This is a genomic window from Marinisporobacter balticus, from assembly GCF_004345705.1.
GTDB lineage: Bacteria > Bacillota > Clostridia > Peptostreptococcales > Thermotaleaceae > Marinisporobacter > Marinisporobacter balticus.
The window spans coordinates 1-57,671 of the sequence record NZ_SLWV01000012.1; the positions used below are offsets into that span (position 1 = coordinate 1).

Annotated in this window: 61 protein-coding genes, 2 tRNA genes, 1 pseudogene and 1 other annotated feature (1 of these 65 running past the window's edge); of the genes and pseudogenes, 13 read left to right on the top strand and 51 right to left on the bottom strand. The window is 31.7% G+C overall.

The features are described 5' to 3' along the window. Positions 1-121 precede the first annotated feature (121 nt). From EV214_RS09710 to EV214_RS09755, 10 genes are all read right to left on the bottom strand, one after another. Positions 122-322 (bottom strand): cold-shock protein, encoded by a 201-nt coding sequence (locus EV214_RS09710; protein WP_132245209.1) that lies wholly within the window; start codon positions 320-322, stop codon positions 122-124. 136 nt (positions 323-458) lie between these two features. Continuing rightward, the gene (locus EV214_RS09715) at positions 459-872 is read right to left on the bottom strand and encodes a twitching motility protein PilT (protein ID WP_132245211.1); all 414 of its coding nucleotides are present in this window, start codon (positions 870-872) and stop codon (positions 459-461) included. A gap of 121 nt (positions 873-993) precedes the next feature. After that, on the bottom strand, positions 994-2,055 hold the full coding sequence (gene rlmN / locus EV214_RS09720) for a 23S rRNA (adenine(2503)-C(2))-methyltransferase RlmN (protein WP_132245213.1): 1,062 nt from the start codon (positions 2,053-2,055) through the stop codon (positions 994-996). 64 nt (positions 2,056-2,119) lie between these two features. After that, the gene (locus tag EV214_RS09725; RefSeq protein ID WP_132245215.1) at positions 2,120-2,365 is read right to left on the bottom strand and encodes a DUF1292 domain-containing protein; all 246 of its coding nucleotides are present in this window, start codon (positions 2,363-2,365) and stop codon (positions 2,120-2,122) included. A 181-nt stretch (positions 2,366-2,546) separates the two neighbouring features. Then, positions 2,547-3,038 carry a YajQ family cyclic di-GMP-binding protein gene (locus EV214_RS09730; protein ID WP_132245217.1) on the bottom strand — a complete coding sequence of 164 codons (492 nt, stop codon included), beginning with the start codon at positions 3,036-3,038 and terminating at the stop codon, positions 2,547-2,549. Between the two features lie 54 nt (positions 3,039-3,092). Further along, positions 3,093-3,851: a peptidylprolyl isomerase gene (locus tag EV214_RS09735; RefSeq protein WP_132245219.1), complete on the bottom strand. Its 759-nt coding sequence runs from the start codon at positions 3,849-3,851 to the stop codon at positions 3,093-3,095. A 78-nt stretch (positions 3,852-3,929) separates the two neighbouring features. Next, the gene (locus tag EV214_RS09740) at positions 3,930-4,868 is read right to left on the bottom strand and encodes a DMT family transporter (protein WP_132245221.1); all 939 of its coding nucleotides are present in this window, start codon (positions 4,866-4,868) and stop codon (positions 3,930-3,932) included. Positions 4,869-4,916: 48 nt separating this feature from the next. Continuing rightward, on the bottom strand, positions 4,917-5,594 hold the full coding sequence (locus EV214_RS09745; protein WP_132245223.1) for an MgtC/SapB family protein: 678 nt from the start codon (positions 5,592-5,594) through the stop codon (positions 4,917-4,919). A 127-nt stretch (positions 5,595-5,721) separates the two neighbouring features. After that, positions 5,722-6,099, bottom strand: coding sequence for a CoA-binding protein (locus tag EV214_RS09750; protein WP_132245225.1), 378 nt, complete (start codon positions 6,097-6,099; stop codon positions 5,722-5,724). A 58-nt stretch (positions 6,100-6,157) separates the two neighbouring features. Then, the gene (locus EV214_RS09755; RefSeq protein WP_132245227.1) at positions 6,158-7,324 is read right to left on the bottom strand and encodes a DEAD/DEAH box helicase; all 1,167 of its coding nucleotides are present in this window, start codon (positions 7,322-7,324) and stop codon (positions 6,158-6,160) included. 319 nt (positions 7,325-7,643) lie between these two features. Here EV214_RS09755 and EV214_RS09760 point away from each other — a divergent pair, with 319 nt between their 5' ends. The 3 genes from EV214_RS09760 to EV214_RS09770 all read left to right on the top strand — a co-directional run bounded on the left by EV214_RS09760 (position 7,644) and on the right by EV214_RS09770 (position 9,253). Next, the gene (locus EV214_RS09760; protein WP_132245229.1) at positions 7,644-8,087 is read left to right on the top strand and encodes a cell wall hydrolase; all 444 of its coding nucleotides are present in this window, start codon (positions 7,644-7,646) and stop codon (positions 8,085-8,087) included. Positions 8,088-8,128: 41 nt separating this feature from the next. Then, positions 8,129-8,497 (top strand): hypothetical protein, encoded by a 369-nt coding sequence (locus EV214_RS09765; RefSeq protein ID WP_132245231.1) that lies wholly within the window; start codon positions 8,129-8,131, stop codon positions 8,495-8,497. A gap of 117 nt (positions 8,498-8,614) precedes the next feature. Further along, positions 8,615-9,253, top strand: coding sequence for a DUF4397 domain-containing protein (locus EV214_RS09770; protein WP_132245233.1), 639 nt, complete (start codon positions 8,615-8,617; stop codon positions 9,251-9,253). Between the two features lie 38 nt (positions 9,254-9,291). Here EV214_RS09770 and ileS read toward each other — a convergent pair whose 3' ends face one another. The 3 genes from ileS to EV214_RS09785 form a co-directional block, all read right to left on the bottom strand. Then, complete coding sequence (ileS, locus tag EV214_RS09775) at positions 9,292-12,396, bottom strand: isoleucine--tRNA ligase (RefSeq protein WP_132245235.1); 3,105 nt, start codon at positions 12,394-12,396, stop codon at positions 9,292-9,294. Positions 12,397-12,452: 56 nt separating this feature from the next. Next, positions 12,453-12,671: a binding site (T-box leader), on the bottom strand. Positions 12,672-12,831: 160 nt separating this feature from the next. Further along, on the bottom strand, positions 12,832-13,296 hold the full coding sequence (locus tag EV214_RS09780; RefSeq protein ID WP_132245237.1) for a DUF134 domain-containing protein: 465 nt from the start codon (positions 13,294-13,296) through the stop codon (positions 12,832-12,834). Positions 13,297-13,429: 133 nt separating this feature from the next. Next, positions 13,430-13,678: a DUF5320 domain-containing protein gene (locus tag EV214_RS09785; RefSeq protein WP_132245239.1), complete on the bottom strand. Its 249-nt coding sequence runs from the start codon at positions 13,676-13,678 to the stop codon at positions 13,430-13,432. Between the two features lie 178 nt (positions 13,679-13,856). On the opposite strand from EV214_RS09785, the gene EV214_RS09790 reads away from it, so the two are divergent. Continuing rightward, positions 13,857-14,240 carry a hypothetical protein gene (locus EV214_RS09790; protein ID WP_132245241.1) on the top strand — a complete coding sequence of 128 codons (384 nt, stop codon included), beginning with the start codon at positions 13,857-13,859 and terminating at the stop codon, positions 14,238-14,240. Positions 14,241-14,289: 49 nt separating this feature from the next. Here EV214_RS09790 and EV214_RS09795 read toward each other — a convergent pair whose 3' ends face one another. The 19 genes from EV214_RS09795 to EV214_RS09885 form a co-directional block, all read right to left on the bottom strand. Beyond that, positions 14,290-15,564 (bottom strand): dihydroorotase, encoded by a 1,275-nt coding sequence (locus EV214_RS09795; protein WP_132245243.1) that lies wholly within the window; start codon positions 15,562-15,564, stop codon positions 14,290-14,292. A 351-nt stretch (positions 15,565-15,915) separates the two neighbouring features. After that, on the bottom strand, positions 15,916-17,205 hold the full coding sequence (locus EV214_RS09800) for a TRAP transporter large permease (protein ID WP_132245245.1): 1,290 nt from the start codon (positions 17,203-17,205) through the stop codon (positions 15,916-15,918). 32 nt (positions 17,206-17,237) lie between these two features. Continuing rightward, positions 17,238-17,744 (bottom strand): TRAP transporter small permease, encoded by a 507-nt coding sequence (locus EV214_RS09805; protein ID WP_132245247.1) that lies wholly within the window; start codon positions 17,742-17,744, stop codon positions 17,238-17,240. Between the two features lie 84 nt (positions 17,745-17,828). Further along, on the bottom strand, positions 17,829-18,863 hold the full coding sequence (locus tag EV214_RS09810) for a TRAP transporter substrate-binding protein (protein ID WP_207669667.1): 1,035 nt from the start codon (positions 18,861-18,863) through the stop codon (positions 17,829-17,831). 29 nt (positions 18,864-18,892) lie between these two features. Further along, on the bottom strand, positions 18,893-19,678 hold the full coding sequence (gene kduD / locus EV214_RS09815) for a 2-dehydro-3-deoxy-D-gluconate 5-dehydrogenase KduD (protein ID WP_132245249.1): 786 nt from the start codon (positions 19,676-19,678) through the stop codon (positions 18,893-18,895). Positions 19,679-19,699: 21 nt separating this feature from the next. Next, a complete protein-coding gene (gene kduI / locus EV214_RS09820; protein WP_132245251.1) occupies positions 19,700-20,527 on the bottom strand; it encodes a 5-dehydro-4-deoxy-D-glucuronate isomerase in 828 nt (275 codons plus the stop codon). Between the two features lie 259 nt (positions 20,528-20,786). Then, a complete protein-coding gene (locus EV214_RS09825; RefSeq protein ID WP_132245253.1) occupies positions 20,787-21,773 on the bottom strand; it encodes a LacI family DNA-binding transcriptional regulator in 987 nt (328 codons plus the stop codon). A 431-nt stretch (positions 21,774-22,204) separates the two neighbouring features. After that, the gene (locus EV214_RS09830) at positions 22,205-22,825 is read right to left on the bottom strand and encodes an acetate uptake transporter (RefSeq protein WP_132245255.1); all 621 of its coding nucleotides are present in this window, start codon (positions 22,823-22,825) and stop codon (positions 22,205-22,207) included. A 365-nt stretch (positions 22,826-23,190) separates the two neighbouring features. After that, entirely contained in the window at positions 23,191-24,045 is an 855-nt protein-coding gene (gene speB / locus EV214_RS09835; protein WP_330571290.1) for an agmatinase, read from the bottom strand. After that, complete coding sequence (speE, locus tag EV214_RS09840) at positions 24,026-24,880, bottom strand: polyamine aminopropyltransferase (protein WP_132245257.1); 855 nt, start codon at positions 24,878-24,880, stop codon at positions 24,026-24,028. Before speE ends, speB begins: the two co-directional genes overlap by 20 nt. An 84-nt stretch (positions 24,881-24,964) precedes the next feature. Further along, positions 24,965-25,504, bottom strand: coding sequence for a helix-turn-helix domain-containing protein (locus EV214_RS09845; RefSeq protein ID WP_132245259.1), 540 nt, complete (start codon positions 25,502-25,504; stop codon positions 24,965-24,967). A gap of 224 nt (positions 25,505-25,728) precedes the next feature. After that, positions 25,729-27,189 (bottom strand): aminotransferase class I/II-fold pyridoxal phosphate-dependent enzyme, encoded by a 1,461-nt coding sequence (locus EV214_RS09850; protein WP_132245261.1) that lies wholly within the window; start codon positions 27,187-27,189, stop codon positions 25,729-25,731. Positions 27,190-27,528: 339 nt separating this feature from the next. Next, entirely contained in the window at positions 27,529-28,905 is a 1,377-nt protein-coding gene (locus EV214_RS09855) for a SpoVR family protein (protein ID WP_132245263.1), read from the bottom strand. 11 nt (positions 28,906-28,916) lie between these two features. Further along, on the bottom strand, positions 28,917-30,089 hold the full coding sequence (yhbH, locus tag EV214_RS09860) for a sporulation protein YhbH (protein WP_132245265.1): 1,173 nt from the start codon (positions 30,087-30,089) through the stop codon (positions 28,917-28,919). A gap of 35 nt (positions 30,090-30,124) precedes the next feature. Then, positions 30,125-32,047, bottom strand: coding sequence for a PrkA family serine protein kinase (locus EV214_RS09865; RefSeq protein ID WP_330571291.1), 1,923 nt, complete (start codon positions 32,045-32,047; stop codon positions 30,125-30,127). Positions 32,048-32,318: 271 nt separating this feature from the next. After that, on the bottom strand, positions 32,319-33,152 hold the full coding sequence (locus EV214_RS09870; RefSeq protein WP_132245267.1) for an MBL fold metallo-hydrolase: 834 nt from the start codon (positions 33,150-33,152) through the stop codon (positions 32,319-32,321). A gap of 317 nt (positions 33,153-33,469) precedes the next feature. After that, positions 33,470-33,880 (bottom strand): DUF6762 family protein, encoded by a 411-nt coding sequence (locus EV214_RS09875; protein ID WP_165916323.1) that lies wholly within the window; start codon positions 33,878-33,880, stop codon positions 33,470-33,472. Positions 33,881-33,983: 103 nt separating this feature from the next. Beyond that, positions 33,984-35,492, bottom strand: coding sequence for a DUF1846 domain-containing protein (locus tag EV214_RS09880; protein WP_132245271.1), 1,509 nt, complete (start codon positions 35,490-35,492; stop codon positions 33,984-33,986). Positions 35,493-35,751: 259 nt separating this feature from the next. Further along, positions 35,752-35,955 carry a hypothetical protein gene (locus EV214_RS09885; RefSeq protein ID WP_132245273.1) on the bottom strand — a complete coding sequence of 68 codons (204 nt, stop codon included), beginning with the start codon at positions 35,953-35,955 and terminating at the stop codon, positions 35,752-35,754. 197 nt (positions 35,956-36,152) lie between these two features. On the opposite strand from EV214_RS09885, the gene EV214_RS09890 reads away from it, so the two are divergent. Next, entirely contained in the window at positions 36,153-36,365 is a 213-nt protein-coding gene (locus EV214_RS09890; protein WP_132245275.1) for a KTSC domain-containing protein, read from the top strand. A gap of 144 nt (positions 36,366-36,509) precedes the next feature. Here EV214_RS09890 and EV214_RS09895 read toward each other — a convergent pair. The 3 genes and pseudogenes from EV214_RS09895 to EV214_RS09905 form a co-directional block, all read right to left on the bottom strand. Further along, positions 36,510-36,761 (bottom strand): annotated as a pseudogene (locus EV214_RS09895) (cation:dicarboxylate symporter family transporter); the annotation flags it as partial. Between the two features lie 405 nt (positions 36,762-37,166). Next, positions 37,167-37,243: transfer RNA gene (locus EV214_RS09900), tRNA-Ala, on the bottom strand. Between the two features lie 120 nt (positions 37,244-37,363). Beyond that, positions 37,364-38,284, bottom strand: coding sequence for an RluA family pseudouridine synthase (locus EV214_RS09905; RefSeq protein WP_243116612.1), 921 nt, complete (start codon positions 38,282-38,284; stop codon positions 37,364-37,366). 262 nt (positions 38,285-38,546) lie between these two features. On the opposite strand from EV214_RS09905, the gene EV214_RS09910 reads away from it, so the two are divergent. Continuing rightward, entirely contained in the window at positions 38,547-39,359 is an 813-nt protein-coding gene (locus EV214_RS09910) for an NAD(+)/NADH kinase (protein WP_132245279.1), read from the top strand. Positions 39,360-39,387: 28 nt separating this feature from the next. On the opposite strand, the gene EV214_RS09915 is transcribed toward EV214_RS09910, so the two are convergent. Further along, positions 39,388-39,948 carry a hypothetical protein gene (locus EV214_RS09915; RefSeq protein ID WP_132245281.1) on the bottom strand — a complete coding sequence of 187 codons (561 nt, stop codon included), beginning with the start codon at positions 39,946-39,948 and terminating at the stop codon, positions 39,388-39,390. 148 nt (positions 39,949-40,096) lie between these two features. On the opposite strand from EV214_RS09915, the gene EV214_RS09920 reads away from it, so the two are divergent. Next, entirely contained in the window at positions 40,097-40,387 is a 291-nt protein-coding gene (locus tag EV214_RS09920; protein ID WP_132245283.1) for a hypothetical protein, read from the top strand. A 33-nt stretch (positions 40,388-40,420) separates the two neighbouring features. Here EV214_RS09920 and EV214_RS09925 read toward each other — a convergent pair whose 3' ends face one another. Then, complete coding sequence (locus EV214_RS09925; protein WP_132245285.1) at positions 40,421-41,059, bottom strand: hypothetical protein; 639 nt, start codon at positions 41,057-41,059, stop codon at positions 40,421-40,423. 269 nt (positions 41,060-41,328) lie between these two features. On the opposite strand from EV214_RS09925, the gene EV214_RS09930 reads away from it, so the two are divergent. Next, positions 41,329-42,462 (top strand): MGDG synthase family glycosyltransferase, encoded by a 1,134-nt coding sequence (locus tag EV214_RS09930; RefSeq protein ID WP_132245287.1) that lies wholly within the window; start codon positions 41,329-41,331, stop codon positions 42,460-42,462. A 66-nt stretch (positions 42,463-42,528) separates the two neighbouring features. Here EV214_RS09930 and EV214_RS18730 read toward each other — a convergent pair whose 3' ends face one another. After that, positions 42,529-42,705 (bottom strand): hypothetical protein, encoded by a 177-nt coding sequence (locus tag EV214_RS18730; RefSeq protein ID WP_165916324.1) that lies wholly within the window; start codon positions 42,703-42,705, stop codon positions 42,529-42,531. Between the two features lie 244 nt (positions 42,706-42,949). Between EV214_RS18730 and EV214_RS09935 the strand changes: the two genes are divergently transcribed. Continuing rightward, positions 42,950-43,093 carry a polynucleotide phosphorylase gene (locus EV214_RS09935; protein ID WP_132245289.1) on the top strand — a complete coding sequence of 48 codons (144 nt, stop codon included), beginning with the start codon at positions 42,950-42,952 and terminating at the stop codon, positions 43,091-43,093. A gap of 81 nt (positions 43,094-43,174) precedes the next feature. On the opposite strand, the gene EV214_RS09940 is transcribed toward EV214_RS09935, so the two are convergent. The 3 genes from EV214_RS09940 to EV214_RS09950 all read right to left on the bottom strand — a co-directional run bounded on the left by EV214_RS09940 (position 43,175) and on the right by EV214_RS09950 (position 44,333). Next, on the bottom strand, positions 43,175-43,819 hold the full coding sequence (locus EV214_RS09940) for an MBL fold metallo-hydrolase (RefSeq protein WP_132245291.1): 645 nt from the start codon (positions 43,817-43,819) through the stop codon (positions 43,175-43,177). A gap of 75 nt (positions 43,820-43,894) precedes the next feature. Continuing rightward, a tRNA-Gly gene (locus EV214_RS09945) sits at positions 43,895-43,968 on the bottom strand. Between the two features lie 119 nt (positions 43,969-44,087). Beyond that, entirely contained in the window at positions 44,088-44,333 is a 246-nt protein-coding gene (locus EV214_RS09950; protein ID WP_132245293.1) for a hypothetical protein, read from the bottom strand. Positions 44,334-44,597: 264 nt separating this feature from the next. On the opposite strand from EV214_RS09950, the gene EV214_RS09955 reads away from it, so the two are divergent. Further along, positions 44,598-44,798, top strand: coding sequence for a DUF378 domain-containing protein (locus tag EV214_RS09955; protein WP_132245295.1), 201 nt, complete (start codon positions 44,598-44,600; stop codon positions 44,796-44,798). Between the two features lie 76 nt (positions 44,799-44,874). Here the strand turns inward: EV214_RS09955 and EV214_RS09960 are convergent, their stop codons facing one another. The 10 genes from EV214_RS09960 to EV214_RS10005 form a co-directional block, all read right to left on the bottom strand. Continuing rightward, positions 44,875-45,156: a hypothetical protein gene (locus EV214_RS09960; RefSeq protein WP_132245297.1), complete on the bottom strand. Its 282-nt coding sequence runs from the start codon at positions 45,154-45,156 to the stop codon at positions 44,875-44,877. A gap of 125 nt (positions 45,157-45,281) precedes the next feature. Beyond that, positions 45,282-46,100 carry a methyl-accepting chemotaxis protein gene (locus EV214_RS09965; RefSeq protein ID WP_132245299.1) on the bottom strand — a complete coding sequence of 273 codons (819 nt, stop codon included), beginning with the start codon at positions 46,098-46,100 and terminating at the stop codon, positions 45,282-45,284. Positions 46,101-46,350: 250 nt separating this feature from the next. Next, positions 46,351-47,694 (bottom strand): germination protein YpeB, encoded by a 1,344-nt coding sequence (ypeB, locus tag EV214_RS09970; RefSeq protein ID WP_165916325.1) that lies wholly within the window; start codon positions 47,692-47,694, stop codon positions 46,351-46,353. 17 nt (positions 47,695-47,711) lie between these two features. After that, positions 47,712-48,602: a spore cortex-lytic enzyme gene (gene sleB / locus EV214_RS09975; RefSeq protein WP_132245303.1), complete on the bottom strand. Its 891-nt coding sequence runs from the start codon at positions 48,600-48,602 to the stop codon at positions 47,712-47,714. Positions 48,603-48,754: 152 nt separating this feature from the next. Then, positions 48,755-49,939, bottom strand: a complete 1,185-nt coding sequence (locus EV214_RS09980) for an FprA family A-type flavoprotein (RefSeq protein WP_132245305.1) — start codon at positions 49,937-49,939, stop codon at positions 48,755-48,757. Between the two features lie 493 nt (positions 49,940-50,432). Further along, positions 50,433-51,587: a pyridoxal phosphate-dependent aminotransferase gene (locus EV214_RS09985; protein ID WP_132245307.1), complete on the bottom strand. Its 1,155-nt coding sequence runs from the start codon at positions 51,585-51,587 to the stop codon at positions 50,433-50,435. A 181-nt stretch (positions 51,588-51,768) separates the two neighbouring features. Further along, positions 51,769-52,491 carry an amino acid ABC transporter ATP-binding protein gene (locus tag EV214_RS09990; protein WP_132245309.1) on the bottom strand — a complete coding sequence of 241 codons (723 nt, stop codon included), beginning with the start codon at positions 52,489-52,491 and terminating at the stop codon, positions 51,769-51,771. Further along, the gene (locus EV214_RS09995; RefSeq protein WP_132245311.1) at positions 52,475-53,137 is read right to left on the bottom strand and encodes an amino acid ABC transporter permease; all 663 of its coding nucleotides are present in this window, start codon (positions 53,135-53,137) and stop codon (positions 52,475-52,477) included. Before EV214_RS09995 ends, EV214_RS09990 begins: the two co-directional genes overlap by 17 nt. 177 nt (positions 53,138-53,314) lie before the next feature. Continuing rightward, positions 53,315-54,604, bottom strand: coding sequence for a lactate racemase domain-containing protein (locus EV214_RS10000; protein WP_132245313.1), 1,290 nt, complete (start codon positions 54,602-54,604; stop codon positions 53,315-53,317). 123 nt (positions 54,605-54,727) lie between these two features. Next, entirely contained in the window at positions 54,728-55,549 is an 822-nt protein-coding gene (locus tag EV214_RS10005; protein WP_132245315.1) for a transporter substrate-binding domain-containing protein, read from the bottom strand. A 213-nt stretch (positions 55,550-55,762) separates the two neighbouring features. On the opposite strand from EV214_RS10005, the gene EV214_RS10010 reads away from it, so the two are divergent. The 3 genes in view from EV214_RS10010 to EV214_RS10020 are tightly spaced (at most 13 nt apart) and all read left to right on the top strand, a layout consistent with a single transcriptional unit that may run on beyond the window. Then, entirely contained in the window at positions 55,763-56,734 is a 972-nt protein-coding gene (locus EV214_RS10010) for a hypothetical protein (protein ID WP_132245317.1), read from the top strand. Between the two features lie 13 nt (positions 56,735-56,747). Further along, complete coding sequence (locus EV214_RS10015) at positions 56,748-57,383, top strand: hypothetical protein (protein ID WP_132245319.1); 636 nt, start codon at positions 56,748-56,750, stop codon at positions 57,381-57,383. Beyond that, positions 57,370-57,671, top strand: partial view of a hypothetical protein gene (locus EV214_RS10020; protein ID WP_132245321.1) — the beginning only. The gene runs 712 nt beyond the window's last position; 302 of the gene's 1,014 nt are visible here — the first part of the coding sequence; its start codon is at positions 57,370-57,372; its stop codon lies beyond the right edge, outside the window. Before EV214_RS10015 ends, EV214_RS10020 begins: the two co-directional genes overlap by 14 nt.

Below are 57,671 nucleotides of genomic sequence, written 5' to 3' on the forward strand. Positions count from 1 at the left end.
TTTATCTTCCACCATTCTTGTTTTTTTCTATTATACATAAAAATACCCTACAGGGTAGACTTTTTTTAATGTCTACTCTATAGGGTACATTTTAATTTTTTACGTGTAGAGATTTTTTATTTTATAGTCTAACCAAATTGGCAGCCTGCGGTCCACGCTCACCTTCAACAATTTCAAATTCGACTTTCTGCCCTTCTTCTAAAGATTTAAAGCCTCCGCCAGTAATTGCTGAAAAATGTACAAAGACATCTCCTTCATCAGGTACTTCAATAAATCCAAATCCTTTTTCATTGTTAAACCACTTTACTGTTCCTTGTTTCATTCCTTTAATTCCTCCTAATACGCAAAAATTTTAATGTATAACTTTATACTTCAAGTAGTATAACCGATTTTTATCAAAATAAACGTTTATTTTATAATTTCTTATACATAGTAAAAAACAGGGTTTATCCCTGTTTTTATACCCTATCATATTTTCTTAATGCATCAGGCAATTGGTTTAATTCACAGCTGACGCTCAACACAAATTTAATCTCAAATCTTTCAGAAAGCTTTTCTAATTCTGTTACAAAATCCTGTAGATCTACGCGTTCAACATTTTTCACTTTCAGCAAGCCATCAATAAAAAATGTCTCTATATCATGATCTCTAGAAATAACGCCGCATAAAAATCCTATAAAACCTTTTATATCTTCTATAGGATATTCATCTAAAGAAATAAACCGAACTTCATGTTTTAACGCATACATCGCTTTCTTATCCTTATCTAAAAATACAACATTCCCATGTTCCATATCAACGAGATGATTCGCCATCTCAATCATCTTTGTTGTTTTTCCTGTTCCTTTTCCTCCGGTAATCAATTTAACCATTGCTATTTCCTCCTTTGGAATTTTGAGTTTTATGTTATTAAAATGGATATTGTATTATGAATTCTACACATTATGCTAAATTCCTCCTAAAATATCAGTAACTTCTATTTATTTGAAATTTCTATTCTTCTGTATTGCTCTCATTTCTTTTTTCTTTCATATATCTCCTTCTCAATTGTCCACAAGCCGCCTCAATATCACTTCCCAATTCTCTTCTTATAGTGGCTTCAATACCTTGCAGTTTTAATGTTTTCTGGAAATTTTTCACCCGATCTGTCTTTGTTGTTTTATATGTACTTTCATCTACTTCATTAAGTGGAATTAAGTTGACATGGCACAATATTTTTTTGATTTTTCCTGCTAACTCTTTCGCATGTTCTTGCGTATCATTCACATCTTGAATCAAAGCATATTCAAAAGTAATTCGTTTATTGGTTTTATTTGTATACGCTTTGCAGGCTTCAAACAATTGATCTAATGGATATTTACGATTAATAGGCATCATTTGACTTCTTAATGCATCATTTGGCGCATGTAGGGAAATGGCAAGCGTAACTTGTGGTTTTTTATTTGCAAAGTCTAATATTTGTGGTACAAGTCCACAGGTGGAAATGGTTATATTTCTAAGTCCTACATTCAAACCTTCTGGATGATTGACAATATCAAGGAACTTTAATACCTCCTCATAATTGTCAAAGGGCTCTCCACTTCCCATTAATACAATGTTTGAAATTCTCTCTCTGATATCTTTTTGTATGACTAAAACTTGATCTAATATCTCTCCAGCATGCAAATTCCTTATAACGCCATCAGTCGTTGAAGCACAAAATTTACACCCCATTTTACATCCTACCTGGGAAGATACACAAATCGAATTGCCATGTTTATATTTCATCAATACACTTTCTATAATATTTCCATCCTCTAACACAAATAGATATTTTCTTGTTCCATCCATTTTTGATATCAATACATTTTCTATTTTTAATAATCCTATGTTTGCTTTTTCTTTTAGCTTTTCTCTCAAAAGCTTAGAAAGATTGGTCATTTCATCTATATTTTCAATACCCTTATGAATCCATCCAAAAATCTGTGTTGCTCTAAATTTCTTTTCTCCGATATTTTCCAGAAAAACTTCTAATTCTTCTATAGTACAGCTTTTCAAATCAATTTTATTCTTCATTTAAACGACTCCTTATGTTCTATTTAGATATAGGAAAACCTTAGTGCAAGTTTTCCACTAAGGTCTATTCTTCTCCAAAATAAGATTCATATTCTTCTGATACACGTGCAAATTCATCATCATCTTCTATCGGTATGTATTCTTCTTTTCCATCTACTTCAATAATTTTATAAACATACGCATCATCTTCTTCTCCAACAGGTGCTAGTAGTGCATATTTGTCTTCTTCTATGTTTAGCACATCTACTACTTCAAAATCATTTTTTTTACCTTCTTCATCTGCAAACGTCACAATTTTTTTATCTTCCATGTCTGTCCCCACTCTCCTATTCGTATTATCATTATATACTGAAGTAACTAGATCGTCTATAATAATCTTTATTCTTTATTCTTAACAAACTTTTCATCTTCTAAACGCTTGCATCTTGTATTTAAATAACCCCCTAGAAAAATAACATTCAAAAAAGTCCCTAATATTTAGGAACTTCTTTTTATGAACGATAATTTGTAAATTGTAGTGCTACATCAAAATCTTTTTCCTTAAGCATTTGCATTACTTCTTGCAAACTATCTATTTTTTTACTTGTGATCCTTACTTTATCATCCATAATTTGAGCTTGTATTTTTAATTTAGATTCTTTTATTGCCGATATAATCTCTTTGCTTTTTTCTTTGGATATGCCCATTTGAATTTTTATAACTTGGCGCACCATACCACCAGAAGTATCCATTTTTTCATATTTCAAAGATTTTATGGATACACTTCGTTTTACCATTTTATCTTGAAGCACATCTATAATGCTTTTCACTCTAAAATCATCTTCTGCTAAAATCTTAATATCTTCCTTATCCCATTTGATTTCAGCCTTACTTCCTTTAAAGTCGTATCTTTGGGCTATTTCTTTTTTCGCTTGATTCACCGCATTTTCTACTTCTTGTAAATTCACTTCTGAAACAACATCAAAAGAGCAATTACTAGCCATCATATTCCCTCCTTTTATTGTTTTTTTAAGGGCCAATTATTTTGGCCCTTGTTTTTATTTTAATAATTCTTCATTTGTAGTAATCTCGTATTGGGCTCTAATGCCATCTGTATATCCTTTAAACTTCTCATTTTGTTTATTTTTCAATATGTAATCTTTGATTTGATCTTGTACTTTTTCAAAAGGCATTACACTCGCTTCTTTTCTATCTTCCACTTTAATAATATGATATCCAAATTGTGTTTTAACTAAGTCACTGATTGCACCAATTTCTAATGCAAAAGCAGCTGCCTCAAATTCAGGTACCATATTTCCTTTTTCAAAATATCCCAAATCTCCTCCATTTGTTTTAGATGGACACTCAGAATATTCTTTTGCTGCTTCTTCAAAGTTCTTTCCATCCTTTAACTCTTTTAAAACTTCTTTTGCTTTTTCTTCATCTTTGATCAATATATGTTTAGCTTTAGCAGAATCCCCTGCTACAAATTGCTCATTATTTTTTTCATAATATTCCTTTACTTCATTTTCTTCTACTTTTATATCCTCTAATAATTTTTTAACAGCATATTGCTTTAGTAAATTTTCTTCTACAGATTTTAGTTCTTTCAGATAAGCTTCATCTTGATCTAATCCTTTCTCTTTTGCATCTAAGAAAAGAATTTGTTGTGTAATCATTTCATTTAATAAATATTTTTTACCTGCTAAGGTATTTAATTGCATTTGTTGTTGTTGCGGTGCATGCTTTACAATTAACTCTAACTCTTCTTTTGTGATTTCACTTCCATTTACAGTAGCTAAAATTTGTTTATTCATTGAATTTCTCCTTTTTTTTATTATTTTTTCTCATTTCTTATCATAACACAATATTTTTCCATAGTCTAATCTATATCCCTATTCTATAATAACATCCCTATTACTTGATAATTTTTCCTTCTTTTCTCCATAATAGTTTGTCCCCCAAACGCCTAATAAAATCATGCACGTACCCACAAATTGATAAATTGTAAAAGATTCTTTTCTAATAAAAACCCCTGCGATCACTGAAATTACTGTTGTTAAATTTGCAAAAACAGCAGCCCTTGAAGCTTCTAGCTTTGCTAAATTGTAATTAGTAAGGAAAAATGCGACAACAGAAGATAATACCCCTAAATATAAAATAGCTATAATTACTTTTGTATCCCCAAAGAGCATAAAAACATTTGTAAGATCTCCCTTTATTCCATGATTGATGAAAGAAAACCCATTAAAAAATATGGCGCCTGTACACATCATAAAAAATGTTATTTCAACTGGTTTAAATTCTATAGATAATTTCCTAGAAAGGATATTCAGTGTAGCCGCACAAAGAACAGCGCCTATTAGAAAAAGTATTCCCAATAAACTACCACTTGTGTAAATATCTTTCATCAATATAACAATAAATACGCCTATTAAAGATAGAAAGATAGAAAGAACTTGGGGTTTAGATGGAATCTCTTTTAAAAATACGCTTGCTAAACATGTTACGATGATAGGAATTAAAGACATCATAATACCCGCTTCTGAAGTTGTAGTTCTACTTAACCCCATTATTTCAAATATAAAATATAAAACAGGTTGAAATAAAGCCAATATGAATAATACTTTCAAATTTTTATCTTTATAATTGGTTTTTATGATTCCCATAAATCTTAAAAATATGAGTACCAAAGTGGCCGTCCCAAATCGAAAGCTCAATAAATCAAAAGGCGCGATCGCAACTAATGCTTCTTTAGTAAATAAAAATGAAAATCCAAATACAATAGCAGTAATCATTCCAGCTAAAATCGGTAATATCTTATCATATTTCATAAAATTCCTTCTTCCGCATCTCAAATTTTTAGCATACAGCATGATTAATTATTCCAAATCCCCTTCCCATCCTGCACTTTTTACCCCTTCTATTTTAGCCATACTTCCAAAGAGTCCTTCTGGTGAAAATTTGCTTGGAATTTTTATCGTAATATCTATATGCAAATCTACATCCTCTTCAAAAGGTTCCATTTTTATATCTTTTATCGTAATACTATTTTTGCCAAGTAAAGTGCCTATTTCTCCAATTAACCCTGGTCTTTCAGCGCATATTACATGTAGCGTTTTATACTTATTTTTAAATACACTTTTCTCAAAAAAACCCAAACTAATCAGAGAGAATAATACAATTCCTGCAGTAATCAATCCCCCTAAGTAGTATCCATTTCCTATAGCTAAACCTATACATCCACAAACCCATAAGCTTGCAGCAGTCGTTAATCCATGAATAGAATTTCCCTGCCTTAGAATAGTTCCTGCACCTAAAAAACCAATACCACTCACTACTTGTGCTGCCAATCTTGCTGGCTCTCCACCAGAACCATTCTCCCCTAACCCATCAAATCCATACATGGATATGAGCATAACAAGCGCAGCCCCTATGGTAACTAAAATATGGGTTCTAAGTCCTGCGGGTCGATTATTCGATTCTCTTTCTAATCCAATTAATCCGCCTAAAATACTTGCAAGCACAAGTCTAAAAGTAATTTCAGAATAGCTAATCATTTTCCTTTTCACCTCTTATTTATATCTATTCGATCGTACCATGATGAACGCTTATAATCCTTCACTTTCAATATCGAGCTAATACCACTCATAAACAGAGGAACAATTTTGTTCCTCTGTTTATATTTTACATTCCTTTTTGGGCTAATTCAACTAATACGCAACTTGTAATATACGCTATATCTTTCTCTTTACAAAAGGAAAGAATTTCTTCGCTTTCAGCTCCTGGTTGTATTAAAACTTTATTGATTCCTAATGTATATGCTTCTTTCATAATTTTTATGCCTACATGTGGATTGATACAAAGGTCAATAACATCTACCTTTTCCTTTATTTCTTTAAGATCTGAAAATACTTCTTCACTTTTCCCTCTTGGATTTACTAACAATACCTTATATCCTGCATCTGTTAATCTGTTTTTTATTTTATAAGCATATTTTGAAGGGTTTAGTACATCCCCAGCAACAGCCCAGTTTTTATAAGTTAACATCTCTTGTCCATTCATCTGATCATCCCTTTTTTTATATATGATACACTTTTTTAAATACTTATAAACTTTATCTTTAAGATTTATTCTTTTTTTGTTGAATGAATTGTTTCACTTGAACAATTTTTTCATTCATAATTTCTATAGGATTCACTTCTATATTTAATTGTTTCATCATCTTATATAAAATAAATTTTTCTTTATCTCTTACAATGTTAATGACCACACCACTATTATGTATTCTTCCTGTACGCCCTGCCCGATGTAAATAATCTATTTTATTCAATGGTAAATCCATATTGAATATATGGCTAACTTCCCTAAAATCCATGCCTCTTGTAAATAAATCTGTTGTAACTAATATCTTTAATTTTCCGTTATTGAAAGAGGTTAACAAGTTTTGTCTTTCTTGGTTTTTGCTTCTTGTCTGTATCCCTCCAACAGAAAAGCCTAATTCCTTTAATTCTTTTACAAATCTTTCTACATTTTGATTTTTGTTAATAAACACCAAGCTTTTAGCAGGTTTTATGGTTTTTAAAAACATCGCTAAGGTTTCTGTTTTCTTTGGTGCTTTGCTCACAATATATTCATGTTCTATCTTTGAAGGAATTGGTTTTATATGATCTAAGTTTATGAATACTGGATTTTCCATCATGTCATTCAATACGTTTTTTGCTTGCTCTGAAATGGTTGCAGAAAAACTTAAAATTTGTCTATCTTTCAAAGTGCTTTTCACAATCGCATGAATCTTATCTTGTAAACCTTGTTGTAATATTTGATCGACTTCATCTAATGCAATGGTTTTTACATGATGTATTTTAATCTTTTTTAATCCCATAATATGGACCAATCTTCCAGGTGTGGCAACAATCATATGGGGTTTTTTCTTTAATTTATCTAGTTGCCTCTTTATATCCATTCCTTCTACAACTGTATCTACAAGAATTTCTGTCCCTTCTGTCATCCGCTTCGCCTCACGTTCAATCTGAAGGCTCAATTCTCTACTTGGTGCTAATACAAGCATTTGTAAATCTTTTTTAGAAGGATCAATTTTTTCGATCATAGGCAATAAGTATGCCAATGTTTTTCCTGTTCCTGTTTTTGCTTTTCCAATCACATCTTTTCCTTTTCTCGTTAGTGGAAACGTTTCTGCTTGTATCGATGAAGGATTGATGATATGATTTTTTTCAAGGTTTTTCAAAATAAAATCTTTAAATCCAAAATTGTTAAACACTTTCTCCATAGTCTATTTCTCCTTTTCTTATTCCATAAAAGTCAAACTTCATTCACCTTTTTATCTTCTATTTCAAAAGATTTGTGTATAATCTATCATCTAACAAATATATTATACCCTATAGTCAATTATCGCATAGCATAAATAAAAGTTCTTGAAATAAAAGCTTTCAGAAGCTTGCGTAATAAATCTTATAGGTATATTTAAAAATACACTATTTTTAAAATTTTTTCAATGCTTAAACCAAATTCTTTTAAATATTTAGTAGCATTTTTGAAAGATCTGCATAGATTAATAGTATCAGCAATAAAAATGAGGTGAATAACAAATGGCTTATTCCGACAGAGAATTATTGGCAAGAATTATTAAGTGTGAAGCTGGTGGTGAAGGTGAAAATGGCATGAAAGGCGTTGCCACTGTTATTATGAATAGAGTAAGAGTTCCTTATGGGGAATACCAACGAGTTAATCAAGGAGATATCAGAAAAGTAATCTATCAACAGGGTCAATTTGATTGTGTCCGCTCTGTTCTAGGTGGAAAAAGCAACCCTCAGACCATTTGGGCAAGTCCACCTGAACAAATCCATTATGATATAGCTGATTGGGCCCTCGCAGGTAACAGGCTATTTACAATTGGCTATTCACTATGGTATTTTAATCCTTTTAAACCTTCTTGCCCTTATGCATTTCCCTATAACGGCACAGGAAGTTTTCAAGTAAAAGTCACACAGCATTGTTTCTATAATCCAACAGAACTTTATGCACAAACTTAAATTTTGCTTTAAAATCAGTATTATGAAAGGGGATATGATTTATGTTTAACGATTTTTATCCAAATTATTACTCAATGATGCCTATGTATCCACCTATGCCTAGCATGCCTAGCAAAACACAACCTCCTGAACCTATGCCAGCACCACCTATTAACCAACTGCCACCAAATTTTGAAATCGAACCTCGTCTACCTGTACAAGATGATATCAACTACACACAGGGGTATCTCAGAACACACATTGGCGAATATGTGAAAGTAGAATTCTTAATTGGTACTACTATGCTGGTTGACCGTGAAGGTACACTGGTTGATGTCGGAATCAGTTACATTGTTCTTCAAGAACCTCAAACCGATGATTACTTAATGTGTGATATTTATTCTATTAAATTTGTTCAGATTTTTAAATAGCCATGCATAGGATAGACTACTATACTTTATTCATAGTAAGTAGTCTATTTCATTGTAACAAAACAATCCATTTTTTCATATAATATGGTAGATATGAAAGAAAGGTGTTGATAAAACATGTACTATAGTCCTTACATGCAATATTATTACCCAAATCCAGTTATGCCATCCTATGTAAGGGTATTTCATGCATCTCCGAATGCCCCTGGCGTTGATGTATACGCAAATGGAAAATTAATTGCAAAAGACTTGAAATATAAGGAATTTACAAAATATTTGTCCCTTGTTCCTGGTAAATATACGATTTTAGTATTCCCATCTGGAGCAACCACAAATCCCGTGATCAATACAAGTATAGATGTACTGCCCAATGCAAGTTATACAGTAGCTGCCACAGGAACATTACAGAATATTAAACCGCTTATTATACCCGATACTGCTTCTCCTCTACTACCAGGTAAATCTCAATTAAAATTTGTTCATTTATCTCCAAATGCGCCTATGGTCGACCTTACATTATCTGATGGAACCATTCTTTTTAGAAATATTGAATTTAGAGAGATCAGCCCTAATTTAATGGTATCTCCTGGAAACCTCACGCTACAACTTCGATTAGCAGGTACCAATAAAGTAGTTCTCAATGCTCCAAACCAATTAATCAAACTAAATAGGTACTATACGATATATGCAGTAGGTATTGTGAATAATAAGCCGCCTCTACAAATCATTACAGCTCTTGATAAATCTTCTTATTAAACAGAAAAAATCAGCCAAAAGGCTGATTTTTTTCTTCTTTATATTCGTTTTAATACAATACCTGTTTCATGTCCATTTAAATTTTGTTTTTCATAGCTATCGTTCTCTACGCTTTCAATGCTTTCTCCTAGGGTTTCTTGCATGATATAATCTTTATGCGTACTTACCGCTTTTGTAATTTCTTCATCACCATCAAAGTAGATGCGTATTCTATCCATCATTTCATATCCATTATTTTTACGCATTTGCTGCACTTTAGAAATAAATTCTCTGGCATAACCCTCATTTATTAAGTCTTGTGTTAGGGTTGTATCCAATATTACAAACAGATTATTCATCATTTCAACCGTAAAACCTTCTTTTGCAGCTATATTGATTAATACATGCTCTTTTGAGATTTCAAATGTTTCTTCCTCTAATTTTAAATCTACAGTTTCTCCTAATTCAAGCTTTGGTACAACAACGGATGCATCTATATTAGCTAAAGCTTTTCCAAAAAGTTTTATTTTCGAACCCAATATTGGACCTGCTACTTTGAAATTAGGCTTTAGGCTAAAGTTCATAAAATTATTTAATGATTGTTCAAAAACAACTTCTTTTACATTTAATTCTTCTTTCATAAGTGGTACTAAATCAGCAATTAAAGCTTCGTATTTTCCATCTATAAGTATTTCTCTAACAGGTTGGCGTACTTTAATTTTTGCTTTTTCTCTTGCAGCACGTCCTAATCCTACTAAATCTCTTACCAAATCCATTCGTATTTCGACTTTTTCATCAATTAGAGCTTCCTCTACTTCAGGATAGTATGCTAAATGTACAGAAACTTCTCCTGTTAGATTCTGGTACATCTCTTCTGATAAGAACGGCGCAAATGGTGCTACCATTTTTGAAATCCCTACTAATATTTCATACGTAGTATTGTACACTGCCTTTTTATCAGCTGTAAGCTCTGTAGCCCAGAAACGACGACGTGCACGTCTAATATACCAGTTTGATAAATCTTCATTTACAAAATCTTGGATTTTTCTTACTGCTTTTGTTAGATCAAAAATCTCTAGTTCTGATTTTACTTCTTTGGCCAAATTATTATATTTTGATAAAATCCATCTATCAAGTTCTGGACGCTCATTATAGGGTACAAAGAATTCCTTAGGATTGATTTCATCTGTGTTTGCATAAAGGGTAAAGAAATTATAAACATTCTTAATCGTTCCAAAGAACTTGCTTTGTACTTCTTTGAGTCCATCAATATCAAATCTTGTTGGTGTCCATGCAGGAGATACATAAAGTAGATACCATCTTAGTATATCTGCGCCATATTTATCAAAAAGCTCAAATGGATCAACCGTATTTCCTTTTGATTTTGACATTTTTCTTCCCTCTTTATCAAGGATCAAATCATTTACCAATACATTTTTATAAGGAGACACACCTTTAACAAAAGTTGAAATAGCAAGTAATGAATAGAACCATCCACGGGTTTGGTCAATTCCTTCACAAATATAGTCTGCTGGGAATAATTCATCAAAGTTTTCTTTGTTTTCAAATGGATAATGATGTTGTGCATAAGGCATTGCACCACTATCAAACCAGCAATCAATAACTTCTTTAACCCTTGTCATAACTCCACCACATTTTTCACATTTAAAATGGATGTCATCCACATAAGGTCTATGAAGTTCTATAGATTCATCAATATTCTCTATTGCTTTTTCAATTAATTCTTTTCTTGACCCAACAGAATCAATATGTCCACATTCACATCTCCAAATATTTAGTGGTGTACCCCAATAACGTGTTCTAGATATTGCCCAATCATTTAGATTTTCTAACCAATTTCCAAATCTTTTTTCTCCTACATAATCTGGATACCAATTCACTGTATTATTATTTTCAATAAGCTTATCTTTAAGCTTTGTTATTTCTATATACCAGCTTGGTTTTGCATAGTATATAAGTGGTGTTGAACATCTCCAACAGTGTGGATAATTATGTGCTACTTTTTCTTTTTTGAATAATTTTCCTTCTGCGTGGAGCCACTTAATAATATCAATATCTACCTCAGGGTCCATTACAAATTTTCCTTCCCAAGGGGTAGCAATATATTTTCCTTCTTCATTCACAGGCTGAAGCACAGGAAGATCATATTTTCTACCTACTTGATAGTCATCTTCTCCAAAAGCTGGGGCAATGTGAACAATACCTGTTCCGTCATCCGTTGTTACATAATCTGCAACCGTTACAAAGAATGCTTTCTTATCAGGTTTTACAAAAGGCATAATCTGCTCATACTCTATATTTTCTAAATCTTTTCCTTTTAATGCTTCTAATACTTCATAATCGTCTCCAAGAACTTTGTTTGCTAATTGTTTTACTACATAAAATACATTTCCTTGTGATTTTACTCTTAAGTAAGTCTCTTCAGGATGTACAGCTAAAGCAACGTTTGCTGATAATGTCCATGGTGTAGTGGTCCATACTAGGAAATATTCCTCTATATCTTTCCTTTTAAAAGCAGCGATGACGGTATTTGATTTAATTTCTTTATATCCTTGTGCTACTTCATGAGAAGCTAAGCCCGTTCCACATCTAGGACAATATGGGAGGATCTTATGACCCTCATAAAGATAATCTTCTTTAAAAAATTTATTTAAAATCCACCATACAGATTCAATATAATCATTATCTAGTGTAATATATGGATTATCTAAATCAATCATATAGCCCATTCGTCTGGTCATTTCTCTCCATTGTTTTTCATAGGAAAATACAGACTCACGACATTTTTCATTAAATTTATCAATGCCATAGTTTTCAATCTCTTGTTTACTTGATAATTTTAATTGTTTTTCTACTTCAATCTCAACAGGTAACCCATGGGTATCCCACCCTGCTTTTCTTTTTACTTGGTGCCCTGTCATCGTCTTATATCTACAAACAGAGTCTTTAAGTGTTCTTGCAATTACGTGATGAATGCCTGGTCTTCCATTTGCAGTAGGAGGTCCTTCAAAGAATACAAATGATTTTTCTCCTTTTCTTGTTTCAACACATTTATCAAGGATATTATTGTTATCCCAAAAATCTGAAATTTCATTTTGGCACTTCGCAATTGGTAAATCTGATAATGCCTTAAATTTTTCCATATCTCTCATCCTTTCGTTCATCATTTTTAACATATTAAAAAGTCCCTAAGTAAACACTTAGGGACGAATAAACCGCGGTACCACCCTGATTATAAGATGTAAAACACCTTATCTCTCAACACATCTTAACGCATGTCTGCGTGAAATTTTACTCATGGTTCAAATTTCCAGCTCCAAGGCGATTTTCATAAAAAGGTTCGTCATAATCTCTCACCAAATGATTATTTCTCTGTATACATAATTCTTTTTATTACTATCCTTTTCTTCGCTTTTCAATTTACATTTTTTATGTTTTCACACTCTATTTTAACTGTAATATGACAAAATTGTCAAGGGAATAGATGCAATTAAATAAACTTATTATTTTTTTATAATATCTATTTTTTCATTTTAATAAAATTACATCATTCCTATTTCTCTAAAAATGAATATTTTTTATTTTCCTCTATGTCTATGTCTTTTACAATCTCTGCATATTTCCATAAATTCGTTTTCCATACAATCATGTTTATCTTCATACCCACATTTTGGACACTTATATTGATTATTACCTTCTTCATATCGCTTATTCCATATAAATCCACAATTTTCACATTTTATACAACATTGATTCAAGGCGTAATTACCACCTTCAATTTTTAAAACCTTACCATTTACCACTACATCTGCCATTTTTCTCTTTGCATCTTTGTAAATTCTTTGAAAAGTAGTCCTTGCAACGGCCATTTTTTTTGCACATTCTGATTGATCTAACCCTTTAAGATCCATTAGCCTTATACTTTCAAATTCCTCTACATTCATAATAACAATATCCTTTTGTTCTTTATCATCATCAAAAGGTCCAAAAACTTTTGTCTTTGGGATACTCGCTACTCTTCTCCATTTTTTGGGTCTTGGCATATGCACATCTCCTTGCATAAAAAATTTCCACAACCTTTTAAAATTTTCATTGCTTGAATTTGTTGCAAAGTTGTATTTTTTTAATCATAAAATGATAGGGTGTGAAATTCAATCCCTATCATTTTATCATTCATTATTTACGATTACCAGTATTTTTATTATTGTTTAGTTTATCTTTTACTGCATGGAGTTGATTTTCTAATATTGTCTTTTGTTTTTCTAATAATTCTTCTTCACTTAAAGTACTATTTTCCATCCATCTACAAATCCCTAAACCTCTGCCGTAACCATAGACACTTCCATCTACAACGTTGCAATGCCCTCTTTTTCTTCCAGTACCTGATCCCATACCATTTGGTCCTCTTCCATCTAATCTTGGCATATAAACATCTCCTTTTTATTTTTAGCATATGCTATTTACTTATATTGTAGGCCTATTTAGGGCATATGTCAATAACTTTTACATATTTTTTTATATATTTTAAAAATTACGCACAAATTTAAAAATTGGACATAGTATGTTATTGCAAAGAAACAAATTTAACGGAGGTGAAATGAAAATGAATAGAAATTTAAAAAATAACTTTCCTAGTATGATTAATGGATTTGTATTAAAAGATGAACAAATGGCTCAATTTGATGCATTCATGCAAGAATATGGCAACCAACCAGAAAGAGTTATTTATAGAGAAATAGGCAGAGTAAAAAATGAAGTTTCAGAAGATGTTCTTAATCAGCATATTAATAATCTTGATGCTTTATCTCAAATGCAAGGTTTTGTGACAGATGTAAATAGAAAAAGAATCGCAAATGTAAAAAGTATATTAACTTCCAGTAATGCTTCTTTCTACCGAAGAAATAGCCGTCAATCCTCTCCATCAACTCAATTTGTTAGCGGTACAAGTCTTTTACTATGGTTTCTAATCCTAGTAGCAATATGGTAACTTTTACTATTTTTAAAAAGAGTCCTATGCATCATGCATAGGACTCTTTTTAGCTTTCTATATATTTAACTTCTCCACAAACCATTGTCATAACTGCCTTGCCCTTTAATTTCAATCCATCAAAAGGTGTATTACATCCTTTAGAGTAAAACTGATTTTTATCAACAACCCATTCCTTTTCCAAATCAACCACTGTAATATCCGCATCAGTTCCCGTTTTCAATGTTCCCTTTTGAATATTTAATAATTGTGCAGGCGTTACACTAAGTTTTTTTACTAAATCTTCTAGTGATAGATTCCCTTTATGTACTAATTCTGTTAAAGAAATTCCTAGGGCTGCTTCAAGTCCAACAATCCCATTGGCAGCTTCTACTATATTTTTATCTTTATCTTCTTTTGTATGGGGTGCATGATCTGTTGCAATAACATCAATAGTTCCATCTATTAAACCTTGTATAACAGCCTCTACATCCTCACGGCTTCTTAACGGCGGACTCATCTTTGCATTGCTTCCCTGCCTCAAAATTTCTTCATCTGTTAAAGTAAAATGATGGGGTGTTGCTTCACAAGATACCCTTATCCCTTTTTCTTTTGCTTCTCTTACAAGTTCTACCCCTCTTTTTGTAGAGATATGCTGAATATGAATCTTAGCTCCTGTTTTTTCTGCTAAAAAAATATCCCTAAGTATAATCACTTCTTCTGCTAACGGAGGAATTCCTTCTAAATTTAATTGCTTAGATATTTCCCCTCTATGAATTGAACGATCATACACAAGATTTGCATCTTCACAATGGGTACTTATGAGTAAATCAAGTTCTTTTGCTTTCTCCATTGCTTCATACATAACTTTTGCATTCATTACAGTCTTACCATCGTCTGTAATTCCTAAAATACCCATTTCTAGCATTTTTTCATAAGGACTCATCTCTATGCCATCTAAATTTTTCGTGATACTTCCCATCATATACACATTACAAGCAGCACGATCAGCCTTTTTTCTAATAAAATCTATCGTCTCTATATTGTCAATTACAGGATTGGTATTCGGCATACACACAACACTACTAAATCCTCCAGCTACTGCAGCTAAAGCGCCCGTTTCAATAGTCTCTTTCTTTTCAAACCCTGGCTCACGAAAATGTACATGCATATCTATAAGGCCCGGTAGAATATATTTCCCACGTGCATCCATCACTTTGTGATTTTCATTTGCGATATCCTTTTCTATTTTTTCAATTTTTCCATCCTTAATCAGTATATCTAAAACTTCATTCATATTCTGAGATGGGTCAACCACCCATCCTCCTTTAAGTAAAGTCTTCATAATAACTCCTTTCCGCTACTATTATTTTACCCCTTTTATTTATTATTTCCATAAAATCCCCTATACTATTTTATTGATAGATTAATCTTAGTAACAATAAAAAAACCTTCTGCCAGAGGCCAAAGGTTTATATACATAAAATATCAATGCATACAAATATGAGCATTTTATATGTTCATCAACTATCCTTTTCAGCCTCTCTGGACCGAGTTAAAGGTACCCATATTCTATTTTCTACCATAGATTAACATAGCTCCCACCAACATGTCAATATATAATCAAGAATTTCCACTCATTTGTCAAAAATATAAAATAAAACCAAATAGATATACTACTATCACACCAAAATACTTACATTAATCCTGCCAATCTAGGTAGCCATAATGAAATTTCTGGCACAAAAGTAACTAATAATAATATTACTATATTGCATATCAAAAAAGGAAGGGCATTTTTAAAAATATCTATAATAGAAATATCACATATTTTCGTACATGCATTTAGGCACATCCCTAAAGGTGGTGTTACCAATCCAATTGCCAATCCAACGATCAGTATTGACCCAAATTGCAACGGATTTACCCCTAAAGCTTGCATCACAGGCAACAATATTGGTGTTACTAATAACAAAGCAGGCGTAACATCTACAAACATTCCAATAAACAAGATAAATAGATCCAATAATAATAATATCCAGAAAACGTTTACATCTAGTCCTGTAAAAAATCCTGCCACCATATAAGGAAATTTAATCATTGCTAAAACCCAGCTAAATATCATTGAAAAACCAATAACAATCATAACTGAGCTTGAAGAAAGCGTTGTTTTTCTTAATATTTGAGGTAAATCAGCTAATTTAATTTCTTTATAAACAAAAAATCCAACAATAAATGCATAAAATACCGCAATGCCTGCAGATTCACTTGCAGTTGCAATTCCAAAAGATATGCTTACAACAATTAACACTGGCATAATAAGTGCCAATACGCCCTCTTTAGCCACATGAAATAATTTTTTCCCTTTTACTTCTTCCTCTATATCTAATAAATAGCTTCTTTTTTTTGAAATATACATAGATATAATAATTTGCGATATACCAATTAAAGCACCAGGAATTAATCCAGCTAAAAACAATCCCCCTACAGATGCTCCTGAAATCATTGAATAGGTAAGCATCGGAACACTTGGTGGAATAATCATTCCCATAGTAGAGGATGCTACAGTAACACCTGTTGCAAATCCTTTACTGTATCCTTTTTTTATCATTTGTGGAATTAAAACAGATCCAATCGCAGAAGTATCAGCAACAGATGATCCAGATATTCCTCCAAAAATCATACTTGCAAAAATGTTAACCTCTCCTAAACCACCTTTGATGGGCTTTACTGCATACAGACTAAAATTAATAATTCTTTGTGTTATTCCACCTCTATTCATTAATTCACCTGCTAAAATAAATAAAGGAAGGGCTATCATAACATAGATATTTGTACCTGCCCAAATCCGTTGAGGAAGCATCATCAAAAAACTAGGATTTGTGAAGACCAAATATAATATACTTGAAATTCCTAACGAATAGCAGATCGGAACCCCTACTCCAGTAAAAAGAATAAACAGCATAAACAAATAGATTGCTTCCATATATCAAAACCTCCAACATAATATTTCCTACATTAGTTGCTTCGTCCGATTTCCATGAATATTTTCTGTATTTCTTTACTATTTACAATCAAGTTTTTGATTTTTATGATTTCATAAACAACCACTAAAATACAACTCGTTGGCATCATATAATAAATGTATTTATTGGGTATCCTAAGTCCTGGTGATAAAACATTCCCGACTTGATCAATCCAATGTATAGATTCTTTCACTATAATAATTTGAACAAATATTATAACAATTCCGATTAAAATACCTAATACTGTTTTGCCTTTTCCATTTAATTTTTCTGACAAGAACGCTATACAAATATGTTCATTGTCTCTTACCCCAATAACCAGTCCAAAATAAGTCGTCGCTAAAAATAAAAACGTAATTAATTCTTCTGCCCAAACAAAAGAAATTGAGCATACATATCTTAAAAATACTGATGTAATCACAAATATAGTTAATAGGCCCATCAAAAATATACAACTCCATGAAATAATTTTTGTTAAACAAGCATCAAATTTATCCAAATTGTCACCCTCTTATGTACATAATAAAACACCATTTAACATACATGGAGATATAGTGCATCTCCATGTATTTAATATATTTCTTTATTGAGCCTTAATTTCATCAATTAATTCTTGCGTAAAATAACCTTTTTCATTAACAAAATAATCATATACTGGTTTTGCTAATTCTTTAAACTTTTCTTTTTCTTCATCTGTTAGTACATTTACTTCTAAATTGGCTTTTATTTTTTCAAGTGCTTCTACATTTGCTTTTGTTGTCATTTCATCACTAATACTTGTCATATCCTCAGCAGCTTTTTGTACTAGATCTTGATTTTCTTTACTTAAGCTATTAAACCACTCTAAATTTACATAAAATGGGTCTGGATGAACTTGATATTCAATCACTGACATATATTTTTGAACTTCATCAAATTTCATCGATTCAATATTTACACAAGGGTTTTCTTGACCATCAGCAACACCAGTTTTTAATGACATATATGTTTCCACATAAGGAATGGATACTGGATTTGCTCCAAATGTTTCCATCGTTTTAATTATGCTTTCAACACCAGGTGTTCTGATTTTTAACCCTTTTAAATCTTCAGGGGATTTAATGGGTCTTACATTATTTGTAATATTTCTAAATCCTCCAGCATCTCCTGTTGAAAGGATTATAATGTTATTTTTTTCAGCAGCTTTTGCAATTTTCTTTCCTATTTCTCCACGAGTAACCTTTTGAAAGCTTTCTACATCATCAAATAAAAAAGGCATTGTATATACCAAAAGTTCAGTTGCTACATCATCAAATCTTCCAGCTCTTACCCCTTGAATAGTTCCGAGCTTCGCTTGTTCTATCATTTCTTGTTCATTACCTAACTGTCCTGATGGATAAATTTCGACTTTGATTGCTCCATTTGATCTTTCTTCTACCATTTCTTTAAACTTTTCAAAAGATTGATATCTTGGCGTACCAGCAGAATGAGTATGTCCTACTTTCATTACAATGGGTTGTGCACTTTTCTCAGTAGTTTCATTTGCAGTTTCAGGAATTTCTTCTTTACTAGCACAACCAGCAAATATACCTGAGATTAATAGTACTGCCAATAACAAACTTAATATTTTCTTTGACATTTTGTTCCCCCCATATTCTTTAAAATTTTTTATCTTACTAACCAACCACCATCAACAGCTAAAATATGTCCATTAACATAATCTGATGCTCGGCTAGCTAAGAACACAATTGTTCCCATTAAATCATTTATCTCGCCCCATTTTCCTGCTGGAATTCTAGATAATATTTCTTGATTTCTTTTTTCATCTGCACGAATCGGTGCTGTATTTTCAGTTTTTATATATCCTGGCGCAATTGCATTCGTTTGAATATTTTTATCTGCTAGTTCATTAGCAAAAGCCTTTGTAATACCAGCTACGCCATGCTTACTCGCTGTATAAGGGGGTACAAATTTACCTCCTTGAAAGGATAACATAGACGCGATATTAATAATCTTACCACTTCCTTGTTCTACCATTTTTTTTGCTGCTACTTGACTTAGATAATACACTGCATTCAGATTAATATTTATTACATCTTCCCAATCTTTGTCATCATACTCAAGTAATGGTGCTCTACGAATTGTACCTGCATTATTTACTAAAATGTCGATTTTACCGTATGCTTTAATACATTCTCCTACAGCCTTTTTTGCCTCTTCTTTTTCTGATAGTTCTGCTTTAGTAAATGCTATTTTTCTACCTTCTTTTTCAACTAGTTCTCTGATTTCTTCCCAATTTCTATCACTATGGGTACATACAAAAATATCTGCACCTGCTTTAGCTAATGCGATTGTATACGCTTGCCCAAGTCCTTTATCTCCACCTGTAACCATAGCTACTTTTCCTTTTAATGAAAATAAATCTAATGAAAAATCATCTAATCCTTTAGTCATACAATATCACTCCTAAAATTATTATCTTAATTCAGAATTTTGTATATGATCCATGTCTGTAAATACTTGATTTTCTCCAACCATTCCCCAAATAAATGTATAGTTTTCAGTTCCAACCCCACTATGGATTGACCAGCTCGGAGAAATTACTGCTTGTTCATTTTTCATAATAATATGTCTTGTTTCTTTTGCTTCGCCCATCATATGAAATACGCGAGCATCTTCTTTCATATCAAAATATAGATATACTTCCATTCTTCTATCATGAGTATGGCACGGCATTGTATTCCAAACATTGTTTGGTTCAAGTACAGTCATTCCCATAAGTAACTGACAAGTTTCACATACTGATGGATGAATATATTGATAGATTGTTCTTTTATTTGATTGTTCTAAACTTCCTAATTGATTAGGATTTGCTTTTTTTATATCGATTTTTACCATAGGGTATGCTTTGTGTGCTGGTGCACTATTCAAATAAAGTTTTGCAGGATTTGCAGGATCTTCACTTTCAAACACTACTTCTTTTACGCCTTTTCCTATGTATAAACCATCTCTTGGATTTAATTCCACTTTCTTTCCATCTACTGTAACATATCCCTTTGCGCCAATGTTAATAATCCCAAGTTCTCTTCTTTCAAGAAAATATTCAGCACCAAGTTCTTTTCCACCTTCTAAGCGTAATGCTTCTACAGGCGATGCACTTCCAGCTATAATACGATCAATATGACTATATACCATTTTTAATTTTCCTGGTACAAATAGATCGTCAATCAAAAAATTTTTTCTCAATACTTCTGTATCATAAGCTTTTGCATCACTTGGACTAACTCCATATCTTATTTCCATTTTTTATTCTCCTCCATTTTATTTTTTATTTGAATTTGTTTATCATAGTCTATTCAATATAATGATACTATTATTTCATTTTAATGTCAATGAAATTTCCTTCTTTACTCAAAATCAAATTTTTGAAAACGATTTTTCGAAACATTTCTTCCTCCTTTTTTGCATCGCACTCTTAAATTTGACACTTTAGTATTATTCATGTAGTATTGTAACGTAAAAAAAATAATATAAAAACCACAATAAGTATGTGGTTTTTATATTATTCGATATTTTCTACAGAATCTCTTTCAATCAGTTCATAATCTAACACAATTTTTACATTACTATAATCTTGATTAAAAAGATGAATCATTTGTTCTACAGACACCATTCCCATTTGTTTAAATGGGACCCCTACTGTCGTTACTGTAGGAAATGAATATTTAGATATATCTATGTTATCCATACCTACAACCGATATATTTCTTGGCACTTCATATCCTAGCGAACGGGCAATACTAATAAATTTAACAGAATCCGAATCGCAAAGCCCAAAGTATGCATCTGGTATATCATTAGAGGTTAATACTTTTTTAACGGTATTTTCCCATTCTATTTTACCAGGAACTTTGTAAAAGAATTTTTCATCCAATGGAATACCATTATCACGCAAAGCTTTTTTATATCCACTCAGCTTATTCTCATCTACTAAGAATTCATCAGGATTTCCTATAGCTAAAATTTTTCTATGTCCTTTTCGAATTAAGTAATTAACAATATCGTAAGCACCTTTTTCTAAATCTACACTCACAAAATTAATTTCTTTACCTGTTAGTTCTCTATTAATAAATATGTGAGGAATTCCTTTTTCAGCTAGAATTCTTCCTTCTTTCAACTCATCTTCTTTATTCTTTCCAACAACAATCACGCCTTTTGTCTGATTATAATCCCACTTAGCATAATCTTCATCAATCTGCTTTCCTACTCGTCTGGCTAATTGAACCAACACATCCGATTTTTCAGCACTTTCCATTACGCCTTGGACGACTTGAGAAAACCCTTGAAATTCATCATAATTCTGAGAAATGCTAATTTCTATAATAAAATTTCTATGTTTATTAATTTCATCTACTTTATAATTTAATTCTTCCATTGCCTGAATAATAAGCTTTTTACTACTTTCTCTTACTTTATTTCCGTTTAAAAATCGAAATACAGTACTTCTAGAAATCCCCGACTTTTCTACGACATCTTCTACCGTTGCCATATATTCACTTTCACCTGCCTTTATTTTTCCATAAACAAATTACTTATCTTACTTTTTTGAAACTAACATCTCATTTTATATAATAGCACAATTTTCTTCTGTTTATAAGTATTTTTTAAAAATATAACAATGTCCATTATAGATAAGAAAAAAACATTTTGATAATATGTAAGCAATTAAACAACGCAGAAAATAATCGAGATCACAAGCAATATTTCCAAACTTCTTTTTTGATTATTCTTTAAAGTAAAAACCGTATAAGTTGCAAAACAACTTATACGCCTTAGTATAATTCTTCTTTGATATTTAGATTTTGAACTATATCCATTTCAATTAAAATATTACATTGCTTATTTTCAAGTAAATAGTATTCTTTCACTAAGGTATTCTCTTATCTAACGTAAACGATTTAATGCAATCTATATATACTCTTATTGTTTTTTAAATATACCGAATGGTTTCCCAACTGGTAGCACGACTCTTCCAAAATGAGGATTTAAAACAGCAGCAGCAGAACCATAAAATGCAAATAATGATACAAGTAACTCTGAAACTGCAGCCAATTCATGTGCTACTTCTGGCATAATGCCAAACGTACTAAGAGACAATCCTATAAATAGACCATCAATTAAAACAAAAATAATAAATAATACCTTGTGTGTTTCCATTGCTCCTATGGTCATAAATATACTAAAAATCAAGTATCCTACAAAAGCAAATCCCAATTGTTTTACATCTGTATTTGCTACTAGTTTTTCACCAAACACACCTAATTGGATCAACCATGTCATAGCAACACCCAACCAAAAAAATGCAAATGCGCCAAAAGCTGTAGTCCCAAAAACATTATTGCGTTTTGAATCATTGATACAAGCAAACAGTTGGGCAAAAGCTCCTAAAAATATAGCCCATGGAATGATAAACGCTACCCCTTCTGTAATACCAAATTTTTGTGATGATGCTACAAGTGTGACCATAGCTAGACCGAATAGTCCAAGGGCTGAAGGATCAGCATTTGTAATCTTTACATTTTGCACTTCGTTCTTGTTCATATACACTCTCCTTTTAAAAATTAATCGTTCTCTAAAGCATGTTAATCATTTAGAAATTTGCAATACAATACGTATCAATTTCAGTGTTTTAGGAAATCGTTTTTTCTATCTGCTCATCACACGGAAATCATATCTTGTATATTATATCATAAAGTGTCGGGAACTTAAATATTTTGTCGTAAATATGCTTTATAATTTTGTTCACCTTCTCCTAAGGTATTTCATCGAGTCACCTTTTTAATAGAATCATTCCCAATAATATTACTAAATCATTGAATTTGTGTTCTAGCAAAAACGTATAAGCGATTTTATCACTTATACGTTTTCCTATATGCATTATTATTATACAACTATATTTTCTCATCTTAGATTGCGAGCACTAATTCTCTTAGAATCTTACAAGCAACCGCAGTCGAAACACCACTTGCATCATAATGAGGAGATAATTCTACAACATCAGCGCCTACAATATTCAAATTTTTTATTTCTTTTATCACTTGCATCATCTCATGAAAAGATATGCCTCCTGGTTCAATCGTACCTGTTCCTGAAAAAATAGAAGGATCTAAAATATCTAAATCTATGGTTACATATACAGGTGCATCCCCAATTTCTTTGATGGCTTCTTTAAGTCCTGCACAAGAGAACTTTGTTAACTTTGTATGTTTCTTTGCCCATTCAAATTCTTCCTTTTGTCCAGATCTTATGCCGAACTGATAAACTTTACCATCTCCAAGAAAATCCCATATTCTCTTTACAACCGTTGCATGAGATAATTTTTCTCCCATATAATCTTCTCTAAGGTCTGTATGTGCATCAAAGTGTAAAAGATGTAAATTTTTATGTTTTTTATGTACTGCTTCTACAGCAGGTAATGTAACTAGGTGTTCTCCACCAATCATTACTGGTATTTTGTTATCTTTTACAATATTTTGTGTAAAAGTATTGATCATTTCCAACACTTTTTTCGTGTTTCCAAAAGGAAAATCCAAATCTCCCGCATCAAACACTGCGATATCTTCTAAATCCTTATCTAAATAGGGACTATAGGTTTCTAATCCAAAAGATTCATTTCTCATGATGTTTGGTGCAAATCTGGTCCCTGGTCGAAATGAAGTGGTTCCATCGAAGGGGCTACCAAATACAACAATATTTGCATCTTTATATTCATTATCAAATCCTAAGAAAGTCAAGATATTTTTAGATCGTTCCAGTTTCAATCATCTCCTTAACATAGTTCGGAAGAGCAAAAGACCCTACATGCAGTTGTGTGTTATAGTATTTTGTCTTGAGTCCCAAATCATTCCATTTTTTTTCATCCAAATCTTTTACTGGATGTAACTTTTTAGATGCAAATCCAAATAACCAGTGTCCTGAAGGATAAGTCGGTATATGTGCTTGATAAACCTCTGCGATAGGGAAAATATCTTTTATTTTTCTACTTGCTCGAATCATTTCCTGTGCATCCTCTTCATAGTAAGGACTTTCATTTTGATTTACCAATATGCCTTCTTCTGTTAATGTTTTATAACAATTTTTATAGAATTCTGTTGTAAAAAGCCCTTCTCCAGGTCCTATAGGATCTGTTGAATCTACAATAATCAAATCATATACACTTTCTTTTCCTTCTACAAACTTAATACCATCTTCAAAATATAAGTTTACGCGTGGATCATCTAATCTACATGCCGTAATATCAAAATGCTCTCTTGAAGCCGCAACAACCACTTCATCAATTTCTACCATGTCAATTTTTTCTATCGTTTTATATCTTGTAAGTTCTCTAACCGTTCCACCATCTCCAGCACCAATCACCAAAACTTTCTTGATATTTGGGTTTGTAGCCATAGGCACATGCGTAATCATATCATGATAAATAAATTCATCTTTTTCTGTTACCATCACAAGTCCATCTATTGTAAGCAACTTTCCAAATTCATAAGTATCCAAAACATCTATTTGTTGAAATGGACTTTTTTTAGAATAAAGATGTTTTTTTACTTTCATCGAAAGTCTAACATGCTCTGTTTGCTCTTCTGTATACCATAGTTCCATATTTATTCCTCCTCTTTTCTTAAGTACTCATTATATATTTATTTAAATCTTACCCCTTCATTTTCTGAAGAATGTGCATAAAAATCAAAATGAAGGTGGACTAGATACCCATAATACAAGCGCTTTTCTTTTAAAACTATTCTCTAGATAATGTTCTTGATGCGATTTAAAATAAAAGCTCTCGCCTTTGTTTACTCTATATTTTGTTTCTCCTAAGCATACATATACACTACCAGATAGAACATATCCAAATTCTTCTCCTTCATGAGGGTTTTCAATATTGCTGGTTCCACCAATTTCTAATGTAATGCGTATGGGTTCCATACTATTTTTTTGTGCATTTGAAATTAACCAATCAATTTTATTGCCTAATTTATCATTCTCACTAGAAAAAATTTCATCTTCTCTATATACAACCTTCGTTTCTTCTGATTCACTAAAAAATTTCCTTATATCTGTTCCTAATGCTTCAAGAATATCCATTAAAGTAGCTATAGAAGGAGATGTTAAATTTCTCTCTATTTGAGAAATAAACCCCTTTGTAAGATCTGCTCTTATGGCCAATTCTTCTTGGGTCAAACGATTTAAAAGTCTAAGGCTTTTAATTTTACTCCCAATATCCATCTTTGTGCTCCAATCTAATGCTTCTTCTTTATTTAAACTCCTTATGTTATATATTTACTATTAGTAAACTTTCTGTTTACTTCTATTAAAGTTTATCAATATTAAATATACTATATATTTTGATTATGTCAATAGTTCTGATATGAATTTCTTACAATCTATCGTTTTTATAAAAACTATAAGAGATAGTATCCCCAAAATACTATCTCTTATAAATAATTTCATCAAATTCCTAGAACCTTAATATTTTCTACATAAGGATCTTGTGTATCCGTAAGCATACTATGCTGACTTTTCAAAAACTTTATATAATGAATCATTTCTCTATTTATTCGTTCCCCCGGTGTTACAATAGGGATGCCTGGTGGATACGCCATAATAGATTCTCCACTGATTTCTCCTTCGGACGCTTCTAGTTTTACAAATTTCTTCCTAGCATAAAAAGCATTTCGTGGTGAAACAATGACTTGTGGGTTTTCTAATACAATTTTTGCATATTGTATTTGAACACTTTCATTGCTTCTATATTTTTGACTTAAATCCCTCAAAGCTTCAATTAACGCATTCAATGATTTTTCATCATCCCCTACACTAACAATCGCTAAGATATTTAAAGCATCTCCAAGTTCAACTTGAATATTATATTCATCCCTCAACAGATCATAAGCTTCAAATCCTGTGATACCAATCCCAGTTACATTTATAGACAATTTTGTTTCATCAAAATTAAAAACACCAGGTTGACCTACTAACTCTTTTCCAAAAGCATAGAGCCCTTCAATACGATTGATTTCATCTCTAGCTTCCCTTGTAATCTTTAATATTCTATAAAATACATCTTCTCCTTGTTTTACAAGCATCTTTCTTGCCACATCTAGACTTGCCATTAAAAGATAGGAGGCACTTGTAGTTTGTGTTAAATTTAATATTGTTTTTACCGTATTTTTATCAATTAATCCTTCATTTAATAATAAGGCAGAACTCTGTGATAGAGAACCCCCTGTTTTGTGTAAGCTTACAGCAGCCATATCCGCTCCTAATTCCATTGCCCCCATAGGAAGTTCTTCGTGAAATGGAAAGTGTGCACCATGTGCCTCATCTACTAAAACTGCCATACCATGTTTATGTGCAAGTTTCACAATCTGTTTCACGTCGGATGTAGCTCCATAATAGGTAGGATTGATAATAAATACTGCTTTTGCATCTGAATTTTTAGCTATAGCCATCTCTACACTCTCTAAGGATATGCCCATAGCAATACCAAGTTTTTCATTGGTTTCAGGTTGTATATATACAGGTAAAGCACCACTTAATATGAGTGCATTGGTCGCTGATTTATGTGCATTTCTAGGTAGAATAATTTTATCTCCTGGCTGACATACACTCATAATCATAGCCTGAACTGCCGATGTAGTTCCATTTACACTAAAAAATGCATGATCTGAACAATAAGCATCTGCCATTAATTCCTCAGCTTCTTTGATCACACTAATAGGATTACTAATATTATCAAGTGGCTTCATAGAATTCACATCTATCTCTAGCACCTTTTCTCCTACAAATTGGGCAAACTCTGGTATTCCTTTTCCGTGCTTATGTCCTGGCACATCAAAGGGAATAACATTTTTTTCATGATACGCTTTTAAAGCATCAAATAATGGCGTATTGTTTTGATTACGTAACATTTTCGGTCACCTTCTTTTCTTAAAAAATTCCCATGTCGCTATGGCAGCTACTGATTTTACCAACGAAATTTCAAAGAAAATCTTTTAATTTTTTCGTTGCTCAAATTTTTTGAAAAATATTTACTATGCTAGTTGTATACATTCTAAAAACTTTATACTTTTATGTTAATAAAAATACAGTATAAGTTATGTTATAATATTGATTTTCTATTGTCAATAGATTAATTTTTTACAAATACTTTTTTATCTATTATGCCAAATTTTTAAAATGTTACCCTCTATCGTATAAATTCTTTCCAAGAAAAAAAGCAAGGAATTTTTCCTTGCTCCCTTGCTCCCTTACTCATTTTTTAAAAATATATTTTTATTTTCATCACATAAAATACGTTTTTTCGTATTATCAACAATCGTTCTTAGCTCTACTTTTCCACCCCAAAGTGTTGCAGCATATCTTAAGGTTTCATAAGCATATGCTAACTCTAATTCTCTCCCATCAAATTCATGAACCAATAAAAGCGAACGGTCTTTAGGAGATGCTTCTACTACTTTGATACAAGGAATTGATCCCATGCCCGTATTACTTGCCAAAGTATTTCTTATTGCTTTGTATCCTTCTTCATCTGATATTTCCTCTATTTCAACCTCTTTCGCTCTACTATGGTACTGAAAAAGATTCATTTCCCTGCACAATTCTTCCGTAAGATATCTTCGAATAAAAGACTGATCTCTTTCCATTTTACGAACTTCAAATATCTTTTCTCTACCATATTTTTCTTCAATTTTTTCGAAAATCTTAAATCCTACATAATAGGGATTCACATTCCCCAAGAAAGGTCTAATTACCTGATTGTGACGATTCAAAAATTCTATATGAAGATTTTGAGGCAATTTTAATTGATTTAAAATTTTATAATGCCAGTAACTTGCCCAGCCCTCATTCATAATCTTCGTTTCAATCTGAGGAATAAAATACGCTGTCTCTTCTTTTACAATACTTAATATATCCCGCTCCCATTCCTCAAGTTTTCCATATTCGATCATAAATCCCATAAGATCTTCAATAGGCTCTAGGGGAATCTTTTCTAAATCTGGAAAAGGAATATCTTTTTTTTCTTCAAGAATACTTGTATGCTTTATTTCATCATAATACTTTTTAAGCATTCTTTTCTTTTTTTCCTCTTCAGAAATTTTTTTAATCCCTATCACTCTCGAAGTCTGAAATTTTAGTGCATGGGCAGCATCCAGTATTCTTTCTACCCGCTCATATCCAATGCTAGGATCTTGTATATAGCTTCGAATACGATCGGCATGATTTTTAAACCGCTCATTAGTGTAATCTGCTCTCGTTCCATCACAAAACAAACGATTATTTTTAAAAAAATCATTGTGTCCATATACATGAGCCATGGTAAGAATTTGCAAAAGCAAAGTATTATCCCGCATTAAATATCCGATACAAGGATTTGAATTAATCACCATTTCATAAGGAAGTCCTTCTACATTATACTTATAGAGCGTCTTTTTTCTTTCATATGCCTTCCCATAACTCCAATGTGCATAATGAGAAGGCATCCCTACATAAGCTTCATAACAAATCATATCTTCATAACAGCATATTTCAAACTCTTGTGGATAACAATCTAGGTTTTCGTCCTTTACAATCTTTTCTATTCTTTCATTCCATGCTTCTAGCTCTTTAAGCGTATACTTTCTCATAGTCAAAATTATTATTCCTCAAGCCCTTTTTCTTTGTCCAATAATCTTCTGAGAGCAGGAACAATATCCTCCTTTCTTGACATTGTGACAATCGAAAAGTTTGGGTATTTCACATTTAAATTAAACTGGGCTTTAATGGTACTCATTCGCGTATAGTATCCTGGAACAATCTCTCCATACCCAAAAAGATTACAGATTTCACACAATTTCTTTGCAGATGCTACCGCATTTTTGTTATCTTCCGTCCAATTATCCCCATCACTACAATGGAATGCATAGACATTCCAAACTTCAGGATTATATCTTTTTTCAATAATTTCTAAAGCTTTTTCATAACCGCTACTAATATAGGTTCCTCCTGACTCTCCCTTATGGAAAAATTCATCCTCACTTACTTCCTTCCCTACGGTAGTATGCGCTACAAATACAATCTCCACATGTACATACTTTAGTTTTACAAACTGATACAAAAGAAAATAAAAGCTTCGTGCCAAATATTTTTTTGTAAGAGTCATAGATCCAGAAGTATCCATAATGCAAACAATGACTGCATTACTCTCTCGTCTTACGTCTTGTCGTACACGGTAATATCTTAAATCATCTTCTTTAAAAGGGAATCTTTTCTCTTCTTCATTATTGTCAATATTTTGGTTTTGCCCTCTTTCATATGCTTTTTTCCGCTTGATTCTCTCAACTACAGATCTCTTTTTCGCAAGCCTTGGAGGAATGCCTTTTCTTTGATATCCTAATCGTTTAAAGTTTTTTTCAGATTCTATCTCACTAAACTTCTTTCTTTTCATAAATGGCAAGTTCAAATCCTCAAATAAATACTGTATTAATTCCTCAAGGGTAATCTCTGTTTCATAAATATCTTCACCCTCAGAATTCCCAGCTTTTTCTTGACCTTCCTTCATAATATCCTTGCCTATTTTATCTCCTCTTTTTTCATTTCCCGTCCCTGAGCCCGTTCCTTTTTTGTTTTTCCCATATATAAACTGATATTCTTTAATTCCCTTTATAGGTACTTTAATCTTTTTATTTTTACTTTGCCCAATAATACTTTCTTCTGCAATAATATTTCCGATATTTTTCTTAATAGAATCTTCTACTAATTCTCTATGTCTTCTTCGATCTTCTGCCGATCGGTCTCTTCCTCTGCTGTCAAACTCTCGGAATATGGCCACATACTCACCTCCGTCCCCTTATCCATACTTTATTTTTAATCCTTCCATAGATTATTTGCAGCATACTTAAGAATTACATTACAACATTGATCACAATATCCATTTTTTTTCATTTCCTCTACCATGGCATCATATTTTTTATTTTGATCCTTATCCCGAACTTTACTCCTAGTAATCACTCTACTTAGTTCCTTTACAGAGGATGTTAATTTCTTCTCAATCGCTTCTTTTAATGGCTCATAGCTCTTATACTCCAGCTTGCTTCCACTACGTATTAAATAAAACATATAAGAAGTCACATCTTGCCTAAATCCATTCGCTGCACTTTTAGTAATACCAATTTGTTCTTCAATAGACCGCAAGAAATCCTCGTCCGGTTCTAATTCTTCCCCTGTACTGCGATCCTTTATTTTTGTTTTATTCACATAGGCTTCTGAATGATCTAAGTAATTATTGAATAAATCTTCTGCCTGTTCCTGGTATCCATGTATAAATGCCTTTGTTACTTCTTTTTCAAGGATCTTGTGATATTCTTTTTTAATAATACTTTGCAGGAAATTCAAATATTTTTTCTTGTCCTCATCCCCAATAGCCATTTCTTTTACAGATTTTACCAATACTTCAAGAACTGAGATGGGATGAATGCAATTATGTTCTGATTCTGCCATTGCATTATCTAGTGCTTTCATAATAAATCTTGTAGATATTCCTGTCATCCCTTCCCTAGGGGCTTCCTCTCGAATTTCTAGTATATCTACTTTTTTAGTCGTTCCTTTTTCTACAATTTCTTCTCCATTATATATTTTTAGTTTCGTAAGTGGATCAACCTTCGTTGAAGCCGCAAGTCTTGTTAATATAGCAAACATAGAAGCTACTTCAATGGTACGAGGTGCAATATGGGCCGTAAACTTACTATTTTTGATAATTTTTTCATAAATTTTTACTTCTTCATTTAATTCAAGACAATAAGGTATTTCCACTTTTACAATCCTATCTAAAATGGCTTCATTTGTATGATCTGATTTAAATTTGTTCCACTCTGATTCATTCGAATGTGCCAAAATCACACCATCAAAATATATCATTGATCCTTTCCCTGGAGATGGAATGCTCTTTTCTTGGGTTGCAGTAATCATCGTGTGCAAATACTCTACTTCATTTTTAAATACCTCTATAAATTCTACAAGTCCACGATTCCCCACATTAAATGCACCATTTAGTGATAGCACCCTTGGATCATCTTCAGGGTATAGGTCTAGTTTTGAAATATCTACGGAGCCTATTAATACAGAGGTATCCTGATTATTAGGGTCAACAGGTGGAACTACCCCTACTCCTTTTCTAGATCTGATACTAAAATCAATTGTCTCTACAGGAACTTTTTCAAATTCTCCATTATATTCATTTTTTAATCTGTAGCGACAAACTGGACACAAATCCCCTTCTATTTTTACATCCAATAGTTTTTCAAACTGTTCTCTCAGATGTTTTGGCACAAGATGAAGGGGTTCCTCTCTCATAGGACATCCTTTGATTGTATATACAGGTGATCCTATCTCTAAAGCTTTCTTTAATGCTTCCAACAGTGAGGATTTTCCAGCACCTACAGGTCCAACTAAGTAAAGTACCTGTCTAGATTCTTCCCCTTTCATGGCTGCTGTGTGAAAATATCTTACGATTTTCATCAAGCTTGTATCGATGCCAAAGAAATCATCCTTAAAAAAATTATATTTTTTAATTTGTTCATTTCCATAGATTCTTCTAAGTCTTGGATTTTCTTCCGTATTGATGGTATCTACACCCTTTTCCATGATTCTTTCATACATTCTTTGATGCGCTAACATACATAAAGAAGGATTTTCTTTCAAAATTTTGAGATAATCTAGAAATGCCCCTTCAAAACGTTGCTTTATCCGTTCTTCCCTATCTTTCTTAATAATTGCAGAAAAATCCATCATAATATTTTTAAGCCCTCCTTTTCTAGAAAACACCATAATATTTGATTTGAATTATTACCATTTTACTGATCAAATAAATATATTCTCGCTTGTAATAATATGTATGTTCCTGTTTTCTATTTTAAAACTATAAATTTTTTGAATCTCTTCATATCCAAAATCTATGTATGTAATTATATAAAGGATTGGGCTATTGCCTAATCCTTTATATACAAAATTTTATATTAAATTAATCTCAATTCATCAACCCTATTTGTCTTCAAACTTATTTTTACACTTCCAAAACAGTTCCTGTACAATTCACAAAAAAATTATCACATTTATCACTAAACATTTGCACTGCTTTTTCTCCTGTACAATGAGATATGCCGATCAATTTAATATTCATTTCTTCTAAACATGTTATTGTTTTATGAATACGTTCTTCATTCGCTTCTACAAGGTGTGTTCCTCCCATCACCCCATATATTTTTTCCCCTGTTCTTTTTGTAATTGTATCGACTATATTTAAAATTCCAGGATGTGAACACCCAAGTAAAATCAAAAGCCCTTTTTCTGTATCTACAACTACAACGATTTCATCATCAAAAGGATCTACTATGTATGCTTCTCCTTTTTTGATTTTCATCCTTGGATTAAGTATTTCAAAATCATGACTTCTTTTAAAATTCGTAAAGATAGATACATGCTCACTAAGCTTTACCCTATCACCATTCACATAGTTGATCTTTAATTTTTTATCTTTTATAAACGCTTCATCAAAGTCTATACCTATATATCGATATTCTAAAGCATCTACATAACGGTGCTTATCACTATTTACAAAAAATTTTGCACTTACATAAAATGCTGGATGCACATGAAAAGTATCTAAAAACCTCCTGACACCTCCACAATGATCATAATGCGCATGACTCAATACCAAATAATCTGTATTTTTCAAATCAATACCTAGATCTTTTGCATTTTCAACAAATGCCCCTGTTTTTCCCGTATCAAATAGAATATTTCCTTCAGGTGTTTCTATATAAAAAGATAGTCCATGTTCATGCTGCAGTCCTTTATTCTCTCCCAAAGAATTTTCTATGATGGTTGTAATTTTCATAAATAAACTCCCTCCTATTTGTTTTTTCAAGCATTATATATCTCCATAACATTGTATCTATCGTTACAGTTAAATTATACCTTATTTTATATATATAAACAAAATATAAACAGTCTGCTCTCACATACTACTCTTTAATTATATATGTATCTAATCTTTCTCTAAATCTTTATAAAAATGTATATTTCAAGTTCATTCTATCACAATGTCTTCGACGATTAATAACCATTTGTAACTGCATAATTTTAAAAAAAAATAGAGAATATCGCCAACGATATTCTCTATTTTCATTGCTATACCTCTTATTTATATTCTTCTTATTTATATTCTTCTTTTTTGTCTTTAATAGTGTCATATACTTGATCTAATGTGTGTTTATGTTTATTGAGTAAATCTTCTAATTTCTTTTGCATGTCCTCATGTGTTGGGATAAATGCTAAGATTACTTCCCAAGTCGGATTATACGTTTCATCTATTTCTTTGCACGATAACGCTACATCTTTTAATATATCTTCATCATAATAGTCTAAAATAGCAGAAAACTCCCAATCCTCCACATCTTTATCTGTTGTAATTCTTACATAAACAAGATCCTTTTCGTCTTCATGCATCATATAAATTCGCTCTATTAAATTTCCATGATTGGTAATGGTATAATTCTCTATTTCTTTTTCTAACAGCCCACTCTCTTTATTTTTTTCCATAAGTATTACAGAAAAAGATTCCATAACTTTTACACCTCTTTTTTAATATTTGGATTATAACTTTAATTTTTCCAAATATCTATAAATTTATAATAATAACAGAACAGTTGCTAATTAAAACCTTTGATTAATTGTTGTAATACAAACTATCTGACGGATACTGCGGATCACAAGTAACATCAATACCAAGTTTTCTAAATGTTTGTTCGTCATTTGTATTTAAAATTGTTGTGGAGTGCGCTTGGCATCCTTTAAGCATAGCTAATTTTTCCATAGCTACTTGGGCCATTGGATTTGTTGCTGCACTAATACTTAGTGCAATTAAAATTTCTTCACAAGTTAAAGCTGTAATTTTGCTTTCAAATGTTTTGGATTTAAGATTAATAATTGGCTCAAGGATGACTGGTGAAATTAAATGAATCTCATCCGTAATATTCGCAACATGTTTAATAGCATTTAAGACTGCTGCTGCTGCTGCATCCATGGTATTTGAGCTTTTACCTGTTAAAATTGTCCCATCATGAAGTTCAAGGGCTACTGCAGGGCATTGCTCATTTTTACATAATTCTTCCTTTAACTTAGCGCATCTTTCTCTCGCTGGTATAACGACCTTACGGTCCTCAGCCTTTAGGTTCAATTCTTCCATAATCAACTTTGCTCTATGGAAAGTCTCTAAATCAACATACCCCTTTTTGTACTCACAACCTGTTTTAAAATATCTTCTAATAATTTCTTGTCTAGAAGCTTCTTTTACAACCTCATCATCAATAATACCAAATCCAACTTGGTTCACACCCATATCCGTAGGAGATTTATAGACAGCTTCTTCCCCTGTGATTTTTTCAATAATTCTCCTAAGTACAGGGAATGTTTCAATATCACGATTATAATTTACTGTAATCTTATTGTAAGCATCGAAATGAAAAGCGTCTATCATATTAACATCCTTTAGGTCAACTGTCGCTGACTCATAAGCAATATTTAAAGGATGCTTTAGTGGCACATTCCAAACGGGGAATGTTTCAAATTTAGAATATCCTACCACTTTCCCAAGCTTATACTCATGATATAGCTGGCTTAAGCAAGTAGCGAGCTTTCCACTACCAGGCCCTGGTGCAGTTACAACCACAATAGGCTTTGTCGTTTCAATGTATGGATTCTTTCCATATCCCTCATCACTCACAATCATATCTACATCTGTAGGGTACCCTTTTGTTGCACGGTGGGTATATACCTTAATCCCTCTTCTCTCTAGTTTGTTCATAAATACTGTCGTTGCAGGCTGATTATCATACCTGGTAATAACAACACTATTGACGTCTAGCTCATAAGATCTAAGATCATCAATCAATCTTAAAACATCCATATCGTAAGTTATTCCAAAATCGCCACGAATTTTGTTTCTTTCGATATCTCCAGCATAAACACAAATAACAACCTCAACTTTTTCCTTCAGTTTATGAAGCAACTTGATCTTCGCGTTTTCATCAAAACCCGGAAGTACCCTCTTTGCATGTAAATCAAATAACAGTTTCCCTCCAAACTCCAAATAAAGTTTGTCATAATTATTCACTCTTTCAAGTATAAACTTTGATTGTTCTTCTAAATATTTTTTTGGATCAAATCCTATTTTCATAACTGACCTCACTATTCTTTAATTATTCTTTGACTATTTTAACATGAAATGGACTGAATGATAATGACTATTTTCAACATTTTTTTGTTTTTTAATAAATTATTTAGAAAAACACTAAATCTAGTCTAAACTATCTTATTTTGTAAAAATCCGTTACAACCAATGTATCTTACTTTCTTCATCATTTCAAAGAGCGCTTACATTTCTAGATTATTTACTTATCTTTAGTCCTAATTTTATTTCCTGTAAAAGAGCTTTGCTATTTTTTTATACCATTTTTAATAAAATCCATCCGTTCATCTATTAATTTTAATACACTATCTTGATGATCTGCATCTATATTTTCTAAAAACCGATCTGCTAGAGTCATGTCTATCCCTCTTATCAATTGAGCTATGAGTTTTACATCCCTATCTGAACGAATGTTTCTATTCTTAATATCATTAGACAATGTATTTATCATAAAATCATCTCACATATCATTATATTTCTCCCGTATGACCTTATAGTCATATATTTTATTTTATTTTGTCAATGAATATTTCACAGACGACAACAGCTTTCTACATATTTTCAAATAATTTTTTAGTATAATCTACTCGTACCATATTGTTCAAGCTATATCTTTCAATTAAAAATTTCAATAAAGGAGAGATTCTAATGACAAAAGTAAAGATACGTTCAAAGCATGTTGCATCTGTAGGTTATGATTCTATTGACCAAATATTAGAAATCACATTTATCTCTGGCGAAACCTATCACCATCATGGAGTTCCCAAATCTGCTTATACCAGCTTAATCCATTCAGAACATCCTGGATACTATCTTCTCTCTCGTATTAGAAATACATATCCTTATAAAAAAGTAGTTTAAAATCGAGTAGAAGGTAAATAATTATTTTATTTACCGAACTCTCACACTACCAAGCATACCCATCCCACTTCCTTCAGATTCCACCTCACGATGGACACCCTTGTCATTGGCTAACATCTATATCACCTTGGGCGCTCGGGACTTTTATCCTATAGATTGCGCCCATGCTGGTATTCCATGAGCTGCTACCATTGTAACGCCTAGCATAAGAATAAACGGAAGCATCATTCCAAATGTTGGGACTGTTCCAGCAATCATCATCACACCCATAGACAACAATACTAAAGTAATCGTATCTCTAGCCAAATGGATTGTAGCACATAGTGGAATAACAAAATCTATAACATCTTTATCTATATCATTTTTTTCTGCACTTTTCATTGTAACTGAAATCGTTGCTGCTGAAGATTATGTACCAACTGCTGTAAATTTTGTAACACCTATTGTATAGTTCGCATATGCTATAATTATAAGTTTCTAAAAAAACACATATTCCATAAGGAGGTGCGAAGAGTTGGCTGAAAAATCTTTTTTGGGAATGTTTGATAGCAACGCTACCCTATTGTTCTTCTTTTTACTATTAGTAGTTTTGTTCTTCGGTGGCGGTGGCAGTCTCTTTGAAAAATATTAGCTGGAATTGGGATTACTTTCCCAATTCTCTTTACATAGTTTTCAAATTAAACATCCATTCTCCCTTTTATGATCAGGCGCAATCCTGATCTCTTTTGATCATTCCTCTCTTTTATATAAATAACAAAACCTCTGTTTATAAACAGAGGTTTTGTTATTTTTTCTTACTATTGGTGGAGATGATGGGGCTCGAACCCACGACCCCTTGAATGCCATTCAAGTACTCTCCCAATCTGAGCTACATCCCCACTTCCAATTTTGTTTACAATTTAATCATACAATAATAATTTCTATATTTCAACTCCGAATATTTTTTCTCCCTTTTACATCCTATGCTATAGATAAACACCATTAAAATTTCAAGTTATTTATCTATAGCTTAACTTTTCTATTAATTCCTCTATATCTTTCGGTACAGAGGCTTTTATCTCTACTCTATCGTTTGTTCTTGGTTGATAAAAACTTAGCATCTCTGCATGTAGCGCTTGTCTTTTTATAAGATTTTCATCTACATATCCATATAATTCATCTCCAAAAATAGGATATCCTATATAAGACATATGCACACGAATCTGATGGGTTCTTCCAGTTTCTAATTTAATCCGAAGGACAGTACCTCCCTTTAATCGATTGACTACTTTATAATGGGTAACGGAACGTTGTCCCTCCTCATAAACCCTCCTTCGAATCTCTTCTGTATCTGGTCTTCCAATAGGCTCACAGATTGTTCCCTCATGGTTTTCTACATCTCCCTTTACTACAGCTAAGTAGATTTTCTCTATCCGATTTTCTTGCATTTGCTTTGATAATTCTTGTTGGGCAAATGGGTTTTTTGCAATAATAATAAGTCCGGAAGTATCTCGATCTAATCGGTTAACAAATCTTATTTTAAAATTTTGTTTTTTCTCTTTCATATAATATACAATGGCATTTGCCATAGTTCCTGTAGGATGCCCCTTTGTAGGATGTACAACAATGCCAGGCTGTTTATTTACAATTAATAAGTCTACATCTTCATACACAACTTCTATTGGAATATCTTCAGGTTCGAATTGATTTGGTTCTTCTTCCATAATAATTTTGACAAGGTCACCCTTCCTTAGTTTTGCATGAAAACTAATCCGATTGTCATTGACAAATATAGATTTCTTTCTTTTAAGTTTTCTTACTAATCTGCTAGATAATCTCATTTGCTCATAGAGTATTTCTTTTAATTCCATTCCTGTATGTGCTTCTTCTAACTGAAATGTGATAATATTCGAACTGATTTCATTTGATTCTTTTTTCATTAAATCCACCTACTATCTTTATAATTCTATTCTTTATTATATTGTTTCCTTACACTGACGTCAATTTAAAATAATCTATTGACTTACTGCTATCATTTCTTTAAAATAAAATCTTCCCATAATATAAAATATACAGACTATTTTTATTTTGTTTTACAAATAATCTTTATATACATCTTTTAAAATTCTTTCACAAGCATACTAAATATGTTACAATATACACGATATTTCAAAATACCAAAATAAGGTTGAGGTGACAACCATGTCTAATATCCAAACACGTATCATTAATATTGTATCTAACAATCGCGATATTTCAAAAGAAACGGGTAGAATTTTAAAACACAAACTTGAAAAAAATGGTTTCTTTGTGCCAGAGATATTCGACGCAAATGCGGATTTGATTGTGTGTATTGGTGGAGATGGTTCTTTTCTGCGAACATTGCATGAGAATAATTTTCCTGATATTCCCATAATCGGAATAAATACAGGTCACTTAGGTTTTTTTCAGGAGCTATCTCCCTATCAATTAGATGAATTTATCTTTCGCTATGAAAAAGGTGATTATATTACACAAGAACTTCATCTTGTTGAAGCCATTATATGTACAAAAAAACACTGTGTTGAAATTGTAGGCATCAACGAAATAGCTATAAAAGGCGATAAATCTCGAACCCTTCACTTAAATATTTCTTTAGATGATAGTTTTTTAGAAAAATTTAGTGGCGATGGCGTTTTGGTAGCCACGCCTACTGGCAGTACAGCTTATAATTATTCTCTCGGTGGAAGCATCGTAGATCCAAGACTTGATTTATTACAAATTACACCCATCGCACCTATTGCCACTACTGCATATCGATCCTTTACTTCTAGTATTATTGTTCCTAAAGATTCTACTATAAAGATCTATCCTGAGTATGCTTTTGAAAACTCTATTCTCATCATTACAGATGGCATGGAATATAAGCATGATAAAATTGAGGAAATTCACTTAAGAATGTCCGATCTAAAGCCCAAAATATTACGACTAAAAACCTATGACTTTTGGAACAAAGCAAAAGAAAAGTTTTTATAACTAAAATAAGAGGCAGAATATCTGCCTCTTAAATATCATAATGTAGAATTAATTCAGTTCCACTTGATTTTTCATTTACAATCAAGAAATGATTATATTGTAACTCACAGTATTCCATCAACTCTTGCATCTTACATCCACGCTTTTGTACCTCTAAAACATCTACATGCACTTCATCCCATCCAAAATATTTTAATTTATTCAGTGCATCCTTGCTAATTAATTCTGAAGGTAGCGACCCAAATATATTTCCTCTCAATACTTCATGGGTTTTCCAAAATTTATTATGGATATCCAAGACTTTTGCATCCTTAAGTTCAGAAGTTCTCATTTCAGCAAATTCTTCTAAATATGTCCCCTCATAGTAATTCTTCTTTAATATAGGTTTATAAATAAAAGGAATCATATTGATATTTTCTACTTTTATATCATTCGATACTTTCTTTTTCTCTTCTAATTGCGTTTTTATATTTTTGCAGGCATGCATCATATCGTCTATTAATTTTGTTATTTTAATTTTATTCCCTGTTGCAATGGCCCGATCAATTTGATCCGAAATACTTTTTATGTCCTGTATTCTTTCTTTCATTTAAATCTCCTTCCGATGCAATCATAAGTATTCTTAATTTATTATAGCATTAAAATAAAAAAAAAGGATACATTTATAAGAATATATACTACCTATTCTACACATACTTTATCTAACTTATTAAACTGTATGCATAGGAGGTACACACATGAAATGTCCTGAATGCAATAATGGCAAATTAATTTTAAAGGATATCGTCGTCTATGAGTATCTATATGATATTAGAGAAGATGGAAAAGTAAAGTGGACCAATAATGAAGGGTATACTTCTTATTTATTCATGGACAGAAAGCAGAAGGATTTCAAACAATCTGTCCAGTGTAATCATTGTCAAAAAATATTTGACCATATTATTGAAAGAAATCCTAATATGGATATGGTTATACTAAAAAAAGCAATTCACGCAAACAGTTCTGTCTCTAATGATCTATTAGTTTAAAAGTGAAAAGATATTGATAGACACACTCACCTGTCAATATCTTTTCATAAGCTCTTCAAATTTTGAACTTACTTCTCCTTCTGCCCAAATTTTATGAAATTCTCCTAATTTATAAAAGTATAGTTCTTCTGTTTTCTTTTCAAATCTCCATAAACCAGCTTGAAAAGTATATTCTCCCACTCTTAAGATATCTTCAATCATCCGCGTGTTTTCCATATACAATTCTTCATAAGTTTCTTTTAAATTTTTATATTCTAACCCCATTCTAAGATACGTATCTATTGCCATTGCTTGTAATATCCAATTATAATCACGCATCTGTCTAATGGAGAGTTTTCTATAATACTTTTCTTTTATAAATATGGTAGTCTCTATATCCTCTGTAAGCCTATATCCTTTTTCAAAGTTTGAAAAAAGGTTTTGATCTATGGGTATATATCCTTCTTTCTCAAAAGGTTTTATAAGTGCTTGAATCATTTCTTTTTCTTCAATTTTGTTTAAAAATCTTTCTAATTCAGCTTCATCAAATTCCTTTTCTAAAGCTAAATTATATAAAATATCTATATATATCTCCCTATTGATCCATATCCAATCCATCTCTTTAAAATCAACCACATCTAAAATTTTCTTTAATGGAGTTTGGACTATTTTTTCTAAAATAAAAGTTTTCAAATTATCACCACCATATAATTTCTACTAAACAAATAACTTAAATCGATATAAAACATATTTTAACATATCCTTGTGCAAAATACTATAGAATGGTTACAAAATAGTTTTTATATACCCTATACGATAATCTAATAATCAAAATCTTACTATAACGTATCAGAAAAACACGCATATTTTATATATATATTAAAAAAAACGTATAATTTCTTTAGATAATAGTTAAAACTTCACATAAAAGTGGTATAATATTCATTTGGGAGGGAAACCACATGAACATATTATTTTTTACCGTATCGGCTGGAGAAGGCCACAATCAAGTTTCTAAAACAGTAGCTGATTATATAAAAAATCATTACGCCAATCATAATGTAAAAATTATTGATACTTTCAATTATATGCATCCTCATCTTCACAAAATAATCATTGAGACATATATGAAGTCCATTAAGTATATGCCTGCTTTATATCGGTTTATTTATAACCGATCTGAGGTTACAGATAGTTCTATCTCTGATGTGAGTGAATTTTTAAATCAAGTTATATTATCTAGAAAGCTATCAAAGTTACTCTCAGATTTTCAACCAGATGTAATTGCTTGTACCCATCCTTTTCCTGCTGAAGCCCTTTCTGTAATGAAACGAAAAGGAAAAATCAATATGCCTCTGGTTACAATCCTTACAGACTATACAATCCACCCAAGTTGGATTAATAAAGAGGTAGATTATTATATTCTTCCCTCTGAAACTTTTGCTTATCAATTTCAGTACTGGGAGATCCCAACTGAAAAAGCAAGATTTTTCGGCATCCCTATAGATGAAAAATTTAATAGCCAACCAAATAGGCATCAATTATGTTCCAAACTTGATATTACAAATACCTTTACAGCGCTCATTATGGGTGGTGGTTTAGGTCTCGGAAATATTACAGAAACGCTAAACTATTTATTTACATATAATGTAAATATTCAATTATTGGTTGTTACAGGTAAAAATGAAGATTTATATAACTATCTTTCAAAAATTAATAGACCCAACCTAAAAGCGTTTGGCTTTGTCAACAATATTGACGAACTCATGAGCGTATCCGATCTTATTATCACAAAACCTGGCGGAATCACACTCACTGAATCTCTTAATAAGGAACTTCCTATTATTGTTACATCCAAGTTACCTGGTCAAGAGGAGAGAAATACAGAGTTCATACTCAACCATGGGATAGGCATGATCGCCACTAGCCCTAATTCTCTTATCTCTTGTATTAATTTATTAAAAGATGATCAAGAAAAATACAATGTATTTAAGCAAAATATGTCTAGATTAAAAAAAACAAAAGCTACAAAAGATATTGCCGAATTCTTATTAGCTTTATGTTTAGAAAAAACAAAGAATTTGCTTTGTATCTGATTCTTATGTAAAACGCATAAGGTATACCACCCCTATGCGTTTCATCATTTTTTCACTATTATGATTCTATTTCCACTTTGGTATATTGAACTGGCTATTTTTAATTCTTTCTCCCTCTTTTTCTGAAACAATATACCCAGAAATTCCTTTATGATCATATTCTTTTACTTGGTTTATTGCTTCGCTTCTTGTCATAGGCTTTGAAGTTGATGTATCTGTTTTAATCACATACATTTTATCCATTTTTTTCCTCCTTGTTTTTTAATGAATACTTCTTTTATCTAGTATGCTCCATTTTTTTAAATCTTTCTAAAACTCTTTCCATTTTCATCGTCGTACTTTCTAACCTTTTATTTTATAGCTTATACAAAATAGTAAAATCTACGCATGCATTTTTTGTAAATTTCATTTTATTATACTTATTTTGCCTTGTATCATATCTTAAAAAGGTGCATATACTTTTATTAAAGCTATGAGGAGGGTTGTTATGCAAGAACACTATCTTAATCCACTAAAAGAACTAAATTATGCAAATCTTACACAAGAAGAAGCAAACAAATTAATAACTTTTGAAAAACAATTCAATAATGATCTTCATAAACAAGTATATTTTATGGTAATGGAAAAATAATTTTATCCAGTTTTAAACACCCACTTATAAAAGTGGGTGTTCTATTGAAACGCGTTATCAATTATTATAGCAATATATTTTTTATCTTTTCCCCATAATATCTAAAAATTCTATATTCTTTTTCCTTACATATTCCATAGAAGCAGCGTCTCCATGTCCAGGATAAATAGTCATACAATCATCCCATTTTGAAATCTTATTGCGAATAGCATTTTTCATTGCATTTTCATTGCCACCTTCTAAATCTGTTCTCCCTAGATCAATATTAAAGATTGTATCTCCTGTAAATATGATATGTTCATTTCTCACCTTCAAACAAATACCTCCAGGTGTATGCCCTGGTGTATGGATCACTTCTAAAACAATCCATGATGCTTCTATTGTATCTCCATCTATCAGTGATCTATCCGGTGTAATAGAAATAGCCTCTCTACAACTACTTATCGAGTGATTGATAGAAGGATTTTTTAATCCTGCTACATCTTTTTTATGTATATATATAGGCATATTGTATTTTTTCTTTAATGAAAGTGTAGCACCTATATGATCATAATGATAATGGGTTAAAATAATCCCTATTGGTTTTAAATATTTTTTATCAATATATTGTATAAAAGTCTTAGGTTCATCACCCGGATCTATGATAAAAGCTTCTAAACTATTTTCATCATAAAGAATATATGCATTTGTTTCAATCATGCCCACAATAAATCTCTTTAACTTCATATAAAAACTCCTTTTCGTTATATTCTTATCAAAATAAGCCCTACAGCTTCACTGTAAGGCTCATTTAATTTTTTTTGGAGCGGGCAACGGGAATCGAACCCGCACAACTGGCTTGGGAAGCCAGGACTCTACCATTAAGCTATGCCCGCATCTTTCATTGATTATATTATAGTCTCCACAAGTACGAATGTCAATACTTGTAATTTTTTCATATGAAAAACCTAAGGAAATCATATCCTTAGGTTTTTTTCAAAATTACATAACTCTGTTAGTAAGTTGTGTTTTGGCTACCACTGTTCTGAACTTTTTGTCTTGCTTGTTGAATTTCTAGTTGATCTATAGCAGTAGAGTTAGTAAGACTTCCAGATATACCAGCGTTCATTCCTGATGTCATTCCTTGTCCAGCCACTCCTACGTTCCCCATTTTTTGCTTTGCATTTTGCTTTTCATTTTGTTCAACAGCATTTACATTTTTTAAGTTCGGAACATTTCCCATATTATACATGTTTGGCATTCCTCCACTTGTAATTTTGGTAAGCTATATGCTTACATAATATAGTATGTGTTATTTAGAATAGACTATGTCTTGTAAAATTTTATTTTATTTGATAAAACTAACAATTAATTTATTTCTACGTTTGTTGCTTATCTTTTCGCTGACTATTAATAAGTGAGCCTATGAAAAATACTATCTTTTAAAAATTTTATAACATCTTTGTATTTTTCTTTATTTCTTTGGAATAATAATAAATGAAGTCATGAAAAAGGAGTTGAAGCAATGGACACATTTGCTCTTTTATTAATCATAATAGGTGCACTCAATTGGGGGTTGATTGGCTTATTTCGATTTGATTTAGTCGCTACTTTATTTGGTGGACAAATGAGCATTCTAAGTAGAATCATTTATTCACTTGTCGGATTAGGTGGCATTTATGCAATTAGCTTTCTATTTAGAGAAAGAGAAAAAATTAGAAAATAAAAATAGAGAGTATAGCCTACTCTCTATTTTTATCCTAAAATAAAATCGTAACTTTATTTATAAATTGTATCTATTTTTATTTTGATAAGATTCTAATAAACGTATCGATTTTTCTCATTTGCCCGTTATCTAGTAAATTATTCATTTCTTTGAGCATTTGAAGTTTTTTTATCATTCCTTTCTTCTCTGCTGTAGAAAAACCATCTATCATTTTATACATTTCTTCTTCAATTTCACGTTGTGATTTATTTTTATATTTATCTGCTAAGTTTGAGAATTGTTCTAACTGATCATCTGTAGCATACATGTTGCGCGCAATTTTTTCTAACTTCTTATTCATTCCATTTCTTCTTTTCATCCTATTCCTCCTTCATGAACTATTTACTTATCCTTTTGCAATACTATTTTATGTAGTCCATTTTTATCCGTTACCGTTTGTCTGAAAAAAAGCGAAAAAAAATAAGGATTAGATAAAATCTAATCCTATAGTTTATATGCAAATTCATTTAATTTATCTGCCAAACTAGATAGATCGTTGATCTTTGCTGTAATTTCTTCAGTTCCTGCAGCCTGTTCCTGTGTCAATGCCCCATTTTTCTCTACCATTTGAAGTATCTGTGTAACACTTCCTCGAATTTCTTTTAGCACAGAAGCAATCCGATCTACTGAATTATTACTAGAAATTGCTAATTTTCTTATTTCTTCCGCTACAACTTGAAATCCTCTACCCGCATCACCTGCCCTTGCGGCTTCAATCGCTGCATTTAAACCTAATAAATTTGTTTGCTTTGCAACTTGTTGTACAAATCCAACTACTTGGTCTGTTTCTTTTGCTTTTGTTAATGTCCCATTAACAGAATCAATCATTCCTTCTCCTGAAGTAGCAATTTCTTCTGCATTAGAAGATATTTGTGTGATTGTTTTTGTTATTTCATTTAAAGAATTTGCTAATTTTTTAATAATATCCAAAATTTCCTGCCGATCACTTATATTCTTAACTGTACAAATTGCTCCTATAATTTCTCCATGTTTATCTTTTAGAGGTGTTGCCGTACCTGACATAAGTATCCCATGTACGTGCTTTGGGATTACAACAGTAATTTTTTTCTTTTGTTTAATCGCCTGAAGCAATGCCAGATGACTCTTTAATATATCCCCTTCTTTCACACGCAATTGTACATTTTCTCCTGGAACACACTTCAATACTTTCTCTTTATCACTTATTGCTACTGCTAAATCGTCCTCTGTAAAGTCATTTACATACGAAGCTATTTCTATATATCTTTCCAGTAATTCATGCATCTATATTCCTCCTCAAATTGTATTTTCTTCTATACGCTGCTAATAATTTTGTTCTTTATTAAATCTTAATGTTTGTATAAAGCCCTTAATTTTACTAAGAAAGTCACTCCCTTAGAAACTCACATCAAATTAAACTATATATATTTGCATCTACAAATTAAAATTTTCGGTTCCTCAGTTATATATAATTCTACTTTTTCATCGTATGTCCTGCAAAAAAAAAAATCTTATCTATGATAAGAAAAATTTTTTATAGCATCAGTATGCCATCATCTTTAATGAGGATCTGCAATATTTTTTGTTCTTCTCCAGTTTCTGCATTGATATATATCAAAAATGCATCCTCTTGGTATTTTGTCTTAAATTCATAACACAATACTTCCTTCCCCCCTTCAGTTGGTATAATAGCCAATCTCGGTTCGGAAGTTTCGGTGTAAATATTTATTTTATCTTTTGCTTCATCTATACTTATTTTAGGATCAGTAATATTTCTTTTATAATGATTAAAGAGGTACCCTTCCGCCTCAAATCCCACAATTCGTCCATCATCTAACGCAACTTTAACCTTCACTAAATCTGTATACATAGTCACATCATCTTGCATATAGGCAAAATTAATGAGTAATTGTCCATCATATTTTAGTGAATAGGTAGGTATCATATTTTCATATCCTTTTTTGCTTAAAAAGTTTTGTGCAATTGCAATTCCTTGCTTTTCTGAAATTTTCACCTCTTTTATTTTACCTGTGTCTAACATCCATAAAACATGTCCCCCTGTTTTCGTAATTGCCATTGTCATTAATTTTTTTTCATTTCCTAAAGGTTTTAAATTTAATAAATATGCAGGCATTCTATTGTTCCCTATTTCTCCTATACTATCTACTTCATATTTTCTTCCATCTTCTACAAAATCTTTTGCGATCTTTTCTATTTCATCTTTTTCAACACTTCTTCCCCGTAAATTAGATTTTCTTTTTTTTGTATGTTCTGAAAAAGGACCATCATAAATTAATTCTGGATACGCTTGCATTTTTTCTTCAATATTTAAAAAACTTGTGGTAAGCATATTTTCATTTGCTTTTTTTAGTTGTTGATTCACTTTTTTTCTTAACTCCCCAATGCGCATTCCATCATCTGCCATATTCTTTTGTAAAGAGATCAATTGTTGGGATAAGTAATTCGCATAATTATGTAATTCTTCAATCATCTTTTTTTCATCTTGGTTTAAAGGTTTCCCTTCAAGGTTGTTTCTTGCAAGTGCTGCACTTAAATCCCCTACTTGACTTAAAAATTTTTCTGTTCTGCTAACATTTCCATGTGCAATAGGTAGCTGTGTCAATTTTTCCTGTGCATCATAACATAGATACCTCGTATCTGAAAACAATAGTACATTTTGCTTTGGAGAACCTGTCACCCTTATTTTGGATAGATTTACTTGTATGTTTTCTACATCTACTACCATATCGTGAAACATTCTTTGAAATTGATTTTCTAAAAAAACATTATGTTCTCTATTTTGCTGATACTGGGTATACCCCCATATACCAGTCCCTAAACAAGAGACCACTAACGCTAAAAAAACTCCCTTTTTCATATAAACATTCCTCATTTCTATTCGTGTGCAAACCAATGCTTTCCAATTTTTAAAGTTACTTCTCTTGTCCATATCCATCTGCTTGTAGAAGTAGCCGGATTCCAATAATAGATAGCGCCACCTGTAGGGTCCCATCCATTTAAGCAGTCTCTTGCTGCTTTAAAAGATTCTGCATTAGGCTTTAAATATATTTGTCCATCATCGACTGCAGTAAAAGCACCTGGTTGATAAATGGTACTGGCTATAGAGTTTGGAAAGGATGGATGTTTTACCCTATTTAAAATCACTGCACCTACAGCAACCTTTCCTACATAAGGTTCTCCTCTCGCTTCTCCATGTATAGCCATTGCAAGTAAAGATATATCATCATTTCTAGAAACCCCTCTACTTGTAGGTGTATATGCTTCTTTAGCAGTTTTTCCACTTATTCCTAATGCTTTTTTTGTATTGCTGCCTATAATCCCATCACCCTTTAATCCATTTTTTTTCTGGAATTTGGTAACAGCCGTATATGTTTTTGATCCATATATACCATCTACTGCGCCATAATAGTACCCCCATTGCTTTAATTTCTGTTGCGCGCGTTTCACCAAATCATTGTACTTTGTCGTAGTTGTTTTTGTAGTCATTCCTAATGCTTTTCTTGTCTGAGTCCCTACTTTTCCATCTACTACAAGTCCATTTTTTTTCTGAAAGTTAACAATCGCTTGATACGTTTTTTTCCCATAAGCACCATCTATATTTCCAGTATAATATCCCCAATTTTTCAATTTTGTTTGCACGACTCTTACTTCTTCTCCTCTAGATCCCCATGAGAGACTACCTGCGTATATTGTATCTATAAAAATATTGCCTATTAAAAAGCTTATCATTAAAGTAACACATGTAATTATTGTAACTTTTCTCAATCATTTCCCCTCCTAACATATTCTTTATTATTTTCTGTTAAAAACACTTTAATTATTCTTTATTATTTATATATCCGAAAAAATACACCTTACTGTACATCAAAAAAATTAAAGCGTCCAGAAAAATACTGGACGCTCAAAATTTAACTTTTCTATATCATTTTCCCTATTTCTTTTCCATATTCAAAACAATTCTTTAAATCTTCTTCTGTTGGTACATATCTAAATTCTAATCCTTCTTTTACAAGGTTGATCCTTGCTTCTCTCATTTTCTTTTCAATATTTTTTACTGCACCTTTTCCCCAACCATAAGAACCAAAGGCTGCACCAATTTTGTCTTTCGGCTTTAATCCCATCATTTCTTCTAGAAAGTATGCCACATCTGGAATCATCGTATTATTAAAAGTAGAAGAAGCCACTAGCACTGCTTTTGCATCTAGAATTTCTGTTAAAATATGATTTGTATCTGTAATAGATGCCTTATAGATTCTTGCATCTACGCCTTCACTCACAAGACCTTCAAGGATAGCTTTTGCCATCTTTTCTGTACTATTCCACATGGTCTCATAAACAATAACCGCTTTTTTTATAGATTCCCCTTTTCCCCAGCTTATATATTTTTCTATAATTTTTTCTGGATGACTTCTCCATATGATCCCATGACTTGGAGCAATCATATCAATCTCTAATCCCATACCTACAATTTCTTGTATCTTTTTCACGACAATTGGACTAAATGGCATTAAAATATTTGCAAAATATTTTTTTGCTTCATCCATTACTTCATGTAAATCATTCTCATCATCAAACAATCTAGATGATGCTAAATGCTGACCAAAAGCATCATTCGGCATTAGTAACTTTTCTTCTTCTATATAAGAAAACATACTATCTGGCCAATGTAGCATCGGCGCTTCAATGAAAGTGATATTTTTTTCACCCAATGAAATCTTATCTCCAGTTTTTACAGTTTCATAGTTGTAATCCCCATAATAATGATGGATCATTGCATCTTTACCGTTTTTAGAACAAAAAACTTTTGCATCAGGAATGTACTCCATAACCTTAGGAAATCCACCAGAGTGGTCTGGTTCCACATGATTAATAACTACATAATCAATTTTCGAAGGATCCACAATCGTTTTAATATTTTCAATCATTTGATCTACAAAGTCCACATCTACAATATCTACAAGGGTAATTTTTTCATCTATAATCAAATATGCATTATAACTTGTTCCTTTATGTGTATGATAGGATGGTCCATGAAACTTTCGAATATTCCAATCTACAGCGCCAACCCAATATACCCCTTTTTTAATCTCACTTACTGCCAAATCAATCAGCTCCTTATCTTTAGTTTCTAAAAGATATTTTACCCAACTATTTATTGTACAAACATTTTTAAAAAAATAATGACCAAAAGGTCATTATTTTTACTGAATCAACATTTTACTTAAATTCGCAATACCAATGCTAAAACTTGATATTAATACAAAAAACATAGAACCTACCATTAATGTTTTTACACTATTCATACTCATTTTTATTCTCCTTAAACCCAAATTTATTCTATAAGAACTTCTGTATTATTGACAATTTATTGATTTAATATTCGTTTGAGTATTCTTTACTTTTTGTTTTATATTAAATACCCTTTCTGTCAATAATAAAATATCTATTCCCTTGTATATATATATACCACAAATTGGTTCGTTAAATCAATAACATTTATGTTACAAATTGTTTTCAAAACCATCAATCCTCTGCTTATCTCTCTATTTTATATATATTTTTCTATAAAAATAGCTTTATCTCATAGAAAAAACCTTAAAATTTTATTTTCTCAATTCGATCAAAAGCTTCCTTAAGCTTCTCTACAGCTACAGTACATGCGATGCGCACATAGCCTTCCCCACTTTTTCCAAAGGCGCTCCCTGGAATCACCAAAACATGACCTTCTTCTAAAATTTTTCTACTTATTTCCATAGAACTTAATCCTGTTCCTTTTATATTCACAAATAAATAAAAAGTTCCTTGTGGTGGCAAAACAGACATTTCGGGGATATTATTGATCCGCTCATACGCATAAAACATTCGTTTTTTATATTCTTCTACCATAGGAGGAAGGATACTTTCTCTCTTTTTTATTGCATGAATCGCAGCCCTTTGAGAAATGGACGGGGCAGAAAAACAAATTCCTTCATTAATATTTCTAATACAATCAATAATAAAATTTGAAGCTAAAACATATCCTATACGCCATCCTGTCATAGCATAATCCTTTGAAAAACTCCCTAATGTAATGGTTCTTTCTTTCATCCCATCAAATGTAGTAATCGGTATAAAAGGTTCATGAAAACTAAATCCCCCATATACTTCATCTGCAATGACTATTAAATCATGTTCCTTGGCTACTTTTGCAATATCCTCTAAAGTTTCTTTGTTCAAACAAGCCCCTGTAGGGTTATTCGGTGTATTTACAATAATCGCTTTTGTTCTATTTGTAATACATGTTCTTAATCTTTCCACATCTATTTGAAAATGATCCTTCTCATACGTTTCTAAGATGACTGCTTTTCCTCTTGCTAATGTGATTTGGTCATAATAAGGCACAAAATAGGGTGCTGGTACAATGACTTCATCCCCATCATCTAAAATTGCTTCTAACACTAAGTACATTCCGTGACAAGCGCCTACCACCATCATCATTTCTCGATCACTTACTTCATAATCATATTGATTTTTATAAAAGTTAACAAGTTCTTTTCTTAGCTCTATATCTCCTAATGAATCTGCATATCTTGTATGTCCATTATGTGCATCTAAAGATGACGCATCAATCACATGTTTATCTGTAATATAATCTGGGTCTCCTAAACTTAAATTGATCAAATCATCATATTTGTATGCAAGTTCAACAACCTCTGCCATAGGTGTTGCCCCACTATTCCAATATCTCTTTGAAAGAAATTTATGCTTCATATTTACACCCGCTTTCTTTTTTATCCAATATTCTTTATTTTACTATAATGACCAAACACCTCTTATAAACTAAGTTGATTCTTTATTCATAAATTGAAAATTTTTGTATTTTCTATAAAAATATCCGTGTAAAATAGAAAATTTATCTATTTTCACGAATATTTTATATATCCTATTCTCTTTATAAAACCTTTGCTAAAAAATCCTTCGTTCTTGGGTGTTTTGGATTTTCAAACAATTCTCTCGGCGAAGCTTGTTCCACTACTTTCCCGTCATCCATAAAAAGAACCCTTGATCCTACTTCTTTTGCAAATCCCATCTCATGCGTAACCACCACCATGGTCATGCCCTCATCCGCTAATTCTTTCATTACATCCAACACTTCTCCAACCATTTCTGGATCTAGTGCTGAAGTTGGCTCATCAAAAAGCATTACATCTGGTGACATAGCTAATGCTCTAGCAATAGCTATTCTTTGTTTCTGACCGCCTGATAACTGATTGGGATAGCTATCTGCTTTATCTTCTAATCCAATTCTTTTCAGTAAACGAAATGCAATTTTCTCCGCTTCTGACTTTTCCATTTTCTTCACTTTTATAGGAGATAGGGTAATATTTTCTAGAACCGTCATATGTGGAAACAGATTAAACTGCTGAAATACCATCCCCATCTTTTCTCTTTGTTTATTGATATCATTCTTCGGATCTGTTATGGAAGCACCTTCAAAAATAATTTCCCCATTTGTAGGATGTTCCAAAAGATTTAAACATCTTAAAAATGTACTTTTACCAGATCCGCTTGGTCCGATTACAACCACAACTTCTCCCTTTTTAATGTGTTCCTCAATGCCCTTTAATACATGTAATTGACCAAAACTTTTATTTAATTTATTTACGCGGATCACCAGCACTCAACCTCCTTTCAAGGTTCCCTACTAATTTTGAAAGGGTAAATGTAATAGAAAAATAAATAACTGCTGCAATCAATAGTGGCGCAAACGGCTTATAAGATATCCCTCGTACCGTATCCGCTTTGTACATCAAATCATGTATTCCAATAACAGAAACAATTGCTGATTCCTTCACAAGAACAATAAATTCATTTCCAAGAGCTGGCAATATGTTTTTAAATGCTTGTGGAATAATAATATATCGCATCGTCACACTGTGTGTCATCCCTAAAGATCTTGCAGCTTCCATTTGCCCTTTATCAATAGATTGAATCCCTGCTCGTATAATTTCTGCTACATAAGCTGCGCTATTTAATGACACCGCGATAATGGCTAAAGATAAATCGGGGAATGCAATGCCTGTTGCTTTAGGTAGTCCAATATAAATAAGAAATAATTGTACTAAAAGTGGTGTTCCTCTTACTACCTCTATATACGCTGTTGCAGGCATTCTTATTAAAGGTTTTTCAGATAACTTCATTAAGGCTAAAAACACACCAATCACTACCCCAAAGATCACACCAAAAAATGAAAGAAAGAGGGTAATCCCTGTGCCGCTGATAAAAAATTTATAATATTTTGCTAAAAATTCTATGTCCAATACGAACACCTCCTAATATAACAATGAATAATTTAGGCAAAAGGTATATACTCTCCTTTTGCCATTTTTACATACTTTATGAATTTCTAATCATCTATCAACCTATTGTAGCATTATACAATATTTTTTATAATTATTCAAGCATATATTGAAAAACACTTTTGTTTTTTCATACTTCTATTGTTTATATTTGGGTAAAGTATTTGCTCCATAAGGTATAAAATATGCTTTTAAATTTTCTCCTTTTTCTTTATAAACCCTTGTTAAAGCTTCTTCTACTGTTTTTACTACTTGTATATGAATCTTTTTCATTAAATCTGGATCTAAATCAGATACAAATATAATTTGAAATCTTTTTGCAGTTTGGGCCATATCATAACCAATATATTTAGCAACGCTAAATTCTTCCCTTACTGCACATTCTCTTTCTACATTGTTCTCATAATCCTCAATAATCTGTCGTACATCCTCATTTCCAACACCTTCAATACATTCACTTAATATAATAATGTTTCCTCCATTTTTTACAGCTTCTTTTGCATTGCTTAATGTTTTAGTCGCTTGATATAAGTTGATATCTTTCGGGTATCCTCCTGCTGATGCAATTACTAAATCAGCTTTTTCTTTAATCGATACACCATCCATTTGCTCAACCATTTTTTGTCCCATCTCATGGGCTTTAATATAACCACCTGCCACAGCTTTTATAATATGCCCATCTCCATCAATAATCACATTAAAAAGAAAAGATGGTTTTAAAAAATTTGTAGCCTCTATCATATCCAAATGTATAGGATTTGTTTTTACATTGCCACACCGAACAGATGGATTAGAACCACCTCCAACTTTTTCATTGAGCGCTAATGCATGATTTGCCATGATGGATTCATAGCATGCGATTCCTGGTAAGATCGATTTTCTCCCACCTCCAAAACCTGCTAAATCATGAAATACGATCGCACCTGTTAGTAATACATGATCTGCTTCTACTGCTAATTTATTTAATCTTACAGGTGTTCCAAAGCTTGTTTTTCCTAAAAATACAAGTTGTTCCTGATCTAAGGCATTATGATCAATCACTTCAAACCTTTGTGCTAATTTCTCCCCAAGTAAAATTCTATGTTCCTCTTTTGTTTGTTTTCTATGGGACCCCGTAGCACAAAGAAATATGATATCTCGATCTTCTATCCCAGCCTCATTTAATTCATCTACAATAAAAGCAAGGTAAAAATTCATTTTCTGCCACGCTCTTGTAATATCTGAAATGACAATACAAATTTTTTCCCCTTTCTGAACTATTTCTCCTAAAGGGTTACTTCCTATCGGATTTTTCAGTGCATCTATTACTACTTCTTCTTCCGTTTTATGGCTACAGGTTTTATTACTCTCTATCACACCTAGTAAGTTATCCATACGTATAGAAACATCTATTGTAGTATTTCCGTACTTCATATTTACCCTTTTCATACACTTTCCCTCTTTCTATATAACATATACGCACTGCATTTTTCCATAATCTTAGTTAATAAAAGGATAAGATACAGAAAAGACTCGATTAATTCGAGTCTTTATTTTATATGTTCTTCATTTTTACTCTTGCTCTGTTAATGCAGTTGCATCACTAATAAATTGATTAATTTTATCTTCTTTCATTAACTTGTCTAATGTATTATTAATGGCTTCTACTAACTCTTCATTTCCTTTATTTACCGCTGTAGCAATACCTTCTTCCGTTCCAAAAGATATTTCTGGTACATAAAGATCTGGATTACTCTTTGCATATGCACTTGCTACAGGATTTACTAATACAATAGCATCCACTTTATCATTTGTTAAATCTAATACTAAATCAGTAATTTTACTAATTAATTTTACTTCTGCACCTTCAATACTGTTTGCAATATCTTCTTGAATTGTTGATTTTTGCGCGCCTACCTTAGCCCCTTTAAAATCTTCTTTTGTTTTGAATTTGTCCTTATCTTCAGCTCTTATTAAAATACTTTGTTCTGCAGTATAATATTGTTTTGAAAAATCTACACTTTTTGCTCTTTCCTCAGTCGGTACCATCCCTGCAACAATAATATCAATTTTGTCTGCTACTAAAGCAGCTAACAATCCATCGAATTTCATATCTTTAACTTCAAGTTCAACCCCTAGATCTTTTGCAATTTCTTTGGCAATTTCAATATCAAATCCTACGATTGTATCTTCTCCATCAATTTCTTTGTGAAATTCATAAGGTGGGTAATCTGCTGCTGTACCCAATACAAGTTTTCCTGCTTTTTTAATTTCATCTATTTTTGTTACTGGCGCATCTGCACTACTTTCTTCTTTTGCACATCCCGAAAATGCAAATACCATACAAAGCATAAGTAAAACTGCTACTATTTTTTTACTCGTTTTCTTAAACATATTTATTTCCCCCTTGGAAGTTTAATTTTTCTTTATCTTTCGTAATATTATACAACTTATCTAATATTTATGCAAGTTTATTTTTATAATTTCTTTGATTATTTTTTTATGTTTATTATTCGAAAGTTTTTTTTATAATATAGATTCCTTTTCGTGTATTACCAAAATATACAAAATGTGTTAGAATTATATAAAAAGATAAGGAGGGGAATCATGAAAGAATGGTTTAATGAAAAAATAACAAATGCAAGGGTATTAGATTTATCTATAGAGGTATATCGAAAGAAATTGAAAAGCTTGATAGGCTATCAATTACTATTTGCGCTTACATCCATCTTAATTGTGGGAGCAGGAGGTTTAGTATTATTTCCTATGCTGAGTTTATTTAAAATCAATGGAACCTTTGGATTTATTTGTTTTCTTACAATTATGTTCATAGGAATGACTACCTTTATATGTATGAGCAAAGCAGGCATTTTTCATATGGTCTATAGCTATGTAAATGACGACGATCTAAGTGCTTCTGATGCACTCGGAAAGGCTTTTTCAAGTTTTGGCCCCTCCATCAGATTAGCTACTGCATTGGGTGTCTGTTTGTTACCTATTATGATCATTATGAGCACTATGGGCGTTACAGCCGCTAATTTTACAATTTTAACGAATAAGCTCAATTCATTAACTTTCTTTGGGATTATGATGCGTCTATTCCTTTATTCTTTGATCGGTGCTGTCATCGGAAGTTATTTATTCTATTCCCTACACATTGCCATATTTGATAAAGGTAAGGGTTTTGAATCGATTAAGAAGAGTATCCAATTTGCAAAAGACGAAGTACTAAAAAATGCTTTTCGCGTACTGAGTATTATGCTATTTGATTGGGGGGTCAAATTATCCATTTATTCAGCCATTGGTGCAATTTCAACATTATTATATTTTTTACTTGGCAAAATAGATGTGGGGGGCTCTATTGTATCACAGATGATTACTTATAGTACCCTAGCACAACCTGTTGTAAACTTCATATTATTAATATTTTTAACGCCCATCGCACCCATCATGTGGACCCTTTATTATGTGAATATGAAATATAAAAAAGAAGGATTTAAAATCAGTAATATGCTTAATGCACTCAATCAACAGCAAACTGTACCCGCTATGCAGTCTGTAGATTTAAACAAAGAATAAAGGAGTAATAGAAGTGAGACTACCAAAGGGAACCTTTGATGGAACCATCAACCAAATTATAGACAGTGCCAAGTATCTACATTTAAAAGGAAATAAAAATCTCTTTCAGATATTTTTAGAAAAACTATCGAATCTTTTAAATAAGCCATTTACGAAAGAAACTAGCCATTCTACATTCAGTACAAATACAACGCAAAATACTTTTATACTGCTTTTGATTTTATCACTGGCTGCACTCATTTTTTATTTAATGAAACAAAATAGTCATGGATCTATTATGCATTCTAAGATTATTTATGGCGAAACCATCGATGAAGAAACCACTTATGATGGCTTATATAAAAAAGCCATCCAGTGTGAAGAAGAAAAAAACTATAAAGATGCAGTCCGACTTCATTTTATTAGTATCCTTATAGTTATGAATGAAAAATCTTTGTGCTTTTTAGATGATTCCAAAACAAATTATGAAATGCTAAAGGTATTAAAGAATAAAAAATTTAAGGGTATGCATATTTTTAAAAGCATAGGCGACTATTTTCAGTATATTTGGTATGGAGATAAACAAATCCATCAAGAACAATTTTCTTGCTATAAAGACCAAATCACCAACCTTGTTATGGAGGTTCATCATTATCATGAAAAAACGTAAAATCATAGGAATTGTCGTTTTATTAATTATAACGCTCTACACAATAAATCGTTTTGATCTTATGGGACAAACCATCGGTAAGGCAAATAAAAGCAATGTATCTTTACCTCTAAACACCGCAAAAGAAGGGGTATCTATTTATTATGATACATTAAAAACTTTAGGTTATCCTACAAGCATCGATGCATCTTCTTTTTCAGATTGGAATCCAGATAATATCTATATCATTACTGAGGATAAAAATCATATACCTTTTGAACTATCAGAAGCTGAAGCCTTTATCAAGAA

What these genes read in the sequence shown, in the direction of transcription:
- EV214_RS09710 (WP_132245209.1), bottom strand. Translation starts at nt 322, where the DNA reads ATGAAACAAGGAACAGTAAAGTGGTTTAACAATGAAAAAGGATTTGGA.
- EV214_RS09715 (WP_132245211.1), bottom strand. Translation starts at nt 872, where the DNA reads ATGGTTAAATTGATTACCGGAGGAAAAGGAACAGGAAAAACAACAAAG.
- rlmN (WP_132245213.1), bottom strand. Translation starts at nt 2,055, where the DNA reads ATGAAGAATAAAATTGATTTGAAAAGCTGTACTATAGAAGAATTAGAA.
- EV214_RS09725 (WP_132245215.1), bottom strand. Translation starts at nt 2,365, where the DNA reads ATGGAAGATAAAAAAATTGTGACGTTTGCAGATGAAGAAGGTAAAAAA.
- EV214_RS09730 (WP_132245217.1), bottom strand. Translation starts at nt 3,038, where the DNA reads ATGGCTAGTAATTGCTCTTTTGATGTTGTTTCAGAAGTGAATTTACAA.
- EV214_RS09735 (WP_132245219.1), bottom strand. Translation starts at nt 3,851, where the DNA reads ATGAATAAACAAATTTTAGCTACTGTAAATGGAAGTGAAATCACAAAA.
- EV214_RS09740 (WP_132245221.1), bottom strand. Translation starts at nt 4,868, where the DNA reads ATGAAATATGATAAGATATTACCGATTTTAGCTGGAATGATTACTGCT.
- EV214_RS09745 (WP_132245223.1), bottom strand. Translation starts at nt 5,594, where the DNA reads ATGATTAGCTATTCTGAAATTACTTTTAGACTTGTGCTTGCAAGTATT.
- EV214_RS09750 (WP_132245225.1), bottom strand. Translation starts at nt 6,099, where the DNA reads ATGAATGGACAAGAGATGTTAACTTATAAAAACTGGGCTGTTGCTGGG.
- EV214_RS09755 (WP_132245227.1), bottom strand. Translation starts at nt 7,324, where the DNA reads ATGGAGAAAGTGTTTAACAATTTTGGATTTAAAGATTTTATTTTGAAA.
- EV214_RS09760 (WP_132245229.1), top strand. Translation starts at nt 7,644, where the DNA reads ATGGCTTATTCCGACAGAGAATTATTGGCAAGAATTATTAAGTGTGAA.
- EV214_RS09765 (WP_132245231.1), top strand. Translation starts at nt 8,129, where the DNA reads ATGTTTAACGATTTTTATCCAAATTATTACTCAATGATGCCTATGTAT.
- EV214_RS09770 (WP_132245233.1), top strand. Translation starts at nt 8,615, where the DNA reads ATGTACTATAGTCCTTACATGCAATATTATTACCCAAATCCAGTTATG.
- ileS (WP_132245235.1), bottom strand. Translation starts at nt 12,396, where the DNA reads ATGGAAAAATTTAAGGCATTATCAGATTTACCAATTGCGAAGTGCCAA.
- EV214_RS09780 (WP_132245237.1), bottom strand. Translation starts at nt 13,296, where the DNA reads ATGCCAAGACCCAAAAAATGGAGAAGAGTAGCGAGTATCCCAAAGACA.
- EV214_RS09785 (WP_132245239.1), bottom strand. Translation starts at nt 13,678, where the DNA reads ATGCCAAGATTAGATGGAAGAGGACCAAATGGTATGGGATCAGGTACT.
- EV214_RS09790 (WP_132245241.1), top strand. Translation starts at nt 13,857, where the DNA reads ATGAATAGAAATTTAAAAAATAACTTTCCTAGTATGATTAATGGATTT.
- EV214_RS09795 (WP_132245243.1), bottom strand. Translation starts at nt 15,564, where the DNA reads ATGAAGACTTTACTTAAAGGAGGATGGGTGGTTGACCCATCTCAGAAT.
- EV214_RS09800 (WP_132245245.1), bottom strand. Translation starts at nt 17,205, where the DNA reads ATGGAAGCAATCTATTTGTTTATGCTGTTTATTCTTTTTACTGGAGTA.
- EV214_RS09810 (WP_207669667.1), bottom strand. Translation starts at nt 18,863, where the DNA reads ATGTCAAAGAAAATATTAAGTTTGTTATTGGCAGTACTATTAATCTCA.
- kduD (WP_132245249.1), bottom strand. Translation starts at nt 19,678, where the DNA reads ATGACTAAAGGATTAGATGATTTTTCATTAGATTTATTTTCATTAAAA.
- kduI (WP_132245251.1), bottom strand. Translation starts at nt 20,527, where the DNA reads ATGGAAATAAGATATGGAGTTAGTCCAAGTGATGCAAAAGCTTATGAT.
- EV214_RS09825 (WP_132245253.1), bottom strand. Translation starts at nt 21,773, where the DNA reads ATGGCAACGGTAGAAGATGTCGTAGAAAAGTCGGGGATTTCTAGAAGT.
- EV214_RS09830 (WP_132245255.1), bottom strand. Translation starts at nt 22,825, where the DNA reads ATGAACAAGAACGAAGTGCAAAATGTAAAGATTACAAATGCTGATCCT.
- speE (WP_132245257.1), bottom strand. Translation starts at nt 24,880, where the DNA reads ATGGAACTATGGTATACAGAAGAGCAAACAGAGCATGTTAGACTTTCG.
- EV214_RS09845 (WP_132245259.1), bottom strand. Translation starts at nt 25,504, where the DNA reads ATGGATATTGGGAGTAAAATTAAAAGCCTTAGACTTTTAAATCGTTTG.
- EV214_RS09850 (WP_132245261.1), bottom strand. Translation starts at nt 27,189, where the DNA reads ATGTTACGTAATCAAAACAATACGCCATTATTTGATGCTTTAAAAGCG.
- EV214_RS09855 (WP_132245263.1), bottom strand. Translation starts at nt 28,905, where the DNA reads ATGAGAAAGTATACGCTTAAAGAGCTAGAAGCATGGAATGAAAGAATA.
- EV214_RS09865 (WP_330571291.1), bottom strand. Translation starts at nt 32,047, where the DNA reads ATGATGGATTTTTCTGCAATTATTAAGAAAGATAGGGAAGAACGGATA.
- EV214_RS09870 (WP_132245267.1), bottom strand. Translation starts at nt 33,152, where the DNA reads ATGAAAATTACAACCATCATAGAAAATTCTTTGGGAGAGAATAAAGGA.
- EV214_RS09875 (WP_165916323.1), bottom strand. Translation starts at nt 33,880, where the DNA reads ATGGAATCTTTTTCTGTAATACTTATGGAAAAAAATAAAGAGAGTGGG.
- EV214_RS09880 (WP_132245271.1), bottom strand. Translation starts at nt 35,492, where the DNA reads ATGAAAATAGGATTTGATCCAAAAAAATATTTAGAAGAACAATCAAAG.
- EV214_RS09885 (WP_132245273.1), bottom strand. Translation starts at nt 35,955, where the DNA reads ATGATAAATACATTGTCTAATGATATTAAGAATAGAAACATTCGTTCA.
- EV214_RS09890 (WP_132245275.1), top strand. Translation starts at nt 36,153, where the DNA reads ATGACAAAAGTAAAGATACGTTCAAAGCATGTTGCATCTGTAGGTTAT.
- EV214_RS09905 (WP_243116612.1), bottom strand. Translation starts at nt 38,284, where the DNA reads ATGAAAAAAGAATCAAATGAAATCAGTTCGAATATTATCACATTTCAG.
- EV214_RS09910 (WP_132245279.1), top strand. Translation starts at nt 38,547, where the DNA reads ATGTCTAATATCCAAACACGTATCATTAATATTGTATCTAACAATCGC.
- EV214_RS09915 (WP_132245281.1), bottom strand. Translation starts at nt 39,948, where the DNA reads ATGAAAGAAAGAATACAGGACATAAAAAGTATTTCGGATCAAATTGAT.
- EV214_RS09920 (WP_132245283.1), top strand. Translation starts at nt 40,097, where the DNA reads ATGAAATGTCCTGAATGCAATAATGGCAAATTAATTTTAAAGGATATC.
- EV214_RS09930 (WP_132245287.1), top strand. Translation starts at nt 41,329, where the DNA reads ATGAACATATTATTTTTTACCGTATCGGCTGGAGAAGGCCACAATCAA.
- EV214_RS18730 (WP_165916324.1), bottom strand. Translation starts at nt 42,705, where the DNA reads ATGGATAAAATGTATGTGATTAAAACAGATACATCAACTTCAAAGCCT.
- EV214_RS09935 (WP_132245289.1), top strand. Translation starts at nt 42,950, where the DNA reads ATGCAAGAACACTATCTTAATCCACTAAAAGAACTAAATTATGCAAAT.
- EV214_RS09940 (WP_132245291.1), bottom strand. Translation starts at nt 43,819, where the DNA reads ATGAAGTTAAAGAGATTTATTGTGGGCATGATTGAAACAAATGCATAT.
- EV214_RS09950 (WP_132245293.1), bottom strand. Translation starts at nt 44,333, where the DNA reads ATGCCAAACATGTATAATATGGGAAATGTTCCGAACTTAAAAAATGTA.
- EV214_RS09955 (WP_132245295.1), top strand. Translation starts at nt 44,598, where the DNA reads ATGGACACATTTGCTCTTTTATTAATCATAATAGGTGCACTCAATTGG.
- EV214_RS09960 (WP_132245297.1), bottom strand. Translation starts at nt 45,156, where the DNA reads ATGAAAAGAAGAAATGGAATGAATAAGAAGTTAGAAAAAATTGCGCGC.
- EV214_RS09965 (WP_132245299.1), bottom strand. Translation starts at nt 46,100, where the DNA reads ATGCATGAATTACTGGAAAGATATATAGAAATAGCTTCGTATGTAAAT.
- ypeB (WP_165916325.1), bottom strand. Translation starts at nt 47,694, where the DNA reads ATGAAAAAGGGAGTTTTTTTAGCGTTAGTGGTCTCTTGTTTAGGGACT.
- EV214_RS09985 (WP_132245307.1), bottom strand. Translation starts at nt 51,587, where the DNA reads ATGAAGCATAAATTTCTTTCAAAGAGATATTGGAATAGTGGGGCAACA.
- EV214_RS10000 (WP_132245313.1), bottom strand. Translation starts at nt 54,604, where the DNA reads ATGAAAAGGGTAAATATGAAGTACGGAAATACTACAATAGATGTTTCT.
- EV214_RS10005 (WP_132245315.1), bottom strand. Translation starts at nt 55,549, where the DNA reads ATGTTTAAGAAAACGAGTAAAAAAATAGTAGCAGTTTTACTTATGCTT.
- EV214_RS10010 (WP_132245317.1), top strand. Translation starts at nt 55,763, where the DNA reads ATGAAAGAATGGTTTAATGAAAAAATAACAAATGCAAGGGTATTAGAT.